Origin of the sequence: Citrobacter sp. Cf088 (genome assembly GCF_030334295.1) — a bacterium.
Classification (GTDB): Bacteria; Pseudomonadota; Gammaproteobacteria; order Enterobacterales; family Enterobacteriaceae; genus Citrobacter; species Citrobacter freundii.
Map to the genome: position 1 here is coordinate 1 of NZ_JAOWEE010000045.1, position 56,878 is coordinate 56,878.

A 56,878-nucleotide genomic window follows, 5' to 3' on the forward strand; every position below is an offset into this window, starting at 1 on the left:
GGATGGGCTTTTTTGCGTGTGTGCGGGGTAAAACCGCCGGGCTGAACGTATTGTGCAGGCCTGATAAGCGCAGCGCATCAGGCACATCACGACACCGCAGTTATCTTCTGGCCCATTGCGTAACAAAATCAGCTACTTGCTGTATGTTGTTGATATCTAACAATGGAACATCCGCCGCCAGCGGAACGTCACTGGCAACCGCTATAACATAGTCATCCATCACCAATTCCTCAGGACTATGCCCGCAGCCTTCGCGGAAAAGTAGGATCTTAGCGACAGGTTCATGCTTAAATCCCTCAACCAACACCATATCCAACGTTGAAGCGTCCATCCGGCTTACCAGATACGCTAAATCCAGTTCGGGCTCTTCCGGTGTTTCTACCATTAATGCCCAACGTTGCTGGCTGGCGACCAGAGTTTGTGCTGCACCAGCTTTGCGTAACTCATAGCTATCTTTACCGGGCTTGTCGACATCCATCTTGTGATGAGTATGCTTAATCAATCCGGGACGTATACCTCTGGCACGTAGTTCCGGGATCAACTTTTTGAGCAGCGTGGTTTTTCCCGTGCCGCTCCATGCCGCAATGGCGAGTAATGGGATCATGATTTTTCCTGCCATTTTGCGAGCTCTTCGGGGGTGTTCACGTTTACGAACGCATCTTTATGATCGCTGAAATCGACAGCATGACCGCCTGCCAAACGCATAAAGACCATAACGCGTCGTTCACCGGACTGAAGATAATCCTGCAGTAAAGGCTGCATAGAGCGGTGCATCAGCGCAATGGTTGGGTGATCTCTTTCGCCATCATGCACCCAGACAACCGGTGCTGCTTTGCGCTGCTCTTTTAAACGAGCGACCAGATCGTGAGGAATATAGGGCATATCGCACGGGCAGAACAAAAACCATTCTCCCGTTTGCTGCAGGAATACCGATAGCATCCCGGCCAGTGGGCCAGGGAAATCGGCCAATGAATCGGGAATAACTTTCAGGCCGCTTTGCTGGTATATATCCCTATGGCGATTGGCATTAACCACCACGGTTTCGACCTGCAAAGCGAGAATGTCGGCCACATGTCGCCAAAGAGGTTTACCGCCCAGCTCAAGCAGACCTTTATCGGTTCCGCCCATCCGTCTGGCCTTACCGCCAGCCAGCACAACCCCTGTTATTGCACTATCCAGAATCACTGATATCGCCTCTTTTAATGTGGGATTGACCCTGCTAACGTATCTGTATTGAGCCTAAGGAGCACAACCATGAAATGTAAACGTCTGAATGAAGTTATTGAACTCCTCCAGCCTGCCTGGCAGAAGGAACCCGATCTTAACCTGATGCAATTTTTACAGAAACTGGCGCAAGAGTCAGGTTTTGACGGCGAATTGGCGGATTTAACTGATGACATTCTGATCTATCACCTGAAAATGCGTGACTCGGCGAAAGATGCGGTCATTCCAGGTATTCAGAAAGATTATGAAGAAGATTTTAAAACTGCACTACTCCGCGCACGTGGCGTAATTAAAGAGTAAAAGCTTGTAATCGCCGCCACCGAAAGCGCTGCGAAATGATATCCTGAATCATTCGTAGTATTTTCCGGATGATGGGATGAACGACAACGCTTTTAATTTCCAGACGCTACACCCGGATACCATCATGGATGCACTGTTTGAGCAGGGGATCCGGGTGGACTCCGGGCTTACCCCGCTTAACAGCTATGAAAACCGTGTCTATCAATTTCAGGACGAAGACCGTCGACGCTTTGTCGTTAAGTTTTATCGCCCTGAACGTTGGTCTGTCGATCAGATCCAGGAAGAGCACCAGTTTGCTCTGGAACTGGTAAGCGATGAAGTCCCGGTAGCTGCTCCGCTGGTATTCAGCGGCCAAACGCTATTAAGCCATCAGGGTTTCCATTATGCGATCTTCCCCAGCGTCGGTGGACGCCAGTTTGAAGCCGACAACATCGATCAGATGGAGGCGGTGGGGCGCTATCTCGGGCGTATGCACCAGACCGGATGCAAGCGTACTTTTGCCTTCCGCCCAACGATCGGCCTTGAAGAATACCTGACTGAGCCACGTAAAGTTTTTGAACACGCACAGCTAATCCCATCAGGGCAAAAAGCGGCCTTCCTGAAAGCAACGGATGCGCTTATCGCGATCGTTACCGAACGCTGGCATACGCGTTTTACCACGTTACGCCTGCACGGTGATTGTCATGCCGGTAATATTCTGTGGCGCGATGGCCCGATGTTTGTCGATTTAGATGATGCCCGCAACGGTCCGGCTATTCAGGATTTATGGATGCTCCTCAATGGCGATAAAGCTGAACAACGTATGCAGCTTGAAACCATTATCGAGGCTTATGAAGAGTTTAGTGAGTTCGACATCTCTGAAATCGGACTGATAGAACCTTTACGCGCTATGCGTTTAGTTTATTATCTTGCCTGGCTAATTCGACGTTGGGCTGACCCTGCATTTCCAAAAAACTTCCCGTGGTTAACCGGGGAAGATTACTGGCATCGTCAGACCGCGACCTTTATTGAGCAGGCAAAAATTCTGCAAGAGCCCCCCTTACAATTAACGCCAATGTATTAACCGGAGAAACTTGAACATGAAAAAAATATGGCTGGCGCTGGCTGGTATGGTCTTAGCTTTTAGCGCATCTGCAGCGCAGTTCCAGGATGGCAAACAATACATCACTCTGGAAAAGCCAGTTGCGGGTGAACCGCAAGTGTTGGAGTTCTTCTCCTTCTACTGCCCGCACTGCTACCAGTTTGAAGAAGTGCTTCACGTATCTGATAATGTGAAGAAAAAGCTGCCGGAAGGCACCAAGATGACCAAATACCACGTCGAGTTTCTCGGGCCTTTGGGTAAAGATCTGACGCAGGCATGGGCGGTTGCAATGGCGCTGGGCGTTGAAGATCAGGTCACCGTTCCGCTGTTTGAAGGCGTTCAGAAAACCCAGACCGTTCAGTCTGTTGCTGATATCCGTAAAGTGTTTGTCGACGCAGGTATTAAAGGTGAAGACTATGATGCGGCATGGAACAGCTTCGTGGTGAAATCACTCGTGGCACAGCAGGAAAAAGCGGCGGCTGATTTACAGCTGCAGGGCGTTCCGGCGATGTTCGTGAATGGCAAATATCAGGTCAACCCGCAGGGCATGGATACCAGCAGCATGGATATTTTCGTACAACAGTATGCGGATACCGTGAAGTACCTGGTTGGTCAGAAATAAAAGCAAAAGCCGGTCACTGACCGGCTTTTTTATTTGAGGCTTTAATCGCGTCGAGCTGCGCGTCTTTCTCACTCCATAGCGTATTTAGCCAGAGCTGAAACCGACGCTTGAATCCCTTATCGTTCACGTAATCACCGTGCAACTCTTCATGAATTGGCTCCAGATTCACCCGCACGACAATCCGCGTTAACTTACCGCTCAGCATGTCGTAGAACGGTCGACTGCTGTTTTCCGGATAGCACAACGTGACGTTCAACATTTTATCGAACTGTGAACCCAGTACATTCAATGCCATTGCAATACCGGCCGCCTTAGGAGGGAGCAGGTTTTGATAGGGCGAGCGGGTTTGCTCACGTTTATCTTTGGTAAAGCGCGAACCTTCGACAAAATTCACAATGGTTGTCGGGTGTACGCGAAATTTCTCGCAGGAACGACGCGTTGTTTCGACATCTTTACCACGGCGTTCCGGATGGCGAAGCAGATAGCCACGTGAATAGCGTTTCATAAACGGCATATCCAGCGCCCAGCAGGCCAGGCCAATAAAGGGTACCCAGGCCAACTGCTGCTTGAGAAAATATTTATTCATCGGGATGTGCTTACGGAACAGAACGCAAAGCACAACGATATCGGCCCAGCTGTAATGATTACAAATGAGCAGATACCAGTTTTTCTTGCTAAGACCTTCCAGTCCTTCAACATCCCACTTTAGCCGTGGATTAAGGTGCAGCAGTAGCGCCAGACCTTCACACCAGCAGTACATCATGAAATTACAGAAGACAGAAACCTTGCGCCAGACGACAGGAATAGGCAAAAGGAGTTTCACAACCCCGGCAAGGATGATCGGCACAGAACAAAAAATCGTGACCAATATGGTCAATACGATACTCAGCAACAGCGTTATCGCAGCGAGTATTCTCGTCATAATTAAATTATTCAAAAGGTTAGCCATAGACAGTGCGCGAAAGAGGCGCAAGGGGCTGATTTTATCAGAAAACGAACCAAATGATGGATCTTCCCTCAATAGAAAAAAGAGGAATATCTATCCACATCAGGATATAAGCTGTAAAAATGGAATAAAATGCTGTGTATTTATTTAATTTATTGAAATACATATAAAAATATTATGAGGCAGTAATTGCCTTGTTATATTTAAAGAGCTGTAAATTATTTATTCACAAAGTTATCCACAGCTGTCTTTGCGAGCAAAGCAGAAGATCTACAAAAGTTTTTCGACAAATGCGGCGAAAAACTCATGTTTTCATCCTGTCTGTGGCATCCTTTACCCATAATCTGATAAACAGGCACGGACATTATGGTTCAGATCCCAGAAAACCCACTTATCCTTGTAGATGGCTCATCTTACCTGTATCGCGCATACCACGCGTTCCCACCGCTGACTAACAGCGCAGGAGAACCTACGGGCGCGATGTACGGTGTCCTCAACATGCTGCGTAGCTTGATTTTGCAATATCAGCCGACCCACGCGGCGGTGGTATTCGACGCCAAGGGTAAAACCTTCCGTGATGAGTTATTCGAACACTATAAGTCGCACCGCCCACCCATGCCGGACGATCTGCGTGCGCAGATTGAACCTCTGCATGCGATGGTAAAAGCGATGGGGCTGCCATTGCTGGCGGTTTCTGGCGTGGAGGCGGATGATGTCATCGGTACGCTGGCGCGGGAAGCGGAGAAGGTGGGTCGTCCGGTGCTGATTAGCACTGGTGATAAAGATATGGCTCAGTTGGTGACGCCGAATATCACTCTTATCAACACCATGACCAATACGATCCTCGGCCCGGATGAAGTGGTGAATAAATACGGTGTCCCGCCGGAACTGATCATCGATTTCCTGGCGCTGATGGGGGATTCCTCAGATAACATTCCTGGCGTTCCAGGCGTAGGTGAAAAAACTGCGCAGGCTCTGCTGCAGGGGCTGGGTGGGCTGGATACTCTCTATGCTGAATCAGACAAAATTGCAGGGCTGACATTCCGTGGTGCGAAAACCATGGCGGGCAAACTTGAGCAGAATAAAGAGGTGGCGTACCTCTCTTATCAATTGGCTACTATCAAAACGGATGTTGAGCTGGAGTTGACCTGCGAGCAGCTGGAAGTCCGTCAACCGGCAGCAGAAGAACTGCTTGGCCTGTTTAAACAGTATGAATTCAAACGTTGGGTTACTGACGTTGAAGCGGGTAAATGGCTACAGGCGAAAGGGACGAAGCCGGCGGCAAAACCGCAAGAAACTATTGTCGTCGATGAAACGCCTGAGGAGCCGGCTACGGTTCTTTCGTATGATAACTATGTGACGATTCTGGACGAAGCGACGCTGGAAGAGTGGATCGCGAAGCTGAAAAAAGCACCTGTCTTTGCCTTCGATACGGAAACTGACAGCCTGGACAATATTTCCGCGAATCTGGTTGGCCTGTCTTTTGCCATTGAACCGGGTGTGGCGGCATATGTTCCTGTTGCCCACGATTACCTGGATGCCCCCGATCAAATAGCTCGCGATCGCGCGCTGGAGCTGCTGAAGCCGCTGCTTGAAGATGAGAATGCGCATAAAGTCGGGCAGAACCTGAAGTACGATCGCGGTATCCTGGCGAACTATGGCATCGAGCTGCGCGGCATCACCTTTGACACCATGCTTGAATCCTACATTCTTAACAGTGTCGCTGGCCGACACGATATGGACAGCCTGTCGGACCGCTGGCTTAAACATAAAACCATCACCTTTGAAGAGATCGCTGGAAAAGGCAAAAACCAGCTGACCTTTAACCAGATAGCATTGGAAGAAGCCGGGCGTTACGCTGCGGAAGACGCCGACGTTACGCTACAGCTGCATCTGAAAATGTGGCCAGAATTACAGCAGCATAAAGGGCCACTGAACGTCTTTGAAAATATCGATATGCCGCTGGTGCCAGTTTTGTCTCGTGTTGAGCGCAACGGTGTGAAAATCGATCCGGCTGTTCTGCACAAGCATTCAGAAGAACTGACGCTGCGTTTGAACGAGCTGGAGCAAAAAGCGCACGAGATCGCCGGAGAAGCGTTTAACCTGTCTTCCACCAAGCAACTGCAAACCATCCTGTTTGAAAAGCAGGGTATTAAGCCGCTGAAGAAAACGCCGGGCGGCGCACCATCAACGTCGGAAGAGGTGCTGGAAGAGTTAGCGCTGGATTATCCGTTGCCGAAAGTTATCCTGGAATATCGTGGTTTAGCAAAACTGAAGTCGACCTATACGGATAAGCTTCCGTTGATGATTAACAAGAAGACCGGGCGCGTGCACACTTCCTATCATCAGGCAGTTACCGCAACGGGTCGCTTGTCTTCAACGGATCCGAACCTGCAAAACATCCCGGTACGTAATGACGAAGGTCGTCGTATTCGTCAGGCGTTCATTGCGCCAGAAGACTACGTGATTGTCTCTGCGGACTACTCACAGATTGAACTGCGTATCATGGCGCACCTTTCACGTGATAAAGGTCTGCTTACCGCGTTTGCCGAAGGGAAAGATATTCACCGCGCAACGGCGGCAGAAGTCTTTGGTTTACCGCTTGATTCTGTGACCAGCGAGCAACGCCGCAGCGCGAAAGCCATTAACTTCGGTTTGATCTACGGGATGAGCGCCTTTGGTCTGGCGCGCCAGTTGAATATTCCGCGTAAAGAAGCGCAGAAGTACATGGATCTCTACTTCGAACGCTACCCAGGCGTGTTGGAATATATGGAACGAACCCGCGCGCAGGCGAAAGAGCAGGGTTATGTAGAAACGCTGGAAGGTCGCCGTCTCTATTTACCGGATATTAAATCCAGTAATGGTGCTCGTCGTGCAGGTGCAGAACGCGCGGCAATTAACGCCCCGATGCAGGGTACTGCCGCAGACATTATCAAACGAGCGATGATTGCGGTGGACAGATGGCTGCAAACCGAGCAACCGCGTGTGCGTATGATCATGCAGGTACACGATGAACTGGTGTTTGAAGTGCATAAAGATGACCTCGAAAGCGTCTCTAAAAAGATCCACCAACTGATGGAAAACGAGACCCAGATTGACGTGCCGTTGCTGGTGGAAGTCGGTAGTGGCGAAAACTGGGATCAGGCGCACTAAGGGTTTACTGAATAACGGCTATTTTTCGTAACTAAGCAACATAAGAGAGAGCTTTTTGTGATGTCCATTAGAATTCCCTATGTAAGGAATGAAAAAAAATTACAAAAAGTGCTTTCTGAGCTGCTCAAAAAAGAGTAAAGTTATTCTCGTAGGGTACAGAGGTAAGATGTTCTATCTTTCAGACCTTTTACTTCACGTAATCGGATTTGGCTGAATATTTTAGCCGCCCCAGTCAGTAATGACTGGGGCGTTTTTTATTGTGCGAAAGAAAAGTTTTGTACATGCTGTAGGCCGGATAAGACGCGCAGCGGCGCCATCCGGCAATACGGTGGGTTATTCCCCGTCCTGCATCTCTTCAACCGGTGCCAGTTCACTAAACCAGCTATCCAGTTTTTGCCGCAGTTTGTCCACACCCAGCTTTTTCAGCGATGAAAATGCTTCTACCTGCACATCACCGTTAAATGCCAGTACGGCTTCGCGTACCATATTCAGTTGCGCTTTGCGTGCACCGCTGGCCAGCTTATCTGCTTTAGTCAGCAGTACCAGAACCTGAACGTTGCTCTCAACCGCCCACAGGATCATCTGTTGATCGAGATCTTTTAACGGGTGACGAATATCCATCAGTACCACCAGACCTTGCAGGCTCTGACGTTTTTCCAGATATTCAGCCAGCGCGCGCTGCCATTTACGCTTCATCTCTTCTGGAACTTCGGCATAACCGTATCCAGGCAAATCGACCAGGCGTTTGCCGTCAACGACTTCAAACAGGTTGATGAGCTGAGTACGACCTGGCGTTTTAGATGTACGTGCCAGACCCTTTTGATTCGTCAGGGTATTTAGCGCACTGGATTTGCCTGCGTTGGAACGGCCAGCAAAAGCCACTTCTATACCGGTGTCGGAAGGTAAGTGGCGAATATCAGGCGCACTCATCACAAAGTGCGTCTGTTGATAATTCAAGTTAGTCAAAGCAGTCCTCTCCATCAATCAGGGCTTTGCAGCGATTATACCTGAACCCCAGCAAAAGGCTGGTTTTTCGACGAGTGGGCTGTGTGAGTAAAAACCACGCGCTTTGTGAGACATTGCCGACAGTTTCTATACGAGATGACAGAGTAAAAAATGACAGAACTAAAATAAATCATAGAGTTACATTTGGGCGCTATTCTTAAAATCAGAAATTGTTACCCAGGTTACTTGTACGTTTAAACCAAAACGGTAAAGTAGCGTCCATAGCGAGGAAGCTGACAGGATAGACAACTCAGGATGAGGGTCAGGAGCGCCAGGAGGCGAAGACACAGGATTGTCAGGAAGACAAACGTCCGGAGACGTTAGTAAAAGGAAATGGAAACAACACGGAATGTTAGAGGCTAAGGGAAAAACAGGGTGTGTTGATAGCCAACAGGGATTGTAAAGCCCGTAAGGGTTGAGAGTCAGGAAAAAAGGCGACAGATTACTCTGTCGCCTTTTTTCTTTATTTCTGCTAGATTCCGGCGCAATTATATACTGAATAAAACAGCCAAAGACGAATCATGATGAAACCAACTTCTACACCACGCGGTAAAGGTCCTGCAAAAGCGCGTCGTAAAACACGCGAAGAAATTAACCAGGAAGCTCGCGACCGTAAGCGCCAGAAAAAACACCGTGGTCATGCAGCAGGTAGCCGTGCGTCCGGTAGCGAAGGCGCATCTGGTGGCGGAAACCAAAATAAGCAAAAAGATCCTCGTATTGGCAGCAAAACCCCCATTCCATTGGGCGTGACCGAAAAAGTCACCAAACAGCACAAACCGAAGAGTGAGAAACCTATGCTTTCACCACAGGCTGAGTTGGATTTACTGGAAACGGATGAGCGCCTGGATGCGCTGCTGGAGCGTCTTGAAGCAGGAGAGATCCTGAGCGCGGAAGATCAGTCCTGGGTTGATGCCAAGCTGGACCGCATTGATGAGCTGATGCAAAAGCTGGGTCTTTCTTACGATGACGAGGAAGAAGAGGAAGAAGAAGAAAAGCAGGAAGACATGATGCGCCTGCTGAAAGGCGGCAACTAACGGTTTTACACCGTGGGTCTTCCCGTCCTGCTTATAACCCTTCCGGTTATATGTTATCTGGTGTGGTTATTCGTTAAACTACAGCGGTTGTCGCGGCGACAGAAGTGGCTGCGCAACCGACTTATCACCCGTACTGGGGCTAAGTCGGTACGCCGTACCCGCCAGAGACGCCATCGGAAGGAGTGAGCATGTCAGAGCAGTTAATAGACTGGGACCTGGCCCTGATCCAGAAATATAACTATTCCGGGCCACGATATACCTCGTACCCGACCGCGCTGGAGTTTTCTGAAGACTACGGCACTGAAGCATTTCTAAAGGCCGTGGCGCGTTATCCTGAGCGTCCTCTCTCGCTGTACGTTCACATCCCGTTCTGCCACAAGCTGTGTTATTTCTGCGGCTGTAACAAGGTCGTGACTCGCCAGCAGCATAAAGCCGATCAATACCTCGATGTCTTAGAACAAGAAATTATTCATCGCGCACCGCTGTTTGCCGGACGTCATGTCAGTCAACTGCACTGGGGCGGCGGCACGCCAACGTATCTGAATAAAGCGCAAATCAGCCGTTTGATGTCGCTGCTGCGTGGCAACTTTAACTTTAACGACGACGCCGAAATCTCGATCGAAGTGGATCCGCGTGAAATTGAGCTGGATGTGCTCGATCATTTACGCGCTGAAGGTTTTAACCGCCTGAGCATGGGGGTGCAGGACTTCAATAAAGAAGTTCAGCGCCTGGTGAACCGTGAGCAGGATGAGGAGTTTATCTTTGCGCTGCTGAATCATGCGCGTGAGATTGGCTTTACCTCAACGAATATCGATCTGATTTATGGTTTGCCAAAACAGACGCCGGAAAGTTTCGCCTTTACCCTGAAACGCGTTGCTGAGCTGAATCCAGACCGACTGAGCGTCTTCAACTACGCGCACCTGCCGACGCTATTTGCCGCTCAGCGCAAGATTAAAGACGCCGACCTGCCCAGCGCGCAGCAGAAGCTGGATATCCTGCAGGAAACCATTTCTTCACTGACCGAAACCGGTTATCAGTTCATTGGTATGGATCACTTTGCTCGGCCGGATGATGAGCTGGCGATTGCTCAACGCAAGGGTGTGCTGCATCGTAATTTCCAGGGTTATACCACCCAGGGTGATACCGATCTGCTGGGAATGGGCGTGTCAGCCATTAGTATGATTGGTGACAACTACGCGCAGAACCAGAAAGAACTGAAACGCTATTATCAGCAGGTAGACGAGCAGGGGAATGCACTGTGGCGCGGAATTGCCCTGACCCGCGATGACTGCATTCGTCGTGATGTTATTAAGCTCCTGATCTGTAACTTCCGCCTCGACTATGCCGCCGTGGAACAGCAATGGGATCTGAACTTCGCTGACTATTTTGCCGAAGACCTGAAACTGCTGGCACCACTGGCGAAAGATGGGCTGGTGGATGTGGATGAGAAGGGGATTCAGGTTACGCCGAAGGGACGCCTGCTGATCCGTAATATTTGTATGTGCTTTGATGCCTATCTGCGGCAGAAAGCACGCATGCAGCAGTTCTCACGGGTGATTTAACGTTTTGCCCGGTAGCGTCAGCGCCACCGGGCAAACTGCTTAGCTGAACAGCCCAACCAGCGCTGCACACAGCACTGCGGCAACCGCAGTTTGTGGCGTATGGCTTTCGACCGCACCGCTCGACAGCAGATTAATCATTGATTCCAGCATGATGACTTCCCCCGTTTGCCGGGCACGATCATACTTAACTCATCGGAACAGTAAAGCGCAAAATAGCAGCAATTTGCGCTCAATTATCAATCTTTACACAGTGACGAATCGTCACTCCATTCCGAGTTCTTTTAACTTACGCGTCAAGGTATTACGGCCCCAGCCAAGCAGGCGTGCGGCTTCCTGTTTGTGCCCCTGGGTATGACGTAGCGCGGTGGTCAACAGCGTGCGCTCCATTTCAGGTTGAGCCTCAGAAAGCAGGTTTTGATGACCGGAACGCAAGGCCCGGTCTGCCCACTGTGCCAACAGGGTTGCCCAGCTGTCTGGCTGCATATGGGACGGTGCGTCAGGCACGGTGGTTTCAAACAGCTCGGCTGGTAAGTCCTGAATCAGTACTTCCTGGCCGGCGGCCATGACGGTTAACCAGCGGCAGGTGTTCTCAAGCTGACGCACGTTACCCGGCCAGGCCAGACGGGTCAGCGCTGCCTCGGTCTCCGGGTGTAATTGTTTGGCTTCAACCCCCAGTTCGTGCGCGGCCTCCTGCAGGAAATGGCGCGCCAGACGTGGGATATCTTCCCGACGTTCACGCAGCGGCGGCAAATGCACGCGGATGACGTTTAGACGATGGAATAAGTCTTCGCGGAATTTGCCTTCCTGTACGCGTAGTTCCAGATTCTGGTGCGTGGCGGCGATAATACGTACGTCCACCTTCACGGGCGCATAGCCGCCAACGCGGTAAAACTGTCCATCGGCTAATACGCGCAATAAACGCGTTTGTACGTCCAGCGGCATATCGCCAATTTCATCGAGGAACAGCGTACCGCCGTCAGCCTGTTCAAAGCGCCCCTGACGAATGGTATTCGCCCCGGTAAACGCGCCTTTCTCATGACCAAACAGCTCAGATTCGATCAAATCTTTTGGGATTGCCGCCATGTTCAGGGCGATAAACGGCGCTTTGACGCGCGGGCTATGACGGTGCAGCGCATGGGCGACCAGCTCTTTACCGGTCCCGGACTCCCCGTTAATCAATACGCTGATTGACGATCGGGACAGGCGGCCAATAATGCGAAAGACGTCCTGCATTGCCGGCGCTTCGCCGATGATGTCAGTTGTTGGGCCGTTGATCTGAACATTGCGCGGCTGCTGCTGTTCCTGATAATGGCTGATGGCACGTTCGACCAGCGCCACGGCTTCATCAATATCAAAAGGTTTGGGCAGATAATCAAACGCCCCTTGCTGATAGGCGCTGACGGCAGCATCCAGATCGGAGTGCGCGGTCATTATGATGACCGGAAGCATCGGATGCCGCTGTTTAATCTGTTTTAACAGCGTTAGACCGTCCATGCCCGGCATGCGAATATCCGACAACAGTACGTCAGGCGTTTTGCTGGCCAGCGCGTCCAGCACCTCTTTACCACTTTCAAATGTGGTACAGCTTAGCCCTGCCCCTGCGAGCGCACGTTCAAGCACCCAACGGATGGAACTATCGTCATCAACGACCCAGACTATTCCTCGTTGCATAAACGTCACCTTATTTCCTGATAGGCAGGTAAACCGAGAACTCGGTATGACCCGGCCAACTGGTAAATTCAATTTTGCCGGAATGTTGATCAATTAAATTGCGGGCGATGGATAATCCAAGCCCGGTACCGCCTTCGCGACCGCTGACCATTGGGTAGAACAGCGTGTCCTGCAAATGCGAGGGAATACCCGGACCGTTGTCCTCAACATCAATCCGTGCCGCCAGGCGATAACGTACGCCGTGCAGCGTGAGCTGAAACGCGGTGCGGGTACGCAGAATGATCTCACCGCCTTCCGCTCCCAGCGCCTGCAAAGCGTTGCGCACGATGTTTAACAGAACCTGCTCGATCTGGTCCGGGTCGTGCAGTAATTCGGGCAGACTCGGGTCGTAATCACGAATCAGCGTGACGTTTTCCGGGAGCTCCATTGAGACCAGCGCCACCACGCGCTCCGCCACCTTGTGAATACTTTCCGTGACATGCATGCCAGGCTGTTGTGGTCCCAGCAGACGGTCGACCAGATTACGCAGGCGGTCGGCCTGCTCAATAATGACTTTGGTATATTCGGTCAGCGCCGGGTCCGGAAGTGCTTTGCTGAGTAGCTGCGCTGCGCCGCGTAATCCACCTAAAGGGTTCTTGATTTCGTGCGCCAGACCGCGCACCAGATCGCGGGCGGCAATCTGCTGGGCGTGCTGGAGCTGCTCCTGACTCAGACGGCGCTGGTTATCCATTGGCGCCATCTCCAGCAGGATAAGGCCATCAGGCAGCCTCTGAGCGGTCACTGACAGGATATGTGAGTGGCTGTCTATCACCAGCGTCACTTCGTTATCCGTAAAGCCCTGGCCTGCTTCCAGGCTCTCTCGCATCAGTCCGATGTTTAAGGAGAAATAACTCAACAGATCGGGAAGCGGTGTACCAAACAGTTTGCGGGAGCTTTGGGCGAGCAGCTGCTGTGCCGCCGGATTGGCGTAATGTACCGCCAGCTCATCGTCGACGAGCAAAATGCTGTTGATTAAAGAATTGAGGATCTGCCCAGCATCGGGCAGCGTGCCGGTTGCCATTCAGCAGTCTCCTGAAAAGTGTTGCACCAATTTAGTGCATTATAGCTTTTTACATCAAAAAAGCGCGAGAAAGCAGGTTGTTAGTGGAGAAAAAAGCCCATCCTGGGATGGGCTACAGATGACTGGCAAACGCAGATGCCGGATGGCGGCTTTGCTTTATCCGGCCTACAAGGTGATGTTACCGGTAGGCCTGATAAGCTTGCGCCATCAGGCGTCCTATCATTCGCCATCGATCTCAAGCCTGCCTGAGCAGGCTAAAAGTTCCACGGCAACTCAAACGATTAAACGCTGTAGTACAGCTCAAACTCTACCGGGTGCGGAGTCATACGCACACGGTCATCTTCTTCGCGACGCAGCGTAATGTACGCATCGATCGCTTCATTGGTGAACACGCCGCCTGCAGTCAGGAACTCACGGTCCAGATCCAGTTCTTTCAGTGCTTCTTCCAGAGAACCAGCAACCTGTGGGATCTCTTTCGCTTCTTCTGGCGGCAGGTCGTACAGGTTTTTGTCCATGGCTTCGCCCGGGTGGATCTTGTTCTTGATGCCGTCAAGACCGGCCATCAGCAGTGCTGCGAAGCACAGGTATGGGTTAGCAGCCGGGTCCGGGAAACGCACTTCAATACGACGCGCTTTCGGAGAAGCAACAACCGGAATACGGATAGAAGCAGAACGGTTACGGGCAGAGTAAGCCAGCATTACCGGCGCTTCGTAGCCTGGGACCAGACGCTTATAAGAGTTAGTGGTCGGGTTAGCCAGGGCGTTGATCGCTTTAGCGTGTTTGATTACGCCGCCGATGTAGAACAGCGCCTGCTCAGACAGACCCGCATATTTGTCGCCAGAGAACAGGTTTACGCCGTTCTTGGACAGGGACATGTGGCAGTGCATACCAGAACCGTTATCACCGAACATCGGTTTTGGCATAAAGGTCGCGGTTTTACCGAAACGGTGCGCAACGTTGTGCACGACGTATTTGTAGATCTGAATTTCGTCCGCTTTTTTGGTCATGGTGTTAAAGCGGGTCGCGATTTCGTTCTGGCCAGCGGTCGCCACTTCGTGGTGATGCGCTTCAACAACCAGGCCCATCTCTTCCATGATCAGACACATGGTAGAACGGATGTCCTGAGAAGAATCTACCGGAGGAACCGGGAAGTAACCGCCTTTCACACCAGGACGGTGACCTTTGTTACCACCTTCGTATTTGGTGGAGGAGTTCCATGCGCCTTCGATGTCATCGATTGCCACGTGGGAACCGGAAATAGACGCGCCGAAACGGATGTCGTCAAACAGGAAGAATTCTGGCTCTGGCCCGAACAGAACGGTGTCTGCGATGCCGGTAGAACGCAGATACTCTTCAGCGCGTTTTGCGATGGAGCGCGGGTCGCGGTCATAGCCCTGCAGTGTACCGGGTTCCAGGATATCGCAACGGATGATCAGGGTAGATTCTTCATAGAACGGGTCGATGAGTGCAGTCGACGCATCTGGCATCAGAACCATGTCTGATTCGTTAATGCCTTTCCAGCCACCGATTGAGGAGCCGTCAAACATTTTGCCTTCTTCAAAGAATTCGGCATTTACCTGATGAGCAGGAATAGTGACGTGCTGTTCTTTACCTTTGGTATCAGTGAAGCGTAAATCAACAAACTTCACTTCGTGTTCGTTCAGCATCGTCAAAACGTGTTCAGCGGACATACTTACTCTCCCGGATTGGTCATGGTCGTCGTGGTAACGAAGTCTTCAATTCTGCAAAAAATTGGCCGTGTCGCCGTAAAAAATATAAAGCGAAATCTGTGCCAACTTTTAAATTGCCCCTAAAAGGCGTTATCATGCGCACTATCGTGCAAAGGGGCTGCACCATGAAGGTTGCATTGCACCATTATAGTGCTTTAATGTGAACATTAAGCACCATATTGGTGCAAAGCATGTCAGATTACCCCTTTTAACGCTCCGTGAATGTGATCACAAAGAAACTCTGCAATACTTGTTTGCGGAGGATGTTTGTGATCCTGTTTTGTACTGCGATTAATCCGTGTACAATAACGCGCTATTTCTAAAATGCCTGAGGCAAAGTTGTGATCGAAAATTTGCGTAACATCGCCATCATCGCGCACGTAGACCATGGTAAAACGACCCTGGTAGACAAGCTGCTCCAACAATCCGGTACGTTCGATGCACGTGCTGAAACCCAAGAGCGCGTGATGGACTCCAACGATTTGGAGAAAGAGCGTGGGATTACCATCCTCGCTAAAAACACCGCTATCAAATGGAATGACTACCGTATCAACATCGTTGATACCCCGGGGCACGCCGACTTCGGTGGTGAAGTTGAACGTGTAATGTCCATGGTCGACTCCGTGCTGCTGGTGGTGGATGCAATGGATGGTCCGATGCCGCAGACGCGCTTCGTGACCAAAAAAGCCTTTGCCCATGGCCTGAAGCCAATTGTTGTTATCAACAAAGTTGACCGTCCTGGCGCTCGTCCTGACTGGGTTGTTGATCAGGTATTCGACCTGTTCGTTAACCTCGACGCTACCGACGAACAGCTGGACTTCCCGATCGTTTACGCTTCCGCGCTGAACGGTATCGCAGGTCTGGATCACGAAGATATGGCTGAAGACATGACTCCGCTGTATCAGACCATCGTTGATCGTGTACCGGCTCCGAACGTAGACCTTGATGGCCCGCTGCAGATGCAAATCTCTCAGCTGGACTACAACAACTACGTTGGCGTAATCGGCATCGGCCGTATTAAACGCGGTAAAGTTAAACCGAACCAGCAGATCACTATCATTGATAGCGAAGGCAAAACCCGTAACGGTAAAGTCGGTAAAGTTCTGACTCATCTGGGTCTGGAACGTATCGAGAGCGATATTGCCGAAGCCGGCGATATCATCGCAATCACCGGTCTGGGCGAACTGAACATCTCCGACACCATCTGCGATCCGCAGAACGTCGAAGCGCTGCCGGCTCTGTCCGTTGATGAACCGACCGTAACCATGTTCTTCTGCGTAAACACCTCTCCGTTCTGTGGTAAAGAAGGTAAATATGTTACCTCTCGTCAGATCCTTGACCGCCTGAACAAAGAGCTGGTGCACAACGTTGCGCTGCGCGTTGAAGAAACCGAAGATGCGGATGCGTTCCGCGTATCCGGTCGTGGTGAGCTGCACCTGTCTGTTCTGATTGAAAACATGCGTCGTGAAGGTTTCGAAATGGCGGTTTCCCGTCCGAAAGTTATCTTCCGCGAAATCGATGGCCGTAAACAAGAGCCGTTCGAAAACGTAACGCTGGACGTCGAAGAGCAGCATCAGGGTTCTGTCATGCAGGCTCTGGGTGAGCGTAAAGGCGACCTGAAAAACATGAATCCAGATGGCAAAGGCCGCGTACGTCTTGACTACGTGATCCCAAGCCGTGGTCTGATCGGTTTCCGTTCAGAATTCATGACCATGACTTCCGGTACCGGTCTGCTGTACTCCACCTTCAGCCACTACGACGATGTTCGTGCGGGTGATGTGGGTCAGCGTCAGAACGGCGTACTGATCTCTAACGGCCAGGGTAAAGCAGTTGCGTTCGCACTGTTCAGCCTGCAGGACCGCGGTAAGCTGTTCCTGGGTCACGGTGCTGAAGTTTACGAAGGCCAGATCATCGGTATTCACAGCCGCTCTAACGACCTGACTGTAAACTGCCTGACCGGTAAGAAACTGACCAACATGCGTGCGTCCGGTACTGACGAAGCAACGGTTCTGGTTCCGCCGGTTAAGATGACTCTGGAGCAGGCTCTGGAATTCATCGATGACGACGAACTGGTAGAAGTTACTCCAACCTCTATCCGTATTCGTAAGCGTCACCTGACTGAAAACGATCGTCGCCGTGCAATGCGTGGCGCGAAAGAAGAGTAATTAACGCTCTTTCTCAGGTAAGAATAAAAAAGCCGCTGATTATCAGCGGCTTTTTTTATCATCAGCAGTATCAGAAGAAATACTTTGCCCCAACACGAATCTGGTTTTGTTCGCGATGATAAGGTTCAACATTGCGATCTAACCAGCGTAATTCCAGGTAGGGCAACCAGTGTTCATTGATCCGATATTTAAAGGTATTGGTAATTTCCCAGTGATGATCTTTTCCGTTGCTGCTATTGAAGTCATTGACTCGCATAAAATAGTGTGGTTCAAAGGTATAGGAAAATTTATCGGTAATGGCAAAGTTCCAGTAGTTACCTATTTCATAGGTATCATTATTATCCAGGTCACCGTTCAGGTCGGTTGAACTGTAGTTATTATGGTTATATCGATTACGCACGGTAAGATTAAACCATGGTGTAAATTTATAGTTAACATCCAGATAAACAGCGCCGCCAGAACCAATACTCTTATCGTTTATTAGCCCGCCAGGTTGGATTGTTAATTTATCTGTCGGTTTAAATAACGGATACCAGCCCTCTATTTCGTTATAGCCGTGTTTTAGCTCATCTTTGCGTTGCATCGTGTAGGTGTTGGTGAGCATGATACCAGCGCCCATGTCAGAGTTATAACCGACGCGCATCATGACCTCTATTTGATCGGACGCCAGGTTATATGCTTCGCGGTTTTCTACATAGGCTCCAGCGAAAGCAGAGGTTGATACCACAGAGGATAAGAAAATTATTGTCGTTAATTTTTTCATGATAAATCCATTTTTTAAGCGTAGGGAGGCCGCCATCCATTTGGATGGAATAGGCGGCTATTATTTTTATACGTTTACAGCAGAGGTATTCTTTTTATTGGTAATAGGGTCCGGTTGGATGTTGTTTTTCTTCCGTTGGCTGATTTCCTCAATAATAAAAGCAAAACGTGTTTCGTTGAGTTTATAAAAGAAGCCCATTGTGAGTGCTGCAATAATTGCAAGTCCGCAAGGCCAGAGAAAAATGAGTTGACGCAAACCGAGCAGGGTAGCATCGCTCTGGGCTATGTTGGGGATATAACCGATTTGTGTCAGCATAATCCCAGGCAGGAAGCCTGCGAGCGCCGCGGAAATTTTGCGCGAAAAGGTATAACCCGTATATACCGAACCTTCCGCACGGATCCCCGTCTTCCATTCGCCATAATCGACCGTATCCGGAACCAGCGCCCAGTTCAGGCTGTTAACAAAAGCGGTTCCGAAGAAGGCCATGCAAGAAAACATCACGAATAAAAATGACGTGCTGCCCCAGAAAAAGTTCAGCACATCGCCGATTGCCCATAGCGCCAGACCGCCGAGGTAAACCTGTTTTTTACCGAAGCGTTTTACAGCTGTGGGAACCAGCAGTACCCCAACCAGAATGCATCCCATGCTGAAGAAACCCATCCACGACAGTAGATGTATATCGTTCAGCACGTACTGGGTGTAATACACCTGAATCGCCAGCTTAATGTTGAATGCCGCCAGCGTGCACAAGTTGGCAACACATAGCACCAATAGTGGAGGGTTACGGAAAATGGCGCAGAACGATTTGAGAATACTGGGTTTATGGTGATCCGGTACGATTTCGATATAGCGTTCCTTCACACCGCTAAAGCACCACCACATACTGAACAGTCCGCAGACAGAGAAGAGCAGTGCGGCAATCAGATAACCCAGCGAAGGCGAACTGACAAATAGAGCCTGAATTGGCATAAAGCCAACGGTACACAGTAACAGGCCTACGGTAGCGCCGCCCTGACGCCAGGCGGCGAGCTGAGCGCGTTCATGTGGATTTTTAGTAATTGCAGGCACCATCGCGCCGTAGGAACAGTTCATCAGGCTATAGAACAGGCCGAACAGCATGAACAACACCGTTGCCAGCCCCGTTTTCACTGTTAGCGTAAATCCTGTCGCTAAAAACTGCGCGCTGGCGACGACGGCGACAGGAAATGAAGCATATAAAATAAAGGGTCTGAATTTCCCCTTTGCGCCAATATTACGCCTTGAGTCCAGCAACACGCCGGTCAGAATATCGGTGAAGGCGGTGAAGAACTTCGCCACCAAAAAGATAATCCCACCGTACCAGGCCGGCATCCCTAGTTCATCGGTATAAAATTTAAGCAGATACAGCGTGCCGATACACAGCATCAAATTTGAGCCGAAGTCACCCACTCCGTAGGCGAATTTTTCACGCAGGCTCAGTTTTAGCGTTAGCGGATCATGAAAAGACATAATCGCTCCTCAATAGCGCCCCGTAGAGCGCTATTCATTATTATTATCAAACGGTTTGTTTACGCGCTTCTATCTCTTCAACGATGCGGACATACATCTTCTCGTTAAGGTTGTAGAAACAGCCCATAGCTACAATGGTGATCACCGCCAACGCGCAGGGATAAATAAAGATCAGCTGACGCAACCCTTCGACCGTACTGGCAGATTGCACCACGTTGGGGACGTAGCCGATTTGCGTCAGCATCCAGCCGGGGAAGAATCCTGCCAGCGCTTGTGACACTTTACGAAAGAAGGTGAAGCCGGTGTATACCGTACCTTCCGAACGTACGCCGGTACGCCATTCGCCATATTCCACCGTGTCGGAGACCAGCGCCCAGTTCAGGCTGTTGACGAATGCTGAGCCGAAGAACGCCAGGCACGAGAAAGCGACAAAGCTGACGGAACCGCCGCCAAAGAAGTAGTTAAGCAGATCGCCCGCGACCCAGATCAGCAAACCGCCGATGTAGACCTTTTTCTTGCCGAAACGTCTGACCATTCCCGGCATCAAGAAGACACCGATGAAGATACAGCCCATGCTGAAAAAGCCCATCCAGGAAAGGAGGATCGGGTCGTTCAGTACGTACTGGGTGTAATAGACCTGAATCGCCAGCTTGACGTTAAACGCGCCAAGTGTGCAAAGGTTGGCAACGCACAGAATAAACAGCGGGCGGTTACCTGCGATCGCGCGGAAGGATTGCAGCAATCCCGGTTTTTGCGCGGCATCAACGGGTTTCACTTCCACATAGCGTTCTTTTACCCCGGCATAGCACAGCCACATAAACAGCAAGCCGAACAGAGAGAATAAGGTGGCGGCGAAGATATAGCCCAACTGTGAGTTGCCTTCGATCAGGTTCATTACGGGCACAAAACCGACGGTGCACAGCAGCAGGCCAAGAGTGGCTCCGCCCTGTCGCCAGGCTGCCAGCGAGGCGCGTTCGTCCGGGTTTTTGGTGATCGCGGGGACCATCGCACCGTAAGAGCAGTTCATCATACTGAAGAACAGTCCGTACAGCATAAACAGTACCGTTGCCATCACCGTTTTACCGGTGACTTCAAATGGTGTACCGACAAAGTTCGCAATCGCCAGCAGCGTCACTGGAAATGCGGCATACAGAACGAACGGGCGGAATTTGCCTTTCGGGCCGATTTTGCGGCGCGAGTCGAGCATAATCCCAGTCCCCATATCGGTAAACGCGGTAAAAAACTTGGCGATAAGGAAAATGATACCGCCATAAGTTCCAGGTAAACCAAGAACATCGGTATAAAACTTGAGTAAATAGAGCGTACCTATGTCCAGCAGGATATTGGAACCTAAATCACCCATCCCATAGGCGAGTTTTTCTTTGAACGGCAAGCGTAGGGTTGCCGGATTAGAAGAGGTCTGACTCATTATTATTCTCCATGTGCCCGTGAGTCTCCTCACGGGCGAGCCGTATTAGATGTTGCGTAAAGTGGCAAACAGTGACGCCCATTCGCTCTTCGCGCGATAAAACACCGGAGGCTTGCCAATCGGCGCATCCACGGTAATTTCACCGCCCTGGTAAGTTTCCCCGGTCCAGACATTTATCCAGCTATCTTCCGGCAGATACAGGGTCCAGTCGGACTTGCCTTGCTCGTGAACTGGCGCGACCAAAAGATCTTGTCCCAGCAGATACTGATATTTCAGGGTATAGGTACGCGCATCGTCTTCGTAATGCAGGAACAGCGGACGCATCACCGGCAGACCGGTAGCGCTGTTTTGCGCGACGGCCTGTTTGAGATACGGTTTCAGGGTGGTAAACACGGTGGTCATTCGTGCAAAGTGGGCGATGGTTTCAGCATCACCATCAAACTGCCAGTTATCGCCTGGGCGGTTACCCTCGTGGGTACGCATCATCGGCGTGAAGGCGCTGAAGTCACACCAGCGCAGCAGCAGTTCTTTGCTGCGTTTCATGTCAAACAGGGTGGTGTAGCCGCCGATATCGCTGTGGTGCAGACCGTGACCGGTCATCGCCAGCGACAGCGCTGCAGGAACGACGGAAGCCAGACCGTCGTCAAGGCTCCAGTCCACGTTCTGATCGCCCGCCCACATCATGGTGGAGTATTTCTGGCTGCCGGTGTAACCCGCACGCATAAAGAACAGGATCTCGCCGAGTTTGCAGGTCTCCTGTAGCGCTTCGTAGTTACATTTCGCCCACAGTGCGGGCCAGGCGTTGTGCATGATCTCGGCGCTGACGCCGTTGTGCAGATACGTATCTGTCGGCAGGTATTCGCCAAAATCTGCCATCCAGCCGCCGCAGCCCAGTTCGATCATGTTTTTCTTGATGACCTCTTTGAACCAGTCGTAGGCTTCCGGGTTGGTCAGATCGACCACGCCGCCGTAAAACTCGCCAAACTCTACGAGGTAATCGCCGCCGGATGCATCTTTCGCCAGATAACCGTGTTTGGCCGCTTCGGCACAGAGATCTTTATCGCTGGCAACATACGGGTTGATGTAGGAGAGGAACTGCACGCCTTCTTCTTTCCACTGCTTAATACGGCTATCCAACTGCGGATAATTGTCGCTGTTCCATTTCCAGTTCCACATCACGCGCTTGCCAAAGGAGGTCATGCGGATCCCGGACCAGTCCTGCGCCCAGATGCCGTTTACTTTCACGCCTGCGTTACGCATGGTGTCCAGTTTGCTCTGGCAAACCTCAGTACCGCCCTGAATACCGAGCGTGACGCCATCGTAGATCCAGTCCGGCAGCTCCGGCTGGCGTCCTAACAGCGCAGTCAGTTTTTCCAGCAGAGAGATGTAGGTATCAGCGCACTCAAACCGCAGGGTGGTTTTGTCCTCCCACAGCGCCAGTTCGTGATACTCCGGCGCGCTGAAGTCGAAATTCATATAGCAACTGTTATCAACGTGGCAGTAGTACTTTTGCGTGCTGACGAAGGTCGGCTGTGGGAAGAAGGTCCAGTAGTAGTCGCCGCCGGCGTTCTCTTTACAGTCGGCTTGCCAGGTGACATAGCTGTTTTTGTTTCGGCCCACGCCCTGTTCGCTGGTCCACAGCGGGAACGGCTTACCGCGTAAGTCGAAATAAGAGAACTGTTCGCCACAGCCGTAAATATGATCGTCCGCCCTGGCGGCCAGACGCAGCCAGATGCGGTTATGGTTGAGATCGCCGTTGTGCAGATCCAGCTTCAGGCGACCCTGTTCATCGGTGGAAATATGCAGCGTGGCGTTGATGGTATCACCGCGGCTGAAATGCACCCGCCAGCCGTCTGGGGACTCGCTTACCGTGGCGCCAGTTAGAGCAATCTTCTCATTGAGCCTGTCTTTAATGCTGAAGTTGCCGCGAAACATGTCAATGTCGGCAACGCCAGCGCCGACCCACAGGCAGGGCGTTTCTGTGCTGTGGCGTAAAATCAGGCGCTGGTGGTACGTTAAAGCAAATCCATCAGGTAATGATGTGAGTTCTATGGCGGTTGACCGTTGTTGTAGCGAATTCATTGTCGTCTCCGTAAAAATAGGGTAATTCGGTAATTTGTCGGAAATCTGTTATTCACTGCCGATTAAAAAATGCATCTGATGTTGTTCTCCGGGCGCGAGATGAATCAGGCTAATTCCGGAGTTAAAGGCGTCAGGCGGGCAGGTCATCGGTTCAACCGCCAGGCCACGCCGTGCTAATTTTTCGCCGGTATACACTTGCAACCAGGGCTGGTGGCTGCGTAAAAAAGTGGACATGTTTTGCGATGGGCTGGTCATCCTGACTTCCCACTCAGCGTCAGGTGGCATAGTCCTGAACGTATGATCGATAGCGGTCTGCGCAATGCGTTGCGGCTTGGTGAAATATCGTTCATCACATGTTTCTTCACTCACCGGGAGTGTTAATTCACAGTCATCAATAGGTTGCAGATTGCAGGTCAAATAGGGATGTGCTCCCGCGCCATACGGCGCGATTTCGTCACCCATATTCTGTGTGTGGATAAAAACGTGCAGTCCACGGGTTGCCTCCAGTCGGTAAATCACCTCTGAAACCAGCGCGAAGGGATAACCATAAGAAGGCGGCAGAAAAATCGTCAGCGACACTTCCGATGCCGACTGCTGGTTAATCTGCCAGTCCCGCCAGGCCAGTAACCCATGAATGGCGGTATGTGACACTGAGTCGTTAACGGCAAGCTGGTAATCCTTGCCGTTATAGTGATAGCTGCCGTCTACAACGCGGTTTGGCCAGGGGATTAACACTTTCCCCAAGTGTGCTAGCGGCATTTCTTCCGGTTTGTGGGGAATAACGATATGACGTCCACGGTGCGTCAATTCCGCTAGCCCAGCGCCAACCGTGACGATTTTCGCCTGATAGTGTCCGGCCTGAAGATGAATGGTTTTTCCACCGCTATGCATGGCAGCCCACCTTGTTACTTATTTAGCGTTGATATCCAGCAGACCGGCGGCAACAGCCGGAGCAAGGCCCGGAGCCAGCGGCAGACGTGGGATCACCAGGCAGTGCAGCAGGTGATAAATATCCTGCTTGCCGTCCCAGACTTTGGTGGTCACCTTGTTATCGGTGTCCAGCTCCTGCCACCATGAACCGGTCTCGTAATCCATCAGGTAGGTGATGCAGTAATCCCACCATTTCTGGTACCAGGCTTCGTACTGGCTGTCGCCTGTGAGGGTGTACAGGGCGTAGGCGGTACCCATCGCTTCGACTATCGGCCAGCGCACTCTTTCGCGAACGATCGGTTTGCCATCCCAATCCACCGAATAGACAAAACCGTCTGCGCCGTCCGGTGCCCAGGCGTCGCGGATAGTGGCGTGGAAAAGTCCTTTTGCATCTTCCAGCAGCCAGGCAGGAGGCGTTTCGAAGCGAGCTTCCAGCGCGGCATGTAGATGCAGCATCAGGCGGCCCCACTCGATCCAGTGACCCGGCGTGCCACCGTAGGCGCGGAAACGGTGAGCTGGGTTGTCCTTGTTGTAATCGCGGATTGGATTCCACTGTGAATCGAAGTGTTCATTGACGCGGTACTCCCCGCTACGGGCCACGTCGTGAATAATCACCGAAGCGATACGCAGTGCGCGATCGAGCCATTTACGGTCATGAGTCACGTCATACACGATCAGGAAAGCCTCGACCGCGTGCATGTTAGCGTTGCCGCCGCGATAATCTTCTGTCTGGCTGAAGGCTTCGTCCCAGGACTCCAGGCACATTTGTTCGTCTTCGCTCCAGAAGTACTTCTCAATCACCTCGATGGCGTCATCCAGCAATTTTCTGGCCTGTGGATGACCGGTAGTGACCGCGCTTGCCGCGCCAAGTAAGACGAAGAAATGCTGATAACCCTGCTTGGAGGCATCCATCACTCCTTCGTCATTGACGCAGGCGTACCAACCGCCGTAGCGTGTGTCGCGTAGCGCGCCGTTCAGCGCCTTAATGCCGTGGTCGACGAGTTGATATGCACCTGGGCGACCCATGGAGGCGGCAACGGAATAGACGTGCAGCATGCGGGCGGTGATCCACAGATGTGTTCCCATATCCGCTCTGACCTGACCACTGTTTCCTAACCAACCAAACCCGGTGGGCACCGCCGCGTTCTTACCAAAGTTAAAGATGCGATCGGTTTCTTGTTCCAGCCAGCGGTTGTGGCTTAGGGTGTTAAACCATTTCATGCTTTGATCCTCTATTAGCGGCGGGCCATCATTTCGTCGACGATATCGCCCAGACGCTGCAACTTCGGTGCGGAAACATCACGCAGCATCAGTTCGGTATCCGGCAGACCCACGACGGATGACCAGACCGCACGCCCGGCCAGGAAGCCGGATGCGCCTGCGGTCATTGCTACGCTGACCGCGCGTGGGAACAGTTTTTCATCCACACCAGAGGAGAGAATGACCCACGGCATGCTGATGTTTTCATTCAGGCGCTGAGAGGCGCTAAGCAATTCCTGTTGGGTTCCTTTGCCGTACAGCGGCATTTCGACCTTGTAGAGATCGGCACCGCTGTCGCCCAGCTCTTTCGCGGCATCGATGATGGCCTGTTCACGGCAGAACTTATCGCCACGACGCGGTGGGCGAACAACCGGCTCGATGATGCTCAGCAGCCCATTGGAATGGCATAACTCATTGAATTCTTTCACCATGTCCAGGCGCTGTTGGGCATCTTCATCGCTACGCCACAGCACCAGCAGTTTGAGAGCCTTAGCACCATCTTGCTTCACAGCCTGCGGGTTGATTTTTTTATCAATCACTACGCTATCGACCGGAATTCCGTTACCCGGAATAAACTCATCAGCGGCCACAATCATGGCGCAGCTTTTGGCTACCGCGTTTTGCTCTACAACCTGACGGTAGCAGAACTGCTGATCGACCAGAATGGCGGAGGCATAGGGGGACAGGATCTTTGCCGCATTGACTTTGAAATCGGTCAGCACGCTGTCATTGACCGGGGATTTTGCTCCCGCTGCGGCAAACATTAAGCGCATGGCTTCGCGCTGATCGACCGCCAGCATGGCAAAACCGCCAGAAGCTCGGGTGATATCTTTCAGGGTGTACTTCGTCATTGTTCAGTCCTTACTTATCTGTGTGTTTATTTAGCCCGGCGGATGCGCGAACCTGTTCAAGAATGGCCGTCCAGTCTTCCCGGCCACGGCCAGCGGCGCGTGCCTGGTTATAGACTTCGCGGGAGGCGGCACCGAGCGGCATCGGCACATGTAGTTGGTTGGCAACGTCCAGCGCGATGCCAAGATCCTTGTGAGCTAAATCGATCATGAAGGCCGGGGAAAGATCGCCTTTCAGCACTTTGTTCGGCCAGGAGGTAGTGAAGTGGCCTTTCCCGGCGGGAGTGCCGCTCATGACTTGCAAGGCCACATCGAAGGAGAGGCCGAGCGCTTCGCACAACACGGCGGCTTCAGCAGACAAGGCGTTTAACGCGATGCTCATGTAGTTGTTGATGAGCTTGACGCGAATGCCCATGCCGGGACCGCCTGCGTTGATCAATTCATTACCCATCGCCATCAGAACCGGTGTGGCGCGTTCTACCTGCTGTGCCGTTCCACCTGCCAACAGCAACAGCGTTCCCGCGATAGCGTGATCGGAGGTACGTCCAACCGGGCAATCCATCATGTCGAAGCCTTTGTCACGCATATCGGCGATCAGTTTGTCGGTTTGCAGTGGGTGAATAGTCGACATATCAATCACTAATGCCTGTGGGGAAAGGCTTTCACAGATACCCTGCTCGCCGAACAGTACGCTGCGCACCAGATCGCCGTTTGGCAGCATTGTGATGACAAATTCTGCCCCTTTTACTGCCTGAGCCGGGCTGCTGGCAGGTTGGGCTCCTTTTTCCACCAGGCGCTGAACGGCATCCGGGTTAACGTCAAAGACGCTGAGTTGATGACCCTGCTTCAGCAAGTTGCTCGCCATGGGTGAACCCATCTGACCTAATCCGATAAATGCTATAACTGCCATAACGTTCTCCTGAGACGTGGATGTCATTTTTTGTCATTTAAGGCCGTTTATTTTTGTCTGTTTTTGATCGTATTTGTAATTTATGGTCAAAAAATTGACAGCCGTCACTTTTTAAACATTTTGTGAAATTAAAATGATCCCATCTTGAAACGCCTAAGGAATGACCATGATTCGTATTGCTTGTGTAGGTATTGCCGTGATGGATCGCATCTATTACGTGGAAGGTTTACCGACCGAAGGAGGTAAGTATGTGGCGAAGCGTTATACGGAAGTGGGCGGCGGGCCTGCTGCAACGGCCGCAGTGGCCGCAGCGAAGCTGGGCGCGCAGGTGGACTTTATTGGCCGTGTGGGCGATGACGACACCGGAAATAGCCTGCTGGCAGAGCTGGAATCCCTGGGGGTAAACACCCGCTACACCCGGCGCTATGCGGGGGCAAAGTCTTCGCAATCGGCAATTATGGTTGATGCGCAAGGAGAACGGATTATCGTTAACTATCCCAGCCCGGATTTACTGCCGGATGCTGCCTGGCTGAATGAGATCGATTTTTCCCAGTGGGATGTGGTGTTGGCGGATGTTCGCTGGCACGAAGGTGCCAGGCAGGCGTTCACGCTGGCGCGTCGGGCGGGAGTGATGACGGTACTGGATGGTGACGTCACGCCACAAGATATCAGCGAGCTGGTGGCGTTGAGCGATCATGCGGCGTTCTCTGAACCGGGTCTGGCGCGTTTAACCGGGATAAATGATTCTGAAGCTGGACTTAAACAAGCAAAAACGCTCACAAATGGTCATGTCTATGTGACACGAGGGAGCGAAGGCTGTGACTGGATAAAAAATAATACGTTGCAGCATCAATCTGGATTTAAAGTCGATGTTGTGGATACTACGGGAGCTGGGGATGTTTTCCACGGTGCGCTCGCATTCAGCCTGGCTGACGGCGATGCTCCAGAAGAGGCCGTCAGGTTTGCCTGTGGGGTTGCTGCGTTAAAATGCACTCGCCCGGGAGGAAGGTCCGGAATCCCTGACTGTGATCAAACCCGATCTTTTCTGTCACTTTTTGTATAAAATGCCAGGGCAATGGTTTTTCGAGGAAATTTCATGAGTCTTACCGAACTGACCGGTAATCCGCGACACGATCAACTGCTTATGCTGATTAGCGAGCGCGGTTATATGAATATCGACGAGCTGGCGAGCCTGCTGGACGTGTCCACGCAAACTGTGCGTCGTGATATTCGTAAACTCAGCGAGCAGGGATTAATTACGCGTCATCATGGTGGCGCGGGCAGAGCCTCCAGCGTGGTGAATACGGCGTTTGAGCAGCGTGAAGTTTCCTGGACGGAAGAGAAGAAGGCCATCGCGGAAGCGGTGGCTGACTACATTCCCGATGGATCAACGGTGTTTATTACCATTGGCACCACCGTTGAGCAGGTGGCCCGCGCGCTGTTAAACCATAATCATTTGCGCATTATTACCAACAGCCTACGCGTGGCGCACATTCTGTATAACAACCCACGTTTTGAAGTTATGGTACCAGGTGGAACGTTACGCCCGCACAACAGCGGCATCATTGGCCCTTCTGCTTCAGCATTTGTGGCTGATTTTCGGGCCGACTATCTGGTTACCAGCGTTGGCGCGATCGAAAGTGATGGCGCGCTGCTGGAGTTTGATGTCAATGAAGCCAGCGTAGTGAAAACGATGATGTCCCATTCAAGACACATTCTGCTGGCAGCGGATCATACGAAATATACGGCTTCTGCCGCGGTAGAAATTGGTAACGTGTCTCAGGTGACAGCGCTGTTTACTGATGAATACCCAGGTCCGGCATTGCACAATTTACTCCAGTCACAGCAGGTTGAAATTGTGCAGGTGAGTCCTTCACAGGATGATGCTCTGGCCGTGTAATTCTTCCCAATGATGGCCCGATAACTTCGCAGCCATCACTCTCGCATAGTCAAACTTCTCCTTTCCCGCTACAGTTATTCATCCACGGCGAATAAGGAGAAGGGCATGCTCTATATCTTTGATTTGGGTAATGTGATTGTCGATATCGACTTCAACCGCGTGTTGGGCACATGGAGCGATCTAAGTCGTGTACCGTTGGCTTCGCTAAAGCAAAGTTTCACCATGGGGGAGGCTTTTCACCAGCACGAGCGAGGTGAAATAACGGATGAAGCCTTTGCCGAGGCGCTATGTCATGAGATGGCGCTGCCGCTAAGTTACGAGCAGTTCTCTCACGGCTGGCAGGCCGTTTTTGTCGCCTTGCGCCCTGAGGTCATCGACATCATGCAAAAGCTGCGTGAGCAGGGGCATCGGGTGGTCGTCTTGTCGAATACCAACCGCCTGCACACCACGTTTTGGCCGGATGAATATCCCGAGATCCGTCAGGCTGCTGACCATATTTACCTTTCCCAGGAACTGGGCATGCGTAAACCGGAAGCGCGGATTTACCAGCACGTCCTGCAGTCTGAAGGTTTTTCTGCGCACGATGCGGTCTTTTTTGACGATAACGCCGATAATATTGAAGGGGCTAACCGATTAGGGATCACCAGTATCCAGGTCGTCGATAAAAAGACCATTCCTGACTATTTCGCGACGTTGTTATGCTAAAAAATGTTCAGCAGCAAGCCAGGCATCATACGCGTCCTGTACGAGACTGGCTGAAGCTATTATGGCAGCGGATTGATGAGGACAATATGACGACGCTGGCAGGGAATCTTGCCTACGTTTCGTTGCTCTCATTAGTGCCGCTTATTGCCGTCGTATTTGCGCTTTTCGCCGCATTTCCGATGTTTTCCGACGTCAGTGTCCAGTTACGTCATTTTATTTTCGCAAACTTTATCCCGGCGACGGGAGACGTCATTCAACGTTATATCGAACAGTTTGTCGCCAACTCGAACAAAATGACGGCAGTCGGGGCATGCGGGCTGATTGTCACAGCGTTATTGTTGATGTATGCCATTGATAATGCGTTGAATACTATCTGGCGCAGTAAGCGTACTCGCCCTAAAGTTTACTCTTTCGCCGTCTACTGGATGATTTTAACGCTGGGGCCGCTGTTGGCGGGGGCCAGTCTGGCGATCAGCTCTTATCTGTTGTCATTGCGCTGGGCCAGCGATCTCAACACGGTGATTGATAACGTCCTGCGTATTTTCCCGCTGGTGCTTTCCTGGCTCTCGTTCTGGCTGCTTTACAGCATTGTACCGACTACGCGTGTACCCAACCGTGATGCGGTTATTGGTGCCTTTGTGGCTGCTGTGTTGTTCGAAGCCGGAAAGAAAGGATTTGCGCTCTATATCACGATGTTCCCGTCTTATCAGCTCATTTACGGTGTTCTGGCGGTGATCCCCATTTTATTTGTCTGGGTATACTGGACCTGGTGTATCGTCTTGCTAGGCGCGGAAATAACTGTCACTCTCGGGGAATACCGCAAACTTAAACAAGCCGCAAAAGAAGAAGAAGCAGAGCAACCATGATTGCATTAATTCAGCGCGTAACCCGTGCCAGCGTCACCGTGGAGGGCGAGGTGACGGGTGAAATTGGCCCAGGACTTTTGGTCCTGTTAGGTGTCGAAAGGGATGATGACGAACAGAAAGCGAATCGCCTGTGCGAGCGTGTACTCGGTTATCGAATCTTTAGCGATGCCGAAGGTAAAATGAACCTCAACGTGCAGCAGTCAGGCGGCAGCGTGCTGGTGGTTTCACAGTTTACGCTGGCGGCAGATACCGAGCGTGGCATGCGCCCGGGGTTTTCGAAAGGCGCAGCGCCCGAGCGTGCAGAAGCGCTGTATGAATACTTTGTTGAGCGTTGCCGCCAACAGGAAATGAATACGCAAACCGGTCGATTCGCTGCGGATATGCAGGTTTCACTGGTTAATGATGGCCCGGTGACGTTCTGGTTACAAGTATGAACCAGCTACCGGTATGGCCGCGGACAACAAGAGAGAATACGACTATGTATCACCTTCGAGTACCGCAAACAGAAGAAGAATTGGAGCGCTACTACCAGTTTCGCTGGGAGATGCTGCGTAAACCATTGCACCAGCCAAAAGGCTCCGAACGGGATGCCTGGGACGCGATGGCGCATCACCAGATGGTGGTGGACGAAGAGGGGAATCTGGTTGCGGTAGGGCGTCTGTATATCAACGCGGATAATGAAGCTTCCATACGCTTTATGGCCGTAGACCCCTCCGTGCAAGAGAAAGGGTTGGGCACGCTGATGGCGATGACTCTGGAGTCTGTGGCGCGTCAGGAAGGGGTCAAACGCGTAACCTGTAGTGCCCGTGAAGATGCGGTCGAATTTTTCGCCAAGCTCGGTTTTGTGAGCCAGGGAGAAATCACCACGCCGCAAACCACGCCGGTGCGCCACTTTTTGATGATTAAGCCCATTGCGACGCTGGACGATATTCTCCATCGCGGGGACTGGTGCGGACAGCTACAACAAGCCTGGTACGAACATATTCCATTGAGTGAGAAAATGGGCGTACGCATTCAGCAGTACACTGGGCAGAAATTTATCACCACGATGCCCGAGACAGGCAATCAGAATCCGCACCATACCCTGTTTGCCGGTAGCCTGTTTTCACTGGCTACGCTAACGGGCTGGGGACTTATCTGGCTGATGCTGCGCGAGCGTCATCTGGGTGGGACAATAATCCTGGCCGACGCGCATATCCGATACAGCAGGCCGATCACCGGGAAACCAACTGCTATTGCCGATCTGGGGTCGTTGAGCGGTGACCTTGACCGCCTGGCAAGAGGTCGCAAGGCGCGCGTTCAGATGCAGGTCGGGGTGTTTGGCGATGACACTCCGGGCGTCGTGTTTGAAGGTACTTACATTGTGCTACCTGCGAAACCGTTTGGCGCATATGAAGAAGGCGGTAACGAGGAAGAGTAGGTCCTCTGGCTAAAATGTAATGTTGGGTTCATTTGCTGATGTAAAATGCGGATTATGAAAATGTCATAATCCGCATTTTGATAAAAATCGCATGCTGTCGATAATTGTATTGACGGGTACCTTCCTTAATTTCAGAACTCATGAACATCCTTATTGGCCAAGCCGCCAGGCCACATCTCGCATCACATTTCGTGCCGCCGGGCTCACCCCTGCCAACTGGAAAAAACCGTGGATGACGCCGAGATAGCGTTGGCAAGAGCACTCCACGCCTTGCTCCAGGAACCGTTGATACAGGGCTTCACCCTCATCTCGCAGTGGGTCGAATTCGGCAGTAATGATGTGCGTGGGCGGTAAACCGTTGAAGTCTTTGCGCCAGAGTGGGCTGACTTCGGGATGTAATGGATCGGTTTTCGGCATATACATTTCGTAGCCCGAAAGCAGTGTATCGCGAGTGATAATGTAATCCCGTCCATTATGGTCATAGCTCGCAAAGCTGGCGGTTGCGTCCAGCATCGGGTAGATCAGCATAAGCTGTGCAGATTGCCATTGCCTGGCCGCTTTCAGGCGTAGTGCGGTGACTAGCGCCAGGTGTCCACCTGCGCTGTCGCCAGCAAGCGTAATGTTGTCCCGGTCTACCCCCAGTTTCTGGGCATACTTCCAGATAATGTTGGCCCCGGTTTCAGCATCGTTATGTGCTGCCGGGAAGGTATGCTCTGGTGCGAGGCGATACTGCACCGCAATGACCCGACAGCCGCTGTACCAGGCGAGTTGCCTTAGCTGGTTATCATGTGTGGCAAATCCACCGCTGACAAAGCAGCCACCGTGATAATAGATAACGCAGGGGAGATTTCCCGTGCTGCCCCGCGGCGAAATAACGCGAAATGCCATGGCATCGAGTTCAATATCTTCAGCCTGTACGCGGGTTTCAGTTTCTCCGGCCAGCGCCGTACTGGCAATATAGGCCGCTCTCCGGTCATCAATATTCTGCTCACGGGAAGAAGGGCGTCCCGCCGCGATAAATGCCTCCACTAACTGCGCAATCCCGCTTTCCAGTACCATTTTTAAATACTCTTATCTGTATGGATATACAGGTTTATAACCTGGATTACTAAGAATGAAAATGGGAAAAATAGGGATGGGTATGATTCTGGAAAGCGGCTCGCAAAAGTAAAAATCGTTCGCGTGGAGGCTATTTTCTTGTTTTTTTCAGGTGTATGTTGTGTGGAAATTAATCGCTGATGATATACTGGAGGTATATATGAGTATGATGGCTGGGATGGATATGGGCAGAATTTTACTCGATTTATCAGATGAAGTGATTAAACGTCTTGATGATCTCAAGGTGCAGCGCAACCTGCCGCGAGCAGAACTTTTACGGGAGGCCGTTGAACAGTATCTTGAGAGGCAGGATCAGGCTGAAACCACAATTTCACGTGCTCTTGGGCTGTGGCAAGGCTGTGAGGAAGATGGTGTTGAATACCAGCGTAAACTCCGTGAGGAATGGTAATGGTCAAAGGATCCGCGCTTTTTGATACCAACATCCTCATCGATCTGTTTAGTGGGAGAAATGAAGCAAAACTAGCGATAGAAACATGGCCGCCGCAGAATGCAATCAGCCTCATTACATGGATGGAGGTGATGGTGGGTGCAAAAAAATACCATCAGGAAGCCCGTACTCGTGTTGCGCTAGGTGCTTTTAACGTGATCGGCGTTTCACAGGATATTGCTGAACGAAGCGTGAGTATCAGACAGGAATATGGGATGAAATTGCCGGATGCCATTATTTTGGCAACAGCACAGATTCATCGTCTTACGCTGGTTACGCGAAATACTAAGGATTTTGCAGGCCTATCCGGTGTGGTCACACCGTATACATTATAACCCGGGCGACTTACGCCGCCCGGTAGTGCGAAGAACTTACTCCCCTTCACCCGGGAACAGGAACGGGTTGATGGAGCTGCGGGCAAAGCCCTCTTGCTCCATGTGCGCGTCCAGCATCAGTGAAGCGAGATCGTCGGCCACGGCTTCGACTTTCGGGTCTTTTTCCTGATAGAGAATCTTCAGGTATGTCCCGCAGTCGCCGCAGCTTTCAGCTTTGATTGCCGCCTGTTCGTTATCCAGTGACCAGTAGTTCAAATCACGGCTCTGCTCGCAGTTGCTGCACTTCACGCGCACCACGTGCCACTCGGTTTCGCACAGGTTGCAGTGCAAATAACGCAGACCTTGGGTGGTACCGATTTGCACCATGCTGGAGACCGGCATTGAACCACACACCGGGCAGTACTGACGCTGTTCACCGTATTCCGCACGGGCTTTGCCGGGGATCAGGCTTGCCATCTGGGCCCAGTAGAGCGACAGGGCAGCCCAAATGAACGGTGCTTTGTCGCTGCTGACGGAGGCAAAATCAGAGGCAAACAGCGCGCTGGCCATCAGCTCCAGTTCTTGCTCTGAGGCTTTTTCCAGATTCTCGATCACCGCTAACGCGGGACCGCTCATCTCTGGCTTCAGCTCAGCAATCAACGACTGCAGCAGCTTTTGCCAGTGCTTGTCGCGTGGCAGGACGTGGATATCCAGCGGCGGTTTGCCCTGATCGTTCGCTTCTTTGATGCGCGCGGTCAGATCCATCTGCAGCGGATGGTCGTACAGCACCACTTCCTGCGCGTGGGCGATCAGCGCGGCAAAGCGCAGGTAGTCGCCCAGCGGGTTGTTCTCGGCCAGCTCGCGCAGGCGCTCAGCGCGGCGGTTATACAAATTTTTGAGTCTGGGGAATAATAACGGCGGAATCATATCCGCCGTGCGTTTCTCGCTCTTCTCCAGCTCATCTTGCGGGATTATGCGAATACTCATTCAGATGACTTTTCCTGTTTCTGGCGGACTTCACGGTACCAGCGCGGGTGATGTTTCTTCGCCCATGAGCTGGTAACCCATCCTTCCACCATCGCGGTAATGGTGCCTTTCACCCAAAGGGCGGCGTAAATGTGCACCATGATAACCACAATTAGCGCTACTGCGGCAAATGAATGCAGCATTAACGCGAATCGGATCACCGGGATTGAGAAAGCAGGCGCAAAATACGGACGCCAGATGACCACTCCGCTCACCAGCAACAGGACCAGGAAGATAATCGCCGCCCAGAATACGCATTTCTGGCCGAAGTTATAACGTCCCGTGTCACCTACTTCCTCGTTGACGACAATCTTACGAATATTCTTCGCCCAAAAGATATCATCCCGATTGATTAGATTGTGGTGCCAGTAACGGAAAAACATGATGATAAACGAGGCAAACATGATCACGCCGACAAACGGGTGCACAATTCGCGCCAGTTGCGGAGTGCCCATGATGTGCATCAGCCAGTTAAAAGACGGGAAGAGAAAGCCCATCCCGCTCACTGCCGCCAGAATGAAGCAGAAGGCGGTGATCCAGTGGTTGATGCGTTCCGGCGCCGTGTAGCGCACGATGGTGTCACGTCGTTTCATTTGCGCACCTCGTCTTTTTCTTCATGCAGGTTGTCTTCTTCCTCTTCCGCGCGGTTCGGGCCTACACCGACGTAGTGGAAGATACTGGCCGCAAATGTCGCTGCAAAGCCGACGGCTGCGAGAGGTTTCCAGATGCCTTTCCAGAATTTCACGGTGGCGCTGATTTCCGGGTTCTCCGGCAGGCCGTGATACAGATTCGGCTTGTCAGCATGGTGCAATACGTACATGACGTGCGTACCGCCAACGCCTGCCGGATCGTACAGACCCGCGTTTTCGTAACCACGCGTTTTCAGCTCCGCCACACGCTCGCCTGCCAGCGTTTTCATCGACTCTTTAGTACCGAAATGAATCGCGCCGGTTGGGCAGGTTTTCACGCAGGCCGGTTCTTGACCGACCACGACACGGTCAACGCACAGCGTACATTTGTAGACGCGGTTGTCTTCCGGGTTGAGGCGCGGCACGTCGAACGGACAGCCTGCGATACAGTAGCCACAGCCGATACACTGCTCGGACTGGAAGTCGACGATACCGTTGGCATACTGAATGATTGCGCCTTCAGCCGGACACGCCTTCAGGCAGCCCGGATCGGCACAGTGCATACAGCCATCCTTGCGGATAAGCCACTCCAGTTTGTCGTTCTGTTCCACTTCCGAGAAGCGCATTACCGTCCAGGATTTAGCGGTCAAATCAGCTGGGTTGTCGTACACCCCAACGTTGTTGCCCACTTCATCACGGATGTCGTTCCATTCTGAACACGCCACCTGACACGCTTTACAGCCGATACAGGTGGTGACGTCGATAAGCTTCGCCACCTCTTCCTGATGGTCCCGCGCCTGAGGCGCGGGGGTGAAACCGTTAGTGGCGGAACGACGAATGATGTCTTGCGATTGATAAGCCATAGGTCGTCTCCGTTACACCTTTTCCACGTTCACGAGGAAGGACTTAAATTCCGGCGTCTGCGTGTTCGCATCACCGACGAATGGCGTTAACGTGTTAGCGATAAAGCCTTTTTTCGCCACACCTTCGTAGCCCCAGTGAATCGGAATACCGATGGTGTCGATATCCTGACCGTTGGCCTTCAGCGTGCGAATACGTTTAGTCACCACTGCTTTGGCTTTAATGTAGCCGCGGTTAGAGGAGACTTTGACGGTATCGCCATGAGAGATACCGAGCTTATTCGCCAGCTTCTCGCCAATTTCCACAAACTGTTCCGGCTGTGCGATGGCATTGAGCAGCGCATGCTTGGTCCAGTAGTGGAAGTGCTCGGTCAGACGATAGGTCGTACCGACGTACGGGAATTTATCTGCTTTACCCAGTGCTTCCGCGTCACCTTTAAAGATGCGCGCGGCAGGGTTAGATATGACGTTCGGGTGCAGTGGGTTAGTCCCCAGCGGCGTTTCAAAAGGCTCGTAGTGTTCCGGGAACGGACCTTCCGCCATCTTATCGATAGCAAACAGGCGTCCCATCCCTTCCGGCTGCATGATGAACGGCCCAACGTTGCTACCAGGTGCGGCGGCGCTGTAGTCCGGAATATCCATCCCGCTCCATTTCGCCCCATCCCATTTCAGGATCTGACGTTTTGGATCCCACGGATTCCCCTGCGGATCAGCGGAAGCGCGGTTATACAGAATGCGTCGGTTGAGCGGCCACGCCCATGCCCAGCCCAGCGTGTTGCCAAGGCCTGATGGGTCGGCGTTATCGCGACGTGCCATCTGGTTGCCTTCCGGCGTCCAGCTACCGGCAAAAATCCAACAGCCGCTGGAAGTGGTGCCATCGTCACGCAGTTGGGCGAACGAGCTAAGCTGTTGGCCTTTCTTAACGATGACTGCACCTGTTGCCGGGTCGATAATGTCGGCCAACGCTTTACCGTTGCTCTCCATCGCCACTTCTTCCGAAGCCGGTTCGTGTGGTGTGGAGTAGTTCCAGGTCATGCTCAGCACCTGTTCCGGGTTCGCGCCACCCTGCTCGGCATACATCTTGCGCATGCGCAGGAAGATACCGGCGAGGATTTCACCATCGGTAACGGCAATCCCCGGGGCATCCGCGCCTTTCCAGTGCCACTGCAGCCAGCGACCGGAGTTAACGATAGAACCGTTCTCTTCGGCGAAGCAGGTGGACGGCAGACGGAATACTTCGGTCTGGATTTTCGACGGGTCAACATCGTTCGACTCACCGTGGTTCTGCCAGAAGGTAGACGTTTCGGTGTTGAGTGGGTCGATGGTGACCAGGAATTTCAGTTTGGACAGTGAAGCCACGACCTTGTTTTTATTCGGGAATGACGCGACCGGGTTAAAGCCCTGGCAGATATAGCCATTCACTTTGCCCTGGTTCATCATCTCGAAGTACTGCAGCACGTCGTACCCTTTATCCCACTTCGGCAGCAAGTCGAAGCCCCAGCTGTTTTCCGCTGTCGCTTTATCGCCAAAGAAGGCTTTCATCATTGAGACGAAGAATTTCGGGTAGTTGCCCCAGTAGTTCACCTGACCTTCCAGCAACGGTTTTGGCGTGTTGGCGGCAAGGTAGGTTTGCAGGTCAGTCTGTTTTTCGCTCGGCAGCGTCATATAGCCCGGCAGGCTTTGTGACAGCAGGCCTAAGTCGGTCAGACCCTGAATGTTGGAGTGACCGCGCAGGGCGTTAACACCGCCGCCGGCCATCCCCATGTTGCCAAGCAGCAACTGGATCATCGCCATGGTACGGATGTTCTGCGCACCTACGGAGTGTTGTGTCCAGCCAAGGGCGTACAGGAACGACGCGGTTTTATCTTTGGCACTGGTTTCTGCGATGTACTCACAGACCTTCAGGAAGTCAGCCTTTGGCGTACCGCAGATATTTTCTACAACGTCCGGCGTATAGCGGGAGACGTGCTGTTTCAGCAGGTTCCACACGCAGCGCGGGTGTTGCAGGGTGACATCGCGTTTGGCGAAGCCTTTTTCATCCAGCTCGTAGTTCCAGCTGGTTTTGTCATACTTGCGTTTGTCCGCGTCGTAGCCAGTGAACAGGCCATCTTCGAAACCGTAATCCTCACGCACGATCAGGCTGGCGTTGGTATAGGCCTCAGTGTATTCGCGGTTGAATTTTTCGTTGTTCAGCAGGTACAGCAAGACGCCTGACAGGAAAGCAATGTCAGTACCGGAACGAATCGGCGCATAGAAATCAGCCACCGCTGCGGTTCGCGTAAAACGCGGATCGATCACGATCAGCTTCGCGCCGTTGTGAATTTTAGCTTCCATCGCCCAGCGGAATCCGACCGGGTGAGCTTCAGCGGCGTTACCGCCCATCACCACAACGAGGTTGGCGTTTTTAATGTCGACCCAGTGGTTGGTCATCGCACCGCGACCAAATGTTGGAGCAAGACTTGCTACCGTTGGTCCGTGTCAGACGCGTGCCTGGTTATCGACCGCGAGCATACCGAGCGCGCGGGAGAATTTTTGCGTTAAATAGCCGGTTTCGTTACTGGAAGCGGAAGCACACAGCATCCCGGTGGAAAGCCAGCGGTTAACGGTTACGCCTTCGGCGTTTTGTGCAACGTAGTTTGCGTCGCGATCTTCTTTCATCAGTTTAGCGATGCGGTCAAATGCCTCATCCCAGCTAATCTGTTGCCACTTATCAGAGCCTGGTGCGCGGTATTCCGGGAATTTCAGGCGACTTTCGGAGTGGATGAAGTCCACAAGTCCTGCCCCTTTCGGGCACAGCGCGCCACGGTTAACCGGGTGATCCGGGTCCCCTTCGATATGGAAGATGGATGCTTTGGCGTTTTTTGCTCCGTCACCGAGACTGTACATTAACAGTCCACAGCCAACGGAACAGTAAGTGCAGGTGTTACGGGTTTCGCGGGTACGCAGCAGTTTATATTGCCGTGTTTCCGCGAGCGCTACGCCGGGTGCAAAACCCAGTGCCGCTGCCGTGGTGCCTGCCATACCGCCAGCGCAGATCTTAAAGAACTGCCTTCTGCTGACCTGCATGGTTTGCTCCTTTTTCGACATTGTCACGTTCCCTCACTTTTCCGTTACTCGAGCGTGAGGGAAGTGGTTGTTATTTTTCTTTGCGGACGGGACCGCAAAGGTCCAGAATTGGGTGAATTTCCCTCCGTCCAGGAGGGGTTTGTAAAGAATACCACAATGTTGGTATGCGTGTTCCAATATGGTTAAAAGAAAGTGAATAAGATTATTCGAGAAAACATCAAAAATGTGACGACTTTGACAGGATCGCGCCAGCTGACCCTCTGGAAACGCGAGGATTTGCAACATCCTCAGCCGGATGTCGTCGCTGAAGAAGTACCGGTTGCGCTGGTTTACAACGGGATTTCGCACGTGGTAATGATGGCGTCACCGAAAGATCTTGAGCACTTTGCGATGGGCTTTTCACTTTCTGAAGGCATTATTGAGCGCCCACAGGATATCTACGCAATGGAAGTGGTTCCTTCCTGTAACGGATTAGAAGTGCAGGTTGAGCTGTCCAGTCGTCGATTTATGGGGCTGAAGGAGCGTCGTCGCGCGCTGGCCGGTCGCACCGGTTGCGGCGTTTGTGGCGTGGAGCAGCTCAATGACATTGGCAAGCCAGTCCAGCCGCTGCCGTTTACCCAGACATTCGATCTGGCGAATCTCGATCACGCTTTACGACATCTCAATGATTTTCAACCCGTGGGGCAACTGACAGGCTGCACGCACGCGGCTGCCTGGGTACAGCCGTCAGGTCATCTGGCGGGCGGGCATGAAGATGTTGGGCGTCATGTTGCGCTGGATAAACTGCTGGGGCGACGCGCAATCGAAGGCGAAACCTGGCAACAGGGTGCGGTATTAGTCTCCAGCCGCGCCAGCTACGAGATGGTGCAGAAGTCGGCGATGTGCGGCGTGGAGATCCTGTTTGCTGTTTCTGCGGCGACAACGCTGGCGGTAGAAGTTGCCGAGCGCTGCAACCTGACGCTGGTGGGTTTTTGCAAACCGGGCAGGGCGACGATTTATACGCATCCACAGCGTCTGGTCGCGCAGTGACGCCACCAGGCGGCCATAATACTGCCTGAAAATGCTAGTTTCATGATTACGGCAACCGGCGAGCCAACAATCACATTGTTCAGTAGCCAACACAGGCTTCCGCACAATGTGTATCCCCGTAATTTTCCGCTGCGTTTTTGAAACGACGCAAAAGTCATCAACAGGCTTCCCATCAGCGGCAAAATACTCGACAGATTTTGCCAAAGATAAATGCTACACAGCAGCGATCCCAGCATATATCCCCACATCACCCAGCGGTGAAACGTGATGATGGCCGTCGCATAGCGGCAAGCGGCAATGATCATTAGCCCAGCCGCAGTGTGTTGATCCAAAAGATAGAAATGGATAGCTAACAGGGAAGTAGAGCCGGTGAGCAGCGTTAAAGTGATAGCCCGGCGTTGAAAATGAAAAGCGGAAATATCCAGTAAGAAGCTGATGCCAGCCAGCATCTGAGAGAGAAGAAATGCGTTCATTGTGGTCGCCATCGATTAAAGAGTGACGGGACAATAATCGACGCATCAACGTAAGGCGTTAACCTTTGTTAAGACGCTGGCGAATACGGGACAGGCTAACGGGGGTAATGCCGATATAGTTGGCGAGATCACGCTGAGTGAGCTGCGACTCCCAGTCCGGGAAGTGTGTTTGTACGTACTGGTAGCGTTGCTCTGGGGTATTGAGCAGCAGCATTTGCTCTTTTTTCTCTTTGTAGATCAATTGCTGGACCAGTAGCTGGGTCTTAATCTCCTGATTTTCCGGTGCATTCAGCAACGCCAAGGGGATTTCAGTGGTTTCTCCAGCGGCGATCATTTGCAGACTGTAATCGGCAGGCGTGTTAGTTAGCCAGTTCAGGTACAGAAAGCAGTATTCTCCGGCAAAGTAGAATTCTTTAACCCTTTCAATGCCGTTGTCCGCGTGATAAACCGCACGAGCAACACCATGATGCAAAAGATGAATTTTACTTTGTGGTTCACCTTGACGAAGTAACCAACTACCTGCCGGTTGCGTTTTTCTACGGCTGCCAGCAAGCCATTGTGATTCCTGATTACGTGACACTTTATCTCTCAAATAATTTGAATAAGACTGGCAAATCCTTCCGCTTTTAGTTGTGCGATGTGAGGGCTATTATTTATCACATCAAGGCACGGTGCCTTACTCAAACAACTAAGTTAAAGGGTTTATATCATGAAAAACATCAAAACTTTTGTCGCAGTTATCGCTCTGGCTACTTCTTTCGGTTCTTTCGCTGCTCAGACAGTTACTGCAACCGGTTCTACGCTGGAAAGTGCTGAAGCAAAAATTGCCGCCCAGGCTGAACGTGCAGGCGCCAGCGATTATAAAATCACTCAGGCTTACACCGGTAACCGCGTGCACATGACTGCTGAACTGCTGAAATAAGATACCTCAGTACTGTCGAAAGAGCGCCCTTGAGGCGCTTTTTTCATTTCTGATATTTACTGACTGAGCAATGCAATAAACGCTTCATATCCGGTCAATCCCGCAATAGTATCAGCCTGATGGCTGCTCAGTACGCTGGATAAATAACTGAAGATTTTTAGTTCATGCCGCGCCTCGGCGGCGGCACAGGCGATCAGGACATGACTGACGGGTTCGTTATTCACCAAAATGGGCTGTGCGAGGGTGATAAAGAAACCGCGGAAACGACGCTCCTGTTCGCTCCAGCAATGAGGAATCGCCAGGCGATTCACTATCAAGTTTTCACCTTCATGCTCCCGGGCGCAAATGCGTAGCGCTTCGTCCTCAGTGATATGGCCCTGGGCCACAAGCTGGCCGCAGATCCGACCGATGATGCTCTGCCAGCTTTCGGCCTTCATATTGGCGTAATGGAAGCAGCCCTGCTGTAAAAAGAAACGTTCGGGCTGCTGGCGGATAAAGGCCGTCGCAAGGAAGTGTTTGATCTGCTCGGTACCCGCTGCGGTGATAATATTCTTGATGGTTAGGGTGTTTTTTAGAGATTCATCAAGCAGATAGTGACTATTGTTGACGATTAACAGCGGGGTGATTTCTTCGCTGATGGCGCTGACTTCACTTGTATTTCGCGCAATGATCACCCGACAATTCAGGACATCCCGCTCAATAGCCTGTTGGTTGATGGTGGCGATAGCATTCTGGTCGGATAATAAAATGACCGGCTGACGCTCGTTTTGATGCCGCTCCAGCGCACAGGCGAAGTAAAGCCCGATGAGATCGCTATCGAACAACGGGATATCCAGTTTTTCGCGCAACAGGGCGATAAAACGCAAACTCAAATCGAAAGCGGCAGGCCAGGTAGACTTCAGGTTATGCATACTGCTCTGGCGATGCTCCGGTACCCAAACCGGGGCAGAGACGCATCTCAACAGGTGGCCAGTAATATTTTCAACCAGTTGGGCATCGATAACGTTCAACGCGGCAATGCCGGGAACGCTTTTTAACAAGCAGGTCACCGCATCGGCCGAGATGGTCATTGCCTGACGTTGCCTGATTTCCAGAAGACCGATCAGGGTTCTGAAAGCGTTTTCGCCCAGGTAGACTCCTCCTTGTTCCACCGCATTTTTCAGTGATATATACCGACACTCCGGCCACGATCCGGTGAGCTGATTACGCAGGGCGTAGACTGCCAGCACCAGACTTGCCAGGTACTCTCCCGAGATGAACGGGAATTCATCAAGTTTTTCACATGCAGTGTTGAGCCTGTCGATGTTGTCTCGGGTAATACCTGGCAGTGGAATTAAGAGTGGATCTTTTTTAAGCAGATTTGCCAGCAGGATTATGCGTTTTTCTTCTGGTTCATCAATGAAATGACCGACGCCCGGGCGGCTGGCAAGACAAAAGGCGCGCTCATAGCGCTGTTTCAAACGCGGGAGACGATCTGCCACCCAGGTTTCAGGTAAATTGAGTGCTGAAGCCAGCTGTACGCGGGGTGTAAAGGTATTAAGCAGAAGAAAGGCCAGCAACCGGTCATCATTATCATGGCGTTGCAGAAGCTGAAAATAACCGCGTCTGTCGACGATATCCAGTTGATAACCCGCGTTGCCGCCAGGCTGAATACGAGCCTTACCGCTGAGGGTAAAATTGAGGTAATCAATATCACGCAGGATGGTTCGACTCGAAACGCCAGTTTGTCGCGCCAGCTCGCCCAACGGACACGGCTGCTGTTCAAGAATATCCACAATTTTTAACTGGCGTTCCGATAACATTAATTCACCTGGAGAAAGTCGGTGAAGGATTTCACTTTTTCTGCCGTCAGCGAGCTCAGCAGCTCGCGCACCAGCGTAAACAGCGCGTCGTAATCTGCTGCGGAAATCATGCCGCTGTTGGCGTGGAGATAGCGTGTCGGCAGGCAGAGTGCCGCCACCGGACGACCCCCTCCCATAACGTTATAGCGTCCGCCGTCCGTCGCCCCGGTTTTCATGGTGCAGAACTGCAAAGGCGCATCGCTGTTTTTGGCACACGCTTTTAACGCGGCGACCAGCTGTTGATTGGGAAAATAGCGCTTATCGAACAGCATCAGGCCAGGGCCATCGCCAAGCTTGAGCGGGTATTTGATGGCGTCGATTCCGGGCACATCGCCCGCAACTGCGGTATCCAGCACTATCACCACGTCGGGCTTGATATGCTCGGCCGAGGTTTGCGCTCCGCGCAGCCCGACCTCTTCTTCCACGCTGCCCACGCCGTACAGGGTAATGTCAGGGTTATCGACGGTTTGTAACAGCTCAGCCATCAGCGCGCAGCCGACGCGGTTATCCAACGCTTTACCGACGATCTTATCTTCGCCCCAGCGAGCGAAATTGGCTTCCGGGCTAATGAAGTCACCGATCGCAATCCCGTATTTTTCTACTTCTTCGTGGCTGTTAGCGCCAATATCGATAAACATCTCGTCAAAGGTCAGCGGCTGCTGTTTCTGCTTTTCCGTCAACGCGTGCGGAGCGACGGAGCCGATAATACCAGGGATTTTAAATCCCTTGCGTGTGCGAATGGTGACCCGGTGGTTCAGCATCGACTGGCTCCACCAACCACCAATGGTGGTGAAGCGCAAAAATCCGCTCTCGTCGATATGCGTGACCATAAAGCCGACTTCATCCATATGGCCGACAACCGCCACCTTCGGCCCGCGGTTGCCTTTGCGGGCGACAAAGCTACCGAGGCCGTCGAAGGTGATTTCATCGACGCTGGATTCCAGCGCGTTAATGAGAAGAGTACGAACTTCCTGTTCATCGCCGCTGACGGCGCTGGCTTCGCATAACTGCTGAAGTAACTCAATGTTCATGGGCAAGCTCCTGCTGCGCGGCTTTACGTTTCAGCCACAACCCTTTCAGGATAATAATTAACGAAATGTTCAGTGCCAGACCGATAGCCAGCACCAGGTAAAATGATCCCGCCGGAGACATCAGGCCAATCAGCGGATCAAAGATACCTAAACCCGGCGCGAGGCGTTTGATTCCAAAGGCGATAACCAGCATGCCGGTAACGCCACCGGAGAGCGTATTGGCGGTAATCATCGGCAGCGGCGCGGCCAGTGCGTAGGGGATGGCCGGCTCGGTGGCGACGGTGGCACCGACGACAATCGCACTGCTGGCGGCGGCCTTCTCCTGTTGCGTAAACAGTTTGGGCGCTAAATAGGTAGCGATTCCCGCCGCGACGGGCGGCATCAGCGCCACCACGCCGACGATGGCGTACCAGTCATAGATATGTTTTTCCAGCAGTGAGAAGCAGAAGAACCAGGCCGTTTTATTGATTGGCCCGCCCATATCAAACGCCAGCATCGCACCAACGAGGAAGGCCGCGCCCATTTTCATGGATGGAGGAATGGTGTTCAGGAAGTGCAGCAGACCGCCCATAATGTCGGACATCACCGGGCCGATGACGTAGTAAGTCAGTACGCCGAACACCAGTAAAGTGACAAACGGGATCAGCATAGAACCAAGCAGTGGCTGTAGCGCTTTGCCGAGGCGAACCTTGCGAAACCAAAGGACAAAGTAGCCAATTGCCAGCCCGAGTACGACCGCGCCGAGAAATCCTGCGCCGGACTGCGTACCCAGCAGGCCTTTATCGTTCGCCAGATAACACACCAGAAATGCTGGGGCAAAAGCGGGTTTATCGGCAATCGACCAGGCAATATATGCCCCCATAATCGGGATCATAAAGGTAAAGCCCAGATAGCCGATCGATTCAACAATCCAGGTGAACGACGGCGCGCCTTTCGACATATCGGTATAGGGCAAACCGAACTGCACCAGCATATTGGCGATGGCGACCAGAATACCGCCGCCGATAACAAACGGCAGCGCGGCGGAAACGCCCGCCATCAGGTGGCTCATTACGCTACCGTGCTGGACCTCCTGTTTTCCCAGTTTCACGCTGCTATCGGCGGCGAAAAGTTGGGAATGCGTCGGTAACTGCGTAAAAATCAGGTCGATATTTTTTAGCGCCTGGGAAATGGCGATTTCATAGACTTTTTTCCCGGCAAAACGTGCCCGGTCTTCGCCGCTCAGGCCGCGACCGGTGGCCAGAATGACATAATCGGCAGCGGCAATCTCTTCATTGCTCAGGCGGTTTTCGACGCCGCTTGAGCCCTGGGTTTCGACTTTAATCGTGTGGCCGAGCGAGCGCGCTTTTTGCTCCAGCGCCTCTGCCACCATATAAGTGTGGGCGATCCCTGCCGGACAGTTGGTGATCGCCACTAAACGTAAGGATGACTCCATAGCCGCGTCCTTATGAGGTTAAGGTCTGATTAAGCAGGGCGAGCACTTGGCTGGCGCCACCTTGCTTCAGTTGATCGATGAAATCCTGATGAATGATTTTGCGGCACAGGGTGCCGATGATTTTGACCTGATCGTCCTCGCCGGTTTGCGGCACGCCGAGGCAGATCCAGCAGTTGACGTCCTCGCCGTCGCTGGCTTTCCAGTCCACGTTTTCTGATTTGCGCGCGAACAACACAAAGGGCTGCCTGACGCAGGCGCTCTTACCGTGCGGGACGGCAATACCCGAGCCAAAGCCGGTGGAATGCAGCTTTTCGCGCAGCAATAGCGTTTGCAGGAAAATGCTGCGATCGGAGACATAGCCATTCTGAAACGCCATATCTGCCAGTTGCTTGAGGATGGCATACACGCTATTCCCCTGAATATTCAGGTCAATGCAGTTAGCTGTAAGGGTTGTCATGTGGGGGGCTCTGTTAAAACTATTTGATTTGATTCTAACGGCGAGATGGCGAAGAGATGAGCGGCAATATGTCAGCGTGGAATGACAATTTGGGGCCGAGTTAGCGCGTGGTTTTGTGGGGTAAAACACACAACGCTACAGGCGATTACCCTGATGAATATTTCGCCAGGGTAATTATTTTTTTAGTGTATTCCCGCCATCCTTAACAATGCGGTCACCACCGCGGCGGCAACGATCACCACGATTAGCGGCAGCTTGCGCCAGGCGAGAAATACCGCGAAGCCAACCCCAAGAACCCGCGCCATACCGGCAAAGTGTTCGCCTTCGTAAAAGGTGGTCGCCAGCGCAACGGAGAACAGTAATACCGTTGCGGCGTCGGAAAGCAGCGCCTGCGAGCGTTCCGAGAACGCTAAACGACCCCCAAGCTTCGCTCCGCCTAAACGCATTAAATAGGTTCCCAGAGATAAGATGGCGATACCGACGATAAACAGCGTCATGTTGCCCATTATTTTTTCCTCGTCAGTAAGCCAAACAGTGAGAGCAAAACCGGTAAACCGACCGGCGCAAAGGGGATGGCGGCAAGCGACAACCCGGCACCGCTACAGGCGCGAATCAGCGTGGTGCGGTTTTTAAAGGCCGGGACCACTAAGGCCAATAAAATAGCAGGGAAGACGGCATCCAGACCGATGGTTTCTGGGGCGGGGAGCAGTTTGCCGACGCCCGCGCCGATCAGTGTGCCTACAGGCCAGAAAATCGCGACGCCCAGACCGCACAGCCAATAGGCTGCTTTACGTTGTTCGGGCGTTTTTTGCGACAGGCCGAATACTACGCTTTCGTCGTTCATGATATGACAACCGAGGAAACTCGCAGCCCGGGAGCCCACAAGATCGCGCACCGTGACGCCAAACGGGACGTGTCGGGCGTTGACCAGTAAACCGGCAGCCGCAGCCGCCAGTGGGTTACCGCCGCTGGCGACGATGCCGATAAACATAAACTCGGATGCACCCGCCAGCACGGTAATAGAGAGCACAAACGGTACCCACAGCGGGAAGCCGTAGGCCATTGCCAGCGAGCCGTATGACATGCCGACTACGCCGACGGCCAGACAGACTAAAAATATTGCTTTTATTGTGTCGCCTTTGAGACTGGAAAAATAATGTTTCATACCATTTTAGCCATATCGAACGAATTTCCATTATAATGAACGCGACCAGTTAATATTACAAGTCGAACGATTCGTTCGATATAAAGAACATGGAGTCGTGAATGACCCAGCCCATCAGTATGATCGCGAAAAGCCTGGTGCGTGAACGTCAGCGCACCGGTTTGTCATTGGCAGAGATTGCCCGTCGCGCAGGGATTGCAAAATCGACACTCTCGCAATTGGAAGCGGGCAATGGCAATCCTAGCCTGGAAACGCTCTGGTCGCTGTGTGTGGCGTTGGATATTCCCTTTGCGCGCCTGCTGGAGCCGCAGGAACAAAAAACGCAGGTGATTCGCCGCGGCGAAGGAACAAAAGTCGTGGCTGAGCAGGCCCACTATCAGGCCATTTTACTGGCCGCCTGCCCACCGGGGGCACGGCGGGATATCTATCTGCTGCTGACGCAGCCGGGCGCGGATCGGATTTCACAGCCGCATCCGCCGGGATCGGTTGAACACATCATCGTGACGCAGGGTAAGGCGATGGTGGGATTGACGGAAGCACCGGAGGAGTTAGGCGAGGGCGACTATATTTGTTACCCCGCTGACCAGGCGCATATCTTTAAAGCGCTGGAGCCTGACACCCAGGCGATTCTGGTTTCTGAGCAGAACTAACTGTTATGTTGCGTTGTGCCGGATGCGGCGCGTTAGCGCCTTATCCGGCCTGGAAGACTACTGCAAATAAAACACTTCTTTTAGCTCTGCGCTGACCGGACTGTTGTCTGGGTTTGCTGGCATTACGTCACGCATATGCTTCCACCAACGTTGGCAAACGTCGGTGCTGGCAACGGCATTCCAGCGTTCTTCGGACTCAATCTCAACGGTGGCGAACAGCAGATTGCGCTCCTCGTCGAGATAAATCGCGTAGTGATGGGCGCCGTGTTCTTTCAGCACTGTTTCCAGTTCTGGCCAGATGGGGTTATGACGACGCTGGTACTCAACGTGCGCGTCGGCATTCACCTGCATTATAAAGGCCTTGCGGATCATAACGCCTCCAGATACAGCTCGCGGACCTCGTCGCGGCTGGCGGTGCGCGGGTTGCACGGCGCACACGGATCGGCCAATGCTTTATCCAACCAGCCTTCAATATCCTCTTTGGTCACGCCAAGCTGGCTGAAACCGGCTGGAATACCGACACGCTTGCTCAGGGCGCGAATGGCGTTAATGGCTTCCATGCTTGCCGCTTTATCACTCATGTCGCGGGTATCGACGCCCATCGCCTGCGCCACGCGGGCAAAGCGAGCCTCGGCATTTGGGCGGTTAAAGTTTTCGATTACTGGCAGCAGGATGGCATTGCAGACGCCGTGCGGCAGGTTGTGGGTTGCGCCCGGCTGGTGCGCCAGCGCATGCACCAGACCAAGTCCAGCGCTGTTAAATGCCATACCCGCCAGATACTGACCAAATGCCATTTGCTCACGGGCTTCGAGGTTATGACCATCGTCAACCGCTTTCGGTAGCCACAGGTTGATCAGGTGAATCGCTTCCAGCGCGTTAGCGTCGGTGAGCGGATGCGCACCAACGGAAACATAGGCTTCCACCGCGTGGGTTAAGGCGTCCATACCGGTTGCGGCGGTAACGGAAGCCGGGATTTCCAGCATCACGCTGGCGTCATCCACGGCGATATCCGGGATGATATTCGGGTCGATGATCACCTCTTTGACCTTACGGGCAGAGTCGATAATGACCGCGTTGCTGGTCATCTCTGCTGCCGTTCCGGCGGTGGTATTGATGGCGACCAGCGGTACACCTGCATTTTTCACTTTGCCTACGCCGGAGTAAGCGGTAGAAGGGCCGGGGTTGGCGGTCAGGATCTTCACCGCTTTAGCGGTATCGATCGGGCTACCGCCACCGAAGGCAATAATGTAGTGACATTCTGCGTCCTGATACGCCGCGAAACCTTTCTGCACCAGCTCTTCCGTCGGGTTTGGAAACACTTCATCAAACAGGTGGTAAGACATCTGATGTTCATCCAGCGCGGCAAACAGGCTATCCAGCAGGCCCAGTTTTACCAGTTGACCATCGGTGACGATCAGCGCTTTACCCCATTGCTTATTCGACACGAGGTTCACCATATCGGCAATCGCGCCGGCGCCATGCAGGCTAATTTTTGGCAGTGCCAACATAAAGCTCATCATTATTCTCCTTACAATGCCAGTGCGCTGGCCAGCGGCGTCACGCCGAAGCGTTTGCCAAGTGCGATCAGCTCTTCACGCGTAATGGTCTGCTTCATACCGCCCATCGAATAGATTTTGACTAAAACTTCTGCAGATTTCTCTGCGGTATCGATCAAACCGAATGCTTCATCGAGGGTGGGTCCACTGCCGAACACGCCGTGGAATGGCCACAGTACCAGCGAGTGTTTCTGCATTTCCTCGGCGGTCGCCTGACCAATTTCATCTGTACCTGGCACCATCCACGGCAGAATGCCAACGCCATCCGGGAACACCACCAGGCACTCGGTGCTGCCTTCCCACAGCTTGCGGGTAATCAGCGCGGTGTTGTTTTCCAGCACGTAGGTCAGAGCGATCAGGTTGGTGGCATGGCAGTGCATGATCACGCGGTCTTTACCGTTCGTCGCTTTAATGCGTTCGCAGTGAGAGAGGAAGTGAGCCGGCAGTTCAGAGGTCGGTACAGCCTCGTGATTCAGGCCCCAGAGGATGTGGTAGCCCGCACCGTCGCTGTCGATTTTCACCACGCCCAAATTGGCTGCTGGATCGAGCTGGACGTTGCGGAAAAATTTCCCCGAACCGGTGACGATAAACGGCGTATTCGCCAGCAGCGGCATCGGCTGACTCAGCGCGATATAGCGTGGTTTTTCGTGGAAATCGGCGCTAAATGGCGCGATATCTGCTTCATCAAGACGCAGCGTCAGGTTACCGCCGTTACGCTCGTCCCAGCCTTTCAGCCACGCATCAGAAGTGGCTTTGATCATCCCCTGGACGAACCAGGAAGTAGTAATGTTTTGCATGTTCGGTGTTCCTGTTTATTGCCCGAACGTTATCGGGCCTACAAGCCTGGTGTCACGGTTAGCTACGTTTGCTCAAAATCTCTTTTTCATAAGTGCGCACGCTGTCCAGCCACTGGCTGCCCGCTGGCGTGTCGTGACGCTGGCAATACATCTCCCAGACGGCCTGCCACGGCAGCGATTTTTGCTCTTCCAGCAGGGCCAGGCGTGCGGTGTAGTCGCCGCTGGCTTCGAGCTGGCGCAGTTGCTCGGTTGGTTCTAACAGCGCGCGCAGCAGGGCTTTTTTCATATTGCGGGTACCGATCACCCATGCGGCGATGCGGTTAATGGAGGCGTCGAAGAAGTCGAGGCCGATGTGTACGCGGTCAAACAGGTTGTGGCGGACGATCTCGCTGGCAATCGCCTGCGTTTCATCATCCAGCAGTACCACGTGATCGCTGTCCCAACGCACTGGACGGCTGACATGCAGCAGCAGGCGCGGCACGTACAGCATGGCGGCGGAGATTTTGTCGGAAATCACTTCGGTCGGATGGAAGTGACCCGCATCCAGACACAGCGCCGTCTGGCGACTGGTGGCGTAACCCATGTAGAACTCGTTAGAGCCCACGGTGTAGCTTTCCGCACCGATGCCAAACAGCTTGCTTTCGACGGCATCGATATGGTGCGCCGGGTCTAGTTTCTCGCTGATCACTTCGTCCAGCGCGTCCAGCAGACGCTGGCGCGGCGCTAAACGATCAACGGTGATGTCTTTCATGCCATCCGGGATCCAGATGTTCATCACTGATGGCGTACCCAACTGCTCGCCAAAATACGCCGAGACGCGACGGCTGGCTTTACAGTGATCGATCCAGAACTGGCGAATGGTGTCATCGGCGTGGGCCAGCGTGAAACCGTCGGCGCTCAGCGGGTGTGAGAAGCAGGATGGGTTGAAATCCAGTCCTAACTGGTTCGCTTTCGCCCACTCTACCCAGTTTTTAAAGTGCTCAGGTTTGATTTGGTCGCGGGCAACCGGCGTATCAGATTCCAGATAGATCGCGTGCAAATTCAGACGTTTTGGACCCGGAATCAGGCTCAGCGCCTGCTCCAGATCGGCCCGCAGTTCGGTGGCGTTACGCGCTTTACCCGGATAGTTACCGGTAGCCTGAATACCGCCAGTGAGCGAGCCTTCCGGATTTTCGAAACCGGCGACATCATCGCCCTGCCAGCAGTGCATGGAGACCGGCAGACGATCGAGCTGGCGTAAGGCCGCCTCGACATCAATGCCTACCGCGGCGAAACGCAGTTTTGCCAGTTCCCAGGCTTGTTCAAGTTGAGTGGTCATGCGCAATGCTCCTTTGTCTGTCGTAGTGATTGAAACTGCGCCTGGTAGCGGGCAATTTCACTTTCAGGATTGGGAATGAAGGTGGTCAGTTCGTAGTTGGCGCGCACCACCTGACGGAAATCATCAACGTTGTTCAGCTCGTCCAGCGTCATCAGCTGGATGCCAATATTGCCGAGCGTGGAGGCCTCAATTGGCCCGGACATCACGCGTATACCGCAGGCATCTGCACACAACTGGTTCAGTAAGGTGTTCTGGCAGCCGCCACCGACAATGTGCAGTTGGCTAAATGCTGCACCACGCAGTTGTGCCAGCTCTTGCAGGATGTCGGCGTACAGCAACGCCAGGCTGTCGAAGATACAGCGCGCCAGTTCGGCGTTTTGCAGGGGTACGGGTTGGCCTGATTCACGGCATGCTGCCTGAATTTCTGCACTCATATCGTCGGGGTTGATAAAGCGATCATCGTTCGGGTTTATCAGGAATTGACAGGCCGGCAGCGCTTGCGTTTGGCTGATAAGCGTTGGCAGGTCGGAAATCTGGCGCTCTTTTAATACGCGCTGGAGCAGCCACAGCCCCATAATATTTTTCAGGACACGGTAGCGCCCTTCCGCGCCGCCTTCGTTGGTGATATTCGCCGCCAGTGCCGCATCGTTGGTATACGGCGTTCTGCTCTCAAAGCCCATCAGCGACCAGGTCCCGGAAGAGAGATAGGCGCTGTTTTTGTCGGCCAGCGGAGAAGCTATGACCGCGCTGGCCGTGTCGTGACTGGCGACGGCTACGACCGGAATTTGATTTTTCTGCGGGCAAATCCAGTGACCAATTACGTTCCCCGGATGCGTCGGACGACCAAACCAGGCTTTGTCTGCTCCGGTCCACGCCAGCAGAGTGTCATCCCAGTCGTCGGTATTGATATTGACTAACTGGGTGGTGGTGGCATTGGTGTATTCCCAGTTCATTTCACCGGTCAGGCGAAAGCTGAAGTAGTCGGGGATCAGTAGGGCATGGGCCACCTGCGGGAGCAGTTCTGGCTGTTGTTCAACCAGCGCACGCAACTGATACAGGGTGTTAAAGGGCAGAAACTGAATGCCGCTACGGCGGTAAATTTCACCTTTACCCGGTTGCGCCATCGCTTGCGCCATAATGCCGGTCGTGCGGCTATCACGGTAAGAGACCGGCAGACCGACACGTTGACCGACGTTATCGATCAGAACGTAATCCACGCCCCAGGTATCAATGCCGATGCTGTCTATCCGAATGCCTTCATCGCAGACTTTTTTCAGGCCAAGACGAATATCGTTTTCCAGGCTGTCGATGTCCCAGGTGTCAAAACCGTCTGTTTTTTGCAGGCAGTTCACGAAGCGGTGGATTTCACGCAGCGTCAGGGTGCGGTGTTCACTGTCGTAACGCGCCAGCATTACGCGCCCACTGGATGCGCCGAGATCGACTGCGACACAATGGCGAAAAGTCATAGCGAGGTCCTTCTGAGTTTTATTGCACTCAGTCTAAGAACCCCAGATAACGCGTACCTTCTTGACAGTGACAGCCACAATTAGCGGCTGGCAACATGGCAAAGGTGAACGTGATGCTGTTCACAATTTCTATTAATAGGGTCGGTTTTAGCGGATGTGACGTCTTCCGCAATTCCCGATCTTTCCCGCCATTTCTTGAAGAATTGACCGTGTTTACGCACTTTGGCGTCAAAAATTTAAGGTGAGGGTGATAACCCTTAATTACTATTCAGCCATGTTCATTTGATCGGGAAGGATGTCATCATGACGATATTGCATTGCGTGGATTTTTTTCCGACAGGTAAAGCGCCAGTGGCTATTGAACCGCGGCTTCCTCAACCTGCGTTTCCAGAACATCATCATGATTTTCATGAAATTGTGGTGGTCGAACATGGAACGGGGATCCATGTGTTCAACGGACAGCCTTACACCATCAGCGGCGGTACGGTGTGTTTCGTTCGCGATCATGACCGGCATTTATATGAACATACTGACAATCTGTGCCTGACCAATGTGTTGTATCGCTCCCCGGATGCGTTTCAATTTCTGGCTGGGCTGAATCAGCTTTTACCTCAGGAACAGAATGGGCAGTATCCTTCGCACTGGCGGGTGAATCAGGGTGTGTTGCAGCAGGTTCGACAACTGGTGGGGCAGATGGAGGCGCTCGGTGAGGGGATGGATACACCAACGGCGGCAAATCGCGAGATCCTGTTTATGCAGCTGCTGGTGCTGCTGCGTAAAAGCAGCCTGATGGAAGCAGCGACCGATAACGACGCGCGGCTTAACCTCCTGATGGCGTGGCTGGAAGATAACTTTGCCGACGAGGTATGTTGGGAGGCGCTGGCCGAGAAGTTTTCCCTCTCTTTGCGTACTCTGCATCGCCAGCTCAAACAGCAAACCGGATTGACGCCGCAGCGCTACCTTAACCGCTTGCGGCTGATCAAGGCTCGGCATCTGCTTCGTCACAGTGATGATAGCGTGACAGACATCGCTTATCTCTGCGGATTCGGCGACAGTAACCACTTTTCGACGCTTTTTCGCCGTGAGTTCAAGTGGTCGCCACGCGATATTCGTCAGGGGCGCGATCTCGTTGTGGCAAGCAGCCTCCAGTAACGCGAAAGCTATCAACGTTTTTTATCGCCGAATCTCAGATAATCATGTCCCTTAACGCCGGATGGCGGCTACGCCTTATCCGGCCTACAGATTACGTGACACGTAGCCGCCACCCGGCAGGGAATATTGTGATGGCGAACCATCTGGTCCTTCTGAAATCAGACTTTTTTGCGCATGAGCAGCAGGCTGTCGCCGTAGCCGATCGTTATCCGCAGGATGTCTTTGCTGAGCATACCCATGAGTTTTGCGAGCTGGTTCTGGTCTGGCGCGGTAATGGCCTGCATGTCCTTAACGATCGCCCGTACCGGATAACCCGTGGCGATCTGTTTTACATTCGCGCCGAAGATAAACACTCCTACACTTCCGTTAACGACCTTGTGCTGCAAAATATCATCTACTGTCCGGAGCGGTTGACGCTGAATGTTGACTGGCAAGGGGCGATCCCCGGATTTGATGGTGCGCCAAGGCACCCGCACTGGCGACTCGGTAGCGTTGGCATGAGCCAGGTCAGACAGGTGATAAGCCAGCTTGAGCATGAAAGTAATCAACGTGATGCGCAGGCTTTTACCATGGCTGAGCTGCTGTTCGGGCAACTGGTGACCCACCTTAAGCGGCATCGTTATGCAACGGATACGCTTCCGGCGACGTCGAGCGAAACGTTGCTGGATAAACTGATCACCGCGTTAGCCGGTAGCCATGAGCATGCGTTCGAACTGAATAAGTTTTGCGAGCGCGAACGGTGCAGCGAGCGCGTTTTGCGCCAGCAGTTTCGCAGCCAGACCGGCATGACCATCAACCAGTATCTCCGCCAGGTGCGGGTTTGCCATGCGCAGTATCTGCTCAAACATAGTCGGTTGATGATTAGTGAGATTTCTATGCGCTGCGGCTTTGAGGACAGTAACTACTTTTCGGTGGTGTTCACGCGCGAAACCGGGATGACGCCGAGCCAGTGGCGTCATCTCAGTACATCGAGTATAGGAGATAATTATCTATTGTGAAGATGGTATATAATCGCAATTACTTTGGTAGTGTCGAATTTCAGGACGGTAAGATCTGGTAGTGCATACCATTAGTAAATGAAATCCCCATAATGATTATCAAGATTGATAGAATATAAATAGGAATAACGCCTCTTTTTCTGTACAAATCTCAGGAGTATGTTGTTATTTAATTATCACTGATCGTAAAAATATTTTATGAAAGCATCTGATTACTTAAGGGTAAAGTTTCAGAATGATAGACAGTTGGCGCTAACCACTCAGAATGCGGTTGGTGGAGTTTTGCAGTCAGCCCGGGGAGTTGCTTCAGATATATATTCGGGTATGGAGCGAGCTAGTTGGTATTCATCATGCTTTATACCGCAATACAATGATGTTTGTCAGGAGTTAAAGACTGAAGAAATAAGAACACTCTATTCCATAGAGTCTATATATAGATATCGTGATGTAATTGCATATATGCTCTATTTGTACTTCAAAATGATAAGTGATGATGTTGATGAAGGTAATCCAGAAGGTTCGGCGCGTCAGTTAATCAGAAAAATGTCAGCAATAGCCTCTCATATGAATATTGCAGGAGGGACCAGGTACGCTTTTGCTTCCGCGGCTTCTCTTGCGCTGTCTCAGTCTGGTTTCATGTCTAAAATCATTGTTGAACGTCTATCTGCAAAGCTACCACAAGCAGTATTCGTGCTTCAGTTTTTCGGCGTTCAACAAAAGTGTGCGCTTGCTACCCGTCATCTAAAAGCAATAGACTCAGATTATTATTGGATTTTATATCAGGCAAAGCTTGAAATGCTCTATTATTTTGTTGAACCAGCAATTTCCAAAATGATTAGCAGAGCAAAGTCTCAACTCTTCTCAAATCTTGATGACTTAGCTGATTTTTTACAGGGGAATTTTAGTGTTTAAGAGTTTGATAACACTTTTATTAGAAGGTGTAGTGTTTCCAGTTCTGGTAATAGGCTTTGGTTTATTATGGGTTCATCTGTT

The 56,878-nt window shown here is 52.4% G+C and carries 56 protein-coding genes and 1 pseudogene; 23 read left to right on the top strand and 34 right to left on the bottom strand.

Annotated features, from left to right (window positions below):
• Window positions 1-100 precede the first annotated feature (100 nt).
• The gene (mobB, locus tag OGV71_RS09205) at window positions 101-604 is read right to left on the bottom strand and encodes a molybdopterin-guanine dinucleotide biosynthesis protein MobB (RefSeq protein WP_049003372.1); all 504 of its coding nucleotides are present in this window, start codon (window positions 602-604) and stop codon (window positions 101-103) included.
• Window positions 601-1,185: a molybdenum cofactor guanylyltransferase MobA gene (mobA, locus tag OGV71_RS09210; RefSeq protein ID WP_048234242.1), complete on the bottom strand. Its 585-nt coding sequence runs from the start codon at window positions 1,183-1,185 to the stop codon at window positions 601-603. The genes mobB and mobA overlap by 4 nt, the downstream gene beginning before the upstream one ends.
• Window positions 1,186-1,254: 69 nt before the next feature.
• Between mobA and OGV71_RS09215 the strand changes: the two genes are divergently transcribed.
• The 3 genes from OGV71_RS09215 to dsbA all read left to right on the top strand — a co-directional run bounded on the left by OGV71_RS09215 (window position 1,255) and on the right by dsbA (window position 3,227).
• Complete coding sequence (locus OGV71_RS09215) at window positions 1,255-1,524, top strand: YihD family protein (RefSeq protein WP_003028616.1); 270 nt, start codon at window positions 1,255-1,257, stop codon at window positions 1,522-1,524.
• 76 nt (window positions 1,525-1,600) lie between these two features.
• Window positions 1,601-2,587, top strand: coding sequence for a serine/threonine protein kinase (locus OGV71_RS09220; protein WP_003028618.1), 987 nt, complete (start codon window positions 1,601-1,603; stop codon window positions 2,585-2,587).
• Window positions 2,588-2,603: 16 nt separating this feature from the next.
• Window positions 2,604-3,227, top strand: a complete 624-nt coding sequence (gene dsbA / locus OGV71_RS09225; RefSeq protein ID WP_003028621.1) for a thiol:disulfide interchange protein DsbA — start codon at window positions 2,604-2,606, stop codon at window positions 3,225-3,227.
• Between the two features lie 13 nt (window positions 3,228-3,240).
• Here the strand turns inward: dsbA and yihG are convergent, their stop codons facing one another.
• Window positions 3,241-4,176: a 1-acylglycerol-3-phosphate O-acyltransferase, YihG family gene (gene yihG, locus OGV71_RS09230; protein WP_003028622.1), complete on the bottom strand. Its 936-nt coding sequence runs from the start codon at window positions 4,174-4,176 to the stop codon at window positions 3,241-3,243.
• A 363-nt stretch (window positions 4,177-4,539) separates the two neighbouring features.
• On the opposite strand from yihG, the gene polA reads away from it, so the two are divergent.
• On the top strand, window positions 4,540-7,326 hold the full coding sequence (polA, locus tag OGV71_RS09235) for a DNA polymerase I (protein WP_003028623.1): 2,787 nt from the start codon (window positions 4,540-4,542) through the stop codon (window positions 7,324-7,326).
• A 166-nt stretch (window positions 7,327-7,492) separates the two neighbouring features.
• Window positions 7,493-7,540, top strand: coding sequence for a small protein SpfP (gene spfP, locus OGV71_RS25560; RefSeq protein WP_071892919.1), 48 nt, complete (start codon window positions 7,493-7,495; stop codon window positions 7,538-7,540).
• 119 nt (window positions 7,541-7,659) lie between these two features.
• On the opposite strand, the gene yihA is transcribed toward spfP, so the two are convergent.
• Window positions 7,660-8,292, bottom strand: a complete 633-nt coding sequence (yihA, locus tag OGV71_RS09240) for a ribosome biogenesis GTP-binding protein YihA/YsxC (RefSeq protein WP_003847926.1) — start codon at window positions 8,290-8,292, stop codon at window positions 7,660-7,662.
• A 209-nt stretch (window positions 8,293-8,501) separates the two neighbouring features.
• On the opposite strand from yihA, the pseudogene OGV71_RS09245 reads away from it, so the two are divergent.
• The 3 genes and pseudogenes from OGV71_RS09245 to hemN all read left to right on the top strand — a co-directional run bounded on the left by OGV71_RS09245 (window position 8,502) and on the right by hemN (window position 10,927).
• A pseudogene (locus tag OGV71_RS09245) lies at window positions 8,502-8,687 on the top strand (hypothetical protein).
• Window positions 8,688-8,855: 168 nt separating this feature from the next.
• A complete protein-coding gene (gene yihI, locus OGV71_RS09250) occupies window positions 8,856-9,365 on the top strand; it encodes a Der GTPase-activating protein YihI (protein WP_241007174.1) in 510 nt (169 codons plus the stop codon).
• A gap of 188 nt (window positions 9,366-9,553) precedes the next feature.
• Window positions 9,554-10,927, top strand: a complete 1,374-nt coding sequence (gene hemN / locus OGV71_RS09255; protein ID WP_071667077.1) for an oxygen-independent coproporphyrinogen III oxidase — start codon at window positions 9,554-9,556, stop codon at window positions 10,925-10,927.
• 39 nt (window positions 10,928-10,966) lie between these two features.
• On the opposite strand, the gene OGV71_RS09260 is transcribed toward hemN, so the two are convergent.
• The 4 genes from OGV71_RS09260 to glnA all read right to left on the bottom strand — a co-directional run bounded on the left by OGV71_RS09260 (window position 10,967) and on the right by glnA (window position 15,349).
• Window positions 10,967-11,077, bottom strand: coding sequence for a YshB family small membrane protein (locus tag OGV71_RS09260; RefSeq protein WP_003028631.1), 111 nt, complete (start codon window positions 11,075-11,077; stop codon window positions 10,967-10,969).
• 111 nt (window positions 11,078-11,188) lie between these two features.
• Complete coding sequence (gene glnG / locus OGV71_RS09265) at window positions 11,189-12,598, bottom strand: nitrogen regulation protein NR(I) (protein WP_003028633.1); 1,410 nt, start codon at window positions 12,596-12,598, stop codon at window positions 11,189-11,191.
• 10 nt (window positions 12,599-12,608) lie between these two features.
• Window positions 12,609-13,658, bottom strand: a complete 1,050-nt coding sequence (gene glnL, locus OGV71_RS09270) for a nitrogen regulation protein NR(II) (RefSeq protein WP_003028636.1) — start codon at window positions 13,656-13,658, stop codon at window positions 12,609-12,611.
• A gap of 281 nt (window positions 13,659-13,939) precedes the next feature.
• Window positions 13,940-15,349, bottom strand: coding sequence for a glutamate--ammonia ligase (gene glnA, locus OGV71_RS09275; RefSeq protein ID WP_003028638.1), 1,410 nt, complete (start codon window positions 15,347-15,349; stop codon window positions 13,940-13,942).
• Between the two features lie 380 nt (window positions 15,350-15,729).
• On the opposite strand from glnA, the gene typA reads away from it, so the two are divergent.
• Window positions 15,730-17,553, top strand: coding sequence for a ribosome-dependent GTPase TypA (gene typA, locus OGV71_RS09280; RefSeq protein WP_003028641.1), 1,824 nt, complete (start codon window positions 15,730-15,732; stop codon window positions 17,551-17,553).
• 70 nt (window positions 17,554-17,623) lie between these two features.
• Here typA and ompL read toward each other — a convergent pair whose 3' ends face one another.
• The 8 genes from ompL to yihU form a co-directional block, all read right to left on the bottom strand.
• Window positions 17,624-18,316, bottom strand: coding sequence for a porin OmpL (gene ompL, locus OGV71_RS09285; RefSeq protein WP_003028643.1), 693 nt, complete (start codon window positions 18,314-18,316; stop codon window positions 17,624-17,626).
• Window positions 18,317-18,382: 66 nt separating this feature from the next.
• A complete protein-coding gene (locus OGV71_RS09290; protein WP_003028645.1) occupies window positions 18,383-19,804 on the bottom strand; it encodes an MFS transporter in 1,422 nt (473 codons plus the stop codon).
• Between the two features lie 46 nt (window positions 19,805-19,850).
• Window positions 19,851-21,233, bottom strand: coding sequence for an MFS transporter (locus OGV71_RS09295; protein ID WP_003028647.1), 1,383 nt, complete (start codon window positions 21,231-21,233; stop codon window positions 19,851-19,853).
• Between the two features lie 45 nt (window positions 21,234-21,278).
• Window positions 21,279-23,315 carry an alpha-glucosidase gene (locus OGV71_RS09300; protein WP_204583130.1) on the bottom strand — a complete coding sequence of 679 codons (2,037 nt, stop codon included), beginning with the start codon at window positions 23,313-23,315 and terminating at the stop codon, window positions 21,279-21,281.
• Between the two features lie 48 nt (window positions 23,316-23,363).
• The gene (locus OGV71_RS09305; protein WP_204583129.1) at window positions 23,364-24,206 is read right to left on the bottom strand and encodes an aldose-1-epimerase; all 843 of its coding nucleotides are present in this window, start codon (window positions 24,204-24,206) and stop codon (window positions 23,364-23,366) included.
• An 18-nt stretch (window positions 24,207-24,224) separates the two neighbouring features.
• On the bottom strand, window positions 24,225-25,466 hold the full coding sequence (gene yihS / locus OGV71_RS09310) for a sulfoquinovose isomerase (protein ID WP_003028654.1): 1,242 nt from the start codon (window positions 25,464-25,466) through the stop codon (window positions 24,225-24,227).
• A gap of 14 nt (window positions 25,467-25,480) precedes the next feature.
• A complete protein-coding gene (gene yihT, locus OGV71_RS09315) occupies window positions 25,481-26,356 on the bottom strand; it encodes a sulfofructosephosphate aldolase (RefSeq protein WP_048220082.1) in 876 nt (291 codons plus the stop codon).
• Window positions 26,357-26,366: 10 nt separating this feature from the next.
• Window positions 26,367-27,263, bottom strand: coding sequence for a sulfolactaldehyde 3-reductase (gene yihU / locus OGV71_RS09320; RefSeq protein WP_008323155.1), 897 nt, complete (start codon window positions 27,261-27,263; stop codon window positions 26,367-26,369).
• Between the two features lie 166 nt (window positions 27,264-27,429).
• Between yihU and OGV71_RS09325 the strand changes: the two genes are divergently transcribed.
• The 6 genes from OGV71_RS09325 (at window position 27,430) to fabY (ending at window position 32,154) form a co-directional block, all read left to right on the top strand.
• On the top strand, window positions 27,430-28,326 hold the full coding sequence (locus tag OGV71_RS09325; protein ID WP_204583128.1) for a sugar kinase: 897 nt from the start codon (window positions 27,430-27,432) through the stop codon (window positions 28,324-28,326).
• A gap of 33 nt (window positions 28,327-28,359) precedes the next feature.
• A complete protein-coding gene (locus tag OGV71_RS09330) occupies window positions 28,360-29,163 on the top strand; it encodes a DeoR/GlpR family DNA-binding transcription regulator (RefSeq protein ID WP_003847907.1) in 804 nt (267 codons plus the stop codon).
• 105 nt (window positions 29,164-29,268) lie between these two features.
• The gene (yihX, locus tag OGV71_RS09335) at window positions 29,269-29,868 is read left to right on the top strand and encodes a glucose-1-phosphatase (RefSeq protein ID WP_003028663.1); all 600 of its coding nucleotides are present in this window, start codon (window positions 29,269-29,271) and stop codon (window positions 29,866-29,868) included.
• Window positions 29,862-30,734, top strand: coding sequence for a virulence factor BrkB family protein (locus OGV71_RS09340; protein WP_003028669.1), 873 nt, complete (start codon window positions 29,862-29,864; stop codon window positions 30,732-30,734). Before yihX ends, OGV71_RS09340 begins: the two co-directional genes overlap by 7 nt.
• The gene (gene dtd / locus OGV71_RS09345; RefSeq protein ID WP_003028671.1) at window positions 30,731-31,168 is read left to right on the top strand and encodes a D-aminoacyl-tRNA deacylase; all 438 of its coding nucleotides are present in this window, start codon (window positions 30,731-30,733) and stop codon (window positions 31,166-31,168) included. Before OGV71_RS09340 ends, dtd begins: the two co-directional genes overlap by 4 nt.
• Before the next feature lie 44 nt (window positions 31,169-31,212).
• Window positions 31,213-32,154 (top strand): fatty acid biosynthesis protein FabY, encoded by a 942-nt coding sequence (gene fabY, locus OGV71_RS09350; RefSeq protein ID WP_003825286.1) that lies wholly within the window; start codon window positions 31,213-31,215, stop codon window positions 32,152-32,154.
• A 150-nt stretch (window positions 32,155-32,304) separates the two neighbouring features.
• On the opposite strand, the gene OGV71_RS09355 is transcribed toward fabY, so the two are convergent.
• The gene (locus OGV71_RS09355) at window positions 32,305-33,213 is read right to left on the bottom strand and encodes an alpha/beta hydrolase (RefSeq protein WP_204583127.1); all 909 of its coding nucleotides are present in this window, start codon (window positions 33,211-33,213) and stop codon (window positions 32,305-32,307) included.
• Between the two features lie 205 nt (window positions 33,214-33,418).
• On the opposite strand from OGV71_RS09355, the gene OGV71_RS09360 reads away from it, so the two are divergent.
• Entirely contained in the window at window positions 33,419-33,661 is a 243-nt protein-coding gene (locus OGV71_RS09360) for a ribbon-helix-helix domain-containing protein (RefSeq protein WP_043018956.1), read from the top strand.
• Window positions 33,661-34,035 (top strand): type II toxin-antitoxin system VapC family toxin, encoded by a 375-nt coding sequence (locus OGV71_RS09365; protein ID WP_003028682.1) that lies wholly within the window; start codon window positions 33,661-33,663, stop codon window positions 34,033-34,035. The genes OGV71_RS09360 and OGV71_RS09365 overlap by 1 nt, the downstream gene beginning before the upstream one ends.
• Before the next feature lie 36 nt (window positions 34,036-34,071).
• Here the strand turns inward: OGV71_RS09365 and fdhE are convergent, their stop codons facing one another.
• From fdhE to fdnG, 4 genes are read right to left on the bottom strand one after another with little or no spacing between them, the layout of a single operon-like run.
• Window positions 34,072-35,001 (bottom strand): formate dehydrogenase accessory protein FdhE, encoded by a 930-nt coding sequence (gene fdhE / locus OGV71_RS09370; protein ID WP_003028685.1) that lies wholly within the window; start codon window positions 34,999-35,001, stop codon window positions 34,072-34,074.
• Window positions 34,998-35,633, bottom strand: a complete 636-nt coding sequence (fdoI, locus tag OGV71_RS09375; RefSeq protein WP_003028686.1) for a formate dehydrogenase cytochrome b556 subunit — start codon at window positions 35,631-35,633, stop codon at window positions 34,998-35,000. Before fdoI ends, fdhE begins: the two co-directional genes overlap by 4 nt.
• Window positions 35,630-36,532 carry a formate dehydrogenase O subunit beta gene (gene fdoH, locus OGV71_RS09380; RefSeq protein ID WP_003028691.1) on the bottom strand — a complete coding sequence of 301 codons (903 nt, stop codon included), beginning with the start codon at window positions 36,530-36,532 and terminating at the stop codon, window positions 35,630-35,632. Before fdoH ends, fdoI begins: the two co-directional genes overlap by 4 nt.
• Window positions 36,533-36,544: 12 nt before the next feature.
• Window positions 36,545-39,595, bottom strand: a complete 3,051-nt coding sequence (fdnG, locus tag OGV71_RS09385) for a formate dehydrogenase-N subunit alpha (RefSeq protein ID WP_085952512.1) — start codon at window positions 39,593-39,595, stop codon at window positions 36,545-36,547.
• Between the two features lie 192 nt (window positions 39,596-39,787).
• On the opposite strand from fdnG, the gene fdhD reads away from it, so the two are divergent.
• Window positions 39,788-40,624 (top strand): formate dehydrogenase accessory sulfurtransferase FdhD, encoded by an 837-nt coding sequence (gene fdhD, locus OGV71_RS09390; protein ID WP_071696218.1) that lies wholly within the window; start codon window positions 39,788-39,790, stop codon window positions 40,622-40,624.
• Here the strand turns inward: fdhD and OGV71_RS09395 are convergent.
• Together OGV71_RS09395 and OGV71_RS09400 are read right to left on the bottom strand one after the other, a co-directional pair.
• Window positions 40,591-41,097, bottom strand: coding sequence for a YgjV family protein (locus OGV71_RS09395; RefSeq protein ID WP_204583125.1), 507 nt, complete (start codon window positions 41,095-41,097; stop codon window positions 40,591-40,593). The two genes, fdhD and OGV71_RS09395, sit on opposite strands and share 34 nt — an antisense overlap.
• 58 nt (window positions 41,098-41,155) lie before the next feature.
• Window positions 41,156-41,677 (bottom strand): Crp/Fnr family transcriptional regulator, encoded by a 522-nt coding sequence (locus OGV71_RS09400; protein WP_048234217.1) that lies wholly within the window; start codon window positions 41,675-41,677, stop codon window positions 41,156-41,158.
• A gap of 129 nt (window positions 41,678-41,806) precedes the next feature.
• Here OGV71_RS09400 and OGV71_RS09405 point away from each other — a divergent pair, with 129 nt between their 5' ends.
• Window positions 41,807-42,019 carry a YdgH/BhsA/McbA family protein gene (locus tag OGV71_RS09405; protein ID WP_139934968.1) on the top strand — a complete coding sequence of 71 codons (213 nt, stop codon included), beginning with the start codon at window positions 41,807-41,809 and terminating at the stop codon, window positions 42,017-42,019.
• Between the two features lie 56 nt (window positions 42,020-42,075).
• Here the strand turns inward: OGV71_RS09405 and OGV71_RS09410 are convergent, their stop codons facing one another.
• From OGV71_RS09410 to OGV71_RS09435, 6 genes are all read right to left on the bottom strand, one after another.
• A complete protein-coding gene (locus OGV71_RS09410; RefSeq protein ID WP_204583124.1) occupies window positions 42,076-43,821 on the bottom strand; it encodes a putative frv operon regulatory protein in 1,746 nt (581 codons plus the stop codon).
• Entirely contained in the window at window positions 43,821-44,891 is a 1,071-nt protein-coding gene (locus OGV71_RS09415; RefSeq protein ID WP_003847889.1) for an aminopeptidase, read from the bottom strand. Before OGV71_RS09415 ends, OGV71_RS09410 begins: the two co-directional genes overlap by 1 nt.
• Window positions 44,881-46,326: a PTS fructose-like transporter subunit IIBC gene (locus OGV71_RS09420; protein ID WP_003847888.1), complete on the bottom strand. Its 1,446-nt coding sequence runs from the start codon at window positions 46,324-46,326 to the stop codon at window positions 44,881-44,883. The genes OGV71_RS09415 and OGV71_RS09420 overlap by 11 nt, the downstream gene beginning before the upstream one ends.
• Before the next feature lie 10 nt (window positions 46,327-46,336).
• Entirely contained in the window at window positions 46,337-46,783 is a 447-nt protein-coding gene (locus OGV71_RS09425; protein WP_204583123.1) for a PTS fructose transporter subunit IIA, read from the bottom strand.
• Window positions 46,784-46,965: 182 nt separating this feature from the next.
• Complete coding sequence (locus tag OGV71_RS09430; RefSeq protein ID WP_048234211.1) at window positions 46,966-47,289, bottom strand: AzlD domain-containing protein; 324 nt, start codon at window positions 47,287-47,289, stop codon at window positions 46,966-46,968.
• Entirely contained in the window at window positions 47,289-47,948 is a 660-nt protein-coding gene (locus tag OGV71_RS09435) for an AzlC family ABC transporter permease (RefSeq protein WP_016151262.1), read from the bottom strand. The genes OGV71_RS09430 and OGV71_RS09435 overlap by 1 nt, the downstream gene beginning before the upstream one ends.
• Window positions 47,949-48,049: 101 nt before the next feature.
• Between OGV71_RS09435 and OGV71_RS09440 the strand changes: the two genes are divergently transcribed.
• The gene (locus tag OGV71_RS09440) at window positions 48,050-48,598 is read left to right on the top strand and encodes a helix-turn-helix domain-containing protein (protein WP_003028726.1); all 549 of its coding nucleotides are present in this window, start codon (window positions 48,050-48,052) and stop codon (window positions 48,596-48,598) included.
• A gap of 57 nt (window positions 48,599-48,655) precedes the next feature.
• Here OGV71_RS09440 and rhaM read toward each other — a convergent pair whose 3' ends face one another.
• From rhaM to rhaB, 5 genes are read right to left on the bottom strand one after another with little or no spacing between them, the layout of a single operon-like run.
• Entirely contained in the window at window positions 48,656-48,970 is a 315-nt protein-coding gene (gene rhaM / locus OGV71_RS09445) for an L-rhamnose mutarotase (protein WP_032950683.1), read from the bottom strand.
• The gene (gene fucO / locus OGV71_RS09450) at window positions 48,967-50,115 is read right to left on the bottom strand and encodes a lactaldehyde reductase (RefSeq protein WP_204584361.1); all 1,149 of its coding nucleotides are present in this window, start codon (window positions 50,113-50,115) and stop codon (window positions 48,967-48,969) included. Before fucO ends, rhaM begins: the two co-directional genes overlap by 4 nt.
• 11 nt (window positions 50,116-50,126) lie before the next feature.
• Complete coding sequence (gene rhaD, locus OGV71_RS09455; protein WP_032950687.1) at window positions 50,127-50,951, bottom strand: rhamnulose-1-phosphate aldolase; 825 nt, start codon at window positions 50,949-50,951, stop codon at window positions 50,127-50,129.
• 58 nt (window positions 50,952-51,009) lie between these two features.
• Window positions 51,010-52,269 (bottom strand): L-rhamnose isomerase, encoded by a 1,260-nt coding sequence (gene rhaA / locus OGV71_RS09460; RefSeq protein ID WP_003028731.1) that lies wholly within the window; start codon window positions 52,267-52,269, stop codon window positions 51,010-51,012.
• Window positions 52,266-53,735 (bottom strand): rhamnulokinase, encoded by a 1,470-nt coding sequence (rhaB, locus tag OGV71_RS09465; protein WP_204583122.1) that lies wholly within the window; start codon window positions 53,733-53,735, stop codon window positions 52,266-52,268. The genes rhaA and rhaB overlap by 4 nt, the downstream gene beginning before the upstream one ends.
• A gap of 303 nt (window positions 53,736-54,038) precedes the next feature.
• Between rhaB and rhaS the strand changes: the two genes are divergently transcribed.
• The 3 genes from rhaS to OGV71_RS09480 all read left to right on the top strand — a co-directional run bounded on the left by rhaS (window position 54,039) and on the right by OGV71_RS09480 (window position 56,797).
• On the top strand, window positions 54,039-54,887 hold the full coding sequence (rhaS, locus tag OGV71_RS09470; protein ID WP_003840473.1) for an HTH-type transcriptional activator RhaS: 849 nt from the start codon (window positions 54,039-54,041) through the stop codon (window positions 54,885-54,887).
• Window positions 54,888-55,018: 131 nt separating this feature from the next.
• Window positions 55,019-55,885, top strand: coding sequence for an HTH-type transcriptional activator RhaR (rhaR, locus tag OGV71_RS09475; RefSeq protein ID WP_286533126.1), 867 nt, complete (start codon window positions 55,019-55,021; stop codon window positions 55,883-55,885).
• 198 nt (window positions 55,886-56,083) lie between these two features.
• A complete protein-coding gene (locus tag OGV71_RS09480; RefSeq protein WP_286533128.1) occupies window positions 56,084-56,797 on the top strand; it encodes a hypothetical protein in 714 nt (237 codons plus the stop codon).
• Window positions 56,798-56,878: the final 81 nt, after the last annotated feature.

Bases quoted from the DNA above. Each gene is read 5' to 3' on its own strand.
- OGV71_RS09420 (WP_003847888.1), bottom strand. From the start codon at position 46,326: ATGGAGTCATCCTTACGTTTAGTGGCGATCACCAACTGTCCGGCAGGG.
- glnA (WP_003028638.1), bottom strand. From the start codon at position 15,349: ATGTCCGCTGAACACGTTTTGACGATGCTGAACGAACACGAAGTGAAG.
- rhaR (WP_286533126.1), top strand. From the start codon at position 55,019: ATGGCGAACCATCTGGTCCTTCTGAAATCAGACTTTTTTGCGCATGAG.
- OGV71_RS09260 (WP_003028631.1), bottom strand. From the start codon at position 11,077: ATGCTGGAATCAATGATTAATCTGCTGTCGAGCGGTGCGGTCGAAAGC.
- OGV71_RS09480 (WP_286533128.1), top strand. From the start codon at position 56,084: ATGAAAGCATCTGATTACTTAAGGGTAAAGTTTCAGAATGATAGACAG.
- hemN (WP_071667077.1), top strand. From the start codon at position 9,554: ATGTCAGAGCAGTTAATAGACTGGGACCTGGCCCTGATCCAGAAATAT.
- yihS (WP_003028654.1), bottom strand. From the start codon at position 25,466: ATGAAATGGTTTAACACCCTAAGCCACAACCGCTGGCTGGAACAAGAA.
- rhaM (WP_032950683.1), bottom strand. From the start codon at position 48,970: ATGATCCGCAAGGCCTTTATAATGCAGGTGAATGCCGACGCGCACGTT.
- OGV71_RS09425 (WP_204583123.1), bottom strand. From the start codon at position 46,783: ATGACAACCCTTACAGCTAACTGCATTGACCTGAATATTCAGGGGAAT.
- OGV71_RS09435 (WP_016151262.1), bottom strand. From the start codon at position 47,948: ATGAAACATTATTTTTCCAGTCTCAAAGGCGACACAATAAAAGCAATA.
- rhaB (WP_204583122.1), bottom strand. From the start codon at position 53,735: ATGACTTTTCGCCATTGTGTCGCAGTCGATCTCGGCGCATCCAGTGGG.
- fdhE (WP_003028685.1), bottom strand. From the start codon at position 35,001: ATGAGTATTCGCATAATCCCGCAAGATGAGCTGGAGAAGAGCGAGAAA.
- OGV71_RS09395 (WP_204583125.1), bottom strand. From the start codon at position 41,097: ATGAACGCATTTCTTCTCTCTCAGATGCTGGCTGGCATCAGCTTCTTA.
- OGV71_RS09430 (WP_048234211.1), bottom strand. From the start codon at position 47,289: ATGGGCAACATGACGCTGTTTATCGTCGGTATCGCCATCTTATCTCTG.
- OGV71_RS09405 (WP_139934968.1), top strand. From the start codon at position 41,807: ATGAAAAACATCAAAACTTTTGTCGCAGTTATCGCTCTGGCTACTTCT.
- yihU (WP_008323155.1), bottom strand. From the start codon at position 27,263: ATGGCAGTTATAGCATTTATCGGATTAGGTCAGATGGGTTCACCCATG.
- OGV71_RS09305 (WP_204583129.1), bottom strand. From the start codon at position 24,206: ATGCATAGCGGTGGAAAAACCATTCATCTTCAGGCCGGACACTATCAG.
- mobB (WP_049003372.1), bottom strand. From the start codon at position 604: ATGATCCCATTACTCGCCATTGCGGCATGGAGCGGCACGGGAAAAACC.
- glnL (WP_003028636.1), bottom strand. From the start codon at position 13,658: ATGGCAACCGGCACGCTGCCCGATGCTGGGCAGATCCTCAATTCTTTA.
- OGV71_RS09325 (WP_204583128.1), top strand. From the start codon at position 27,430: ATGATTCGTATTGCTTGTGTAGGTATTGCCGTGATGGATCGCATCTAT.
- OGV71_RS09220 (WP_003028618.1), top strand. From the start codon at position 1,601: ATGAACGACAACGCTTTTAATTTCCAGACGCTACACCCGGATACCATC.
- OGV71_RS09360 (WP_043018956.1), top strand. From the start codon at position 33,419: ATGATGGCTGGGATGGATATGGGCAGAATTTTACTCGATTTATCAGAT.
- rhaS (WP_003840473.1), top strand. From the start codon at position 54,039: ATGACGATATTGCATTGCGTGGATTTTTTTCCGACAGGTAAAGCGCCA.
- OGV71_RS09415 (WP_003847889.1), bottom strand. From the start codon at position 44,891: ATGAACATTGAGTTACTTCAGCAGTTATGCGAAGCCAGCGCCGTCAGC.
- yihX (WP_003028663.1), top strand. From the start codon at position 29,269: ATGCTCTATATCTTTGATTTGGGTAATGTGATTGTCGATATCGACTTC.
- yihT (WP_048220082.1), bottom strand. From the start codon at position 26,356: ATGACGAAGTACACCCTGAAAGATATCACCCGAGCTTCTGGCGGTTTT.
- yihI (WP_241007174.1), top strand. From the start codon at position 8,856: ATGAAACCAACTTCTACACCACGCGGTAAAGGTCCTGCAAAAGCGCGT.
- ompL (WP_003028643.1), bottom strand. From the start codon at position 18,316: ATGAAAAAATTAACGACAATAATTTTCTTATCCTCTGTGGTATCAACC.
- dsbA (WP_003028621.1), top strand. From the start codon at position 2,604: ATGAAAAAAATATGGCTGGCGCTGGCTGGTATGGTCTTAGCTTTTAGC.
- fdoI (WP_003028686.1), bottom strand. From the start codon at position 35,633: ATGAAACGACGTGACACCATCGTGCGCTACACGGCGCCGGAACGCATC.
- fucO (WP_204584361.1), bottom strand. From the start codon at position 50,115: ATGAGCTTTATGTTGGCACTGCCAAAAATTAGCCTGCATGGCGCCGGC.
- rhaA (WP_003028731.1), bottom strand. From the start codon at position 52,269: ATGACCACTCAACTTGAACAAGCCTGGGAACTGGCAAAACTGCGTTTC.
- OGV71_RS09440 (WP_003028726.1), top strand. From the start codon at position 48,050: ATGACCCAGCCCATCAGTATGATCGCGAAAAGCCTGGTGCGTGAACGT.
- OGV71_RS09410 (WP_204583124.1), bottom strand. From the start codon at position 43,821: ATGTTATCGGAACGCCAGTTAAAAATTGTGGATATTCTTGAACAGCAG.
- OGV71_RS09215 (WP_003028616.1), top strand. From the start codon at position 1,255: ATGAAATGTAAACGTCTGAATGAAGTTATTGAACTCCTCCAGCCTGCC.
- polA (WP_003028623.1), top strand. From the start codon at position 4,540: ATGGTTCAGATCCCAGAAAACCCACTTATCCTTGTAGATGGCTCATCT.
- dtd (WP_003028671.1), top strand. From the start codon at position 30,731: ATGATTGCATTAATTCAGCGCGTAACCCGTGCCAGCGTCACCGTGGAG.
- yihG (WP_003028622.1), bottom strand. From the start codon at position 4,176: ATGGCTAACCTTTTGAATAATTTAATTATGACGAGAATACTCGCTGCG.
- OGV71_RS09365 (WP_003028682.1), top strand. From the start codon at position 33,661: ATGGTCAAAGGATCCGCGCTTTTTGATACCAACATCCTCATCGATCTG.
- OGV71_RS09295 (WP_003028647.1), bottom strand. From the start codon at position 21,233: ATGAGTCAGACCTCTTCTAATCCGGCAACCCTACGCTTGCCGTTCAAA.
- OGV71_RS09340 (WP_003028669.1), top strand. From the start codon at position 29,862: ATGCTAAAAAATGTTCAGCAGCAAGCCAGGCATCATACGCGTCCTGTA.
- OGV71_RS09330 (WP_003847907.1), top strand. From the start codon at position 28,360: ATGAGTCTTACCGAACTGACCGGTAATCCGCGACACGATCAACTGCTT.
- fabY (WP_003825286.1), top strand. From the start codon at position 31,213: ATGTATCACCTTCGAGTACCGCAAACAGAAGAAGAATTGGAGCGCTAC.
- glnG (WP_003028633.1), bottom strand. From the start codon at position 12,598: ATGCAACGAGGAATAGTCTGGGTCGTTGATGACGATAGTTCCATCCGT.
- OGV71_RS09355 (WP_204583127.1), bottom strand. From the start codon at position 33,213: ATGGTACTGGAAAGCGGGATTGCGCAGTTAGTGGAGGCATTTATCGCG.
- OGV71_RS09290 (WP_003028645.1), bottom strand. From the start codon at position 19,804: ATGTCTTTTCATGATCCGCTAACGCTAAAACTGAGCCTGCGTGAAAAA.
- fdoH (WP_003028691.1), bottom strand. From the start codon at position 36,532: ATGGCTTATCAATCGCAAGACATCATTCGTCGTTCCGCCACTAACGGT.
- rhaD (WP_032950687.1), bottom strand. From the start codon at position 50,951: ATGCAAAACATTACTACTTCCTGGTTCGTCCAGGGGATGATCAAAGCC.
- OGV71_RS09300 (WP_204583130.1), bottom strand. From the start codon at position 23,315: ATGAATTCGCTACAACAACGGTCAACCGCCATAGAACTCACATCATTA.